The following is a 56,908-nucleotide window of genomic DNA, read 5'->3' as shown; positions in this document are numbered from 1 at the left end:
TCAGCGAAATTCGCGGTGGCCCGGAAGCCCGCCTTGCGTGACCGGTGGATGGCGTCGGCGGGGATATGTTCAATGTAGCTCTTGCCGGCATTGAGCTTGCTGATTTTGCTCTCGTCGATGTCGATTCCGAGGACCTTGAATCCTTCTTCCGCGAAGCGAATCACCAGCGGCAGGCCGACATAGCCCAGTCCAACAATGCCAATCACAGCGGATTTGTTGTTGAGCTTCTCGATCAGGGTCTCTTTATTATTCATGGGTTTTCCTTTTTTATGAAATCGAATGATACTGCCGGTACCAGGTGACAAACTTCGGCAGGCCCTGCGCCAGCGACGTGGTTGGGCGGAAGCCCAGCTTGGCTTCCGCCAGCGTGATGTCGGCATAGGTCGCCGGAACATCGCCCGGCTGCATCGGTAGCAAGTCTATGAGGGGTTTCACCCCGAGGGTGGCCGCCAGGGTGCCAATCATATCCATCAGTTTTTCGGGGTGGTGATTGCCCAGGTTGAGCACTTCGCAGGGCGCCAGGCCCGGGGTGAAGAGGGCTGCCTTCACGCCGGCCACAATGTCGTCGATAAAGGTGAAATCCCGCTGCATATGGCCGTGATTGAAGACCGGGATGGACTTGCCCGCGAGCATGGCCTGGGTGAAGCTCCAGTAGGCCATATCCGGGCGACCCCAGGGGCCATAGACGGTGAAGAACCGAAGGCCGACCGTTTGTAGCCCGTAAAGATGGGTGTAGGTGTGGGCCATGAGTTCGTTGGCTTTTTTGGTGGCAGCATAGAGGCTGACCGGGCAATCCACGGGATCGCTCTCGCTGAAGGGGAGCTTGGTGTTTCCGCCGTAGACGCTTGAACTGGAGGCGTAGACCAGGCGTGGCGTTCTGGCGTGACGGCAGGCTTCCAGGATATTGAGAAACCCTTCGAGGTTTGATTTCTGGTAGGCGGAAGGATTGGTCAGTGAATACCGGACACCTGCTTGAGCGGCGAGATTACAAACGGCATCAAAGTGGTGTTCTTTGAACAGGTGTGTCAGCAGGGCGGAATCACATAAATCGCCCTCGATCCCGGTGTAATTGTAATAGGAGGTTAAGCGGGCGTGCCGGTCGCGCTTGAGTTGGACCGGGTAGTAATCGTTGAAATTATCGAGTCCGACAACGGTGTGTCCTTCCTCCAGAAGGCTATGCGCCAGATGCATCCCGATAAAGCCTGCTGTGCCTGTGACAAATATTTTCATAATCCAGTATGACTGTTTACTTTAATTCCTTAAAACAGGCAACCATCCGTTCGGCGGTATGGCCGTCCCAGAGCGGGGGACGGTGCAACGTTCTGGGCAGGGCGGCGGCCAACCTGAACTCGGCGCGGATTCGCTCGACATCGTTCCCGACCAGGATGCTGACGCCGCCCTGCTCGCGCAGCGTCATCGGGCGCTCGGTGTTCCAGCGGAGCGTCAGGCAGGGAGTCCCCAGAATACAGCACTCCTCCTGCAGTCCGCCGCTATCGGTCAGCATGACCTTGGCCCCCATGGTCAGACGCAGCATTTCGTGATAGCCCAGGGGCTGGGTGAGAATCAGGCCGGGGGCATTCTGCAGCCGTTTCCACAGGCCGGACGATTCCAGTTTATTTCGGGTGCGGGGGTGGACGGGCCAGATCAGGGGCAATACCGGCGCCACCTCGTCGATCAGAAAGTTCACCAGGGGGGCGAGGATGTCCAGGTCATCCACATTGGAGGGGCGATGCAACGTGATGACGCAGAACCGGTTGTCCTTGAGCGGCGGGAGGGGGTGACTGGCGCCGGGAAGGGCAAACGCGGTGCACAGGCTCGTCAGGTCCAGGGCGGCCGCCGTGGCGCGTTGCGCTTCAAGCGTATCAATCATGATGTTGCCCACCCGCTTGATCCGGGACGGGGGCACGCCCTCCTTCAGCAGGTTGGCATCGGCGATGGCGTCGGTCGTGAAGAGGAGGTCCGAGAGGCGGTCAGTCACCAGCCGGTTGATTTCCTCCGGCATGTCCGGATCAAAGGAGCGCAGGCCCGACTCAATGTGGGCGAGGGGAATATGTTCCTTCTTGGCGGTGATGGAGCAAGCGCAGGTCGCATTGACATCGCCTATCACGACGATCCAGTCCGGCTTGCGCTCCTGAACGACCTTTTCGAAGGCGATCATGGTTTTCCCTACCTGCTCGGCATGGGTGCCGGAGCCGATGCCAAGGTCCACATCCGGGGCCGGAATGGCCAACTCCTGGAAGAACGATTTTGACATGGCCGCATCATAATGTTGGCCGGTATGGATCAGGGTGTGGGTAAAGTCGTCCGGGAAGCGTGAGAGCTCCCGTATAAAGGGGGCAATTTTCATGAAATTGGGACGGGCCCCGACCACCGACATAATGTTGATTTTAGAATGGCTCATAAGTTGCCCGTAATATGTCCAATATGCCGGAAAAAGTCGAGTATCGGGTTACGGGGGGTGGGGGTCAAAAGAACCCGCGTCCGCCGGGTCTGGCGGAGGTGTTCGCGCGGGTACGGGCCTTGGCTTGAATGAGGGACTGCATTTGTGCCCAATGCAAAAGTTTTTGGATCAGAACAGGATCCGGGTCCAGAAAGGTGGTATTCACGGAAAATTTCCCGGGCTGGGAAGGTTTTCTGCGTGAGCTGACAATCCGGCTTTTGAGACTCACCCCAACGTTTTCCGCAAAAGGCGGGCGATCCCAGTTCAGGGAAATCAGGGTGCCGACGGGGAAGTCTTCGCCGGAAATGAGGCCCAATCCGCCAAAGGACGCGTCAATGAGGGTGACGGGAACTGGGGGAGCCTCTGCATTCTCAAGGAGCAGTGAGGAGGGGAGGTTCAGCTGGAAGCGGCGGAATTTTCGTTTGTCGTCCATGAAGGAAAGTAACATAGTACCCCGGTTTTTGGCCACAAAGGAAACGGGCCGGAACGGGTTATGTAAAAATGGAAAAGAAGCATTGACATTTAGAGGTCCGAAACCTAGCATAACCGACCTTTTGTTAGCAGAGAGCCGGGAATCGGCCTCGAGCCGTGGATAAGGATGGATATATGGAAGCCTATGCAGTAGTTGGAACAGGCGGGAAACAGTATCTGGTTAAGGCCGGTGACACCCTTAAGGTTGAACTTCTCGAAGGAGAAGCGGGTAGCACGGTGACTTTGGATTCAGTGCTGGCGCTCTCTGATGGTAAAACCCTTACAGTGGGGACCCCTTTTGTGAAGGGCGCCAAGGTAAGTGCCCAGATCGTGGAGCGCGTGAAAGCGCCTAAAGTCGTGGCGTTCAAGAAAAAACGCCGCAAAGGATATAAGCGGAAAGTCGGTCATCGTCAGCAGTTGACCGTGTTGCGCGTGGCCAGTATTGGCTGAAAGAGGAGTTTGAGTTATGTCGAAAGCAGGCGGCAGTAGAGCAAATGGACGGGACAGTCGCGGGCAACGCCTTGGCGTTAAGGCCTACGATGGCGAAACAATTAAAGCCGGTGGCATCATTGTGCGCCAGCGCGGAACCAAGGTCAAAGCAGGACTGAATGTCAAGCTGGGCCGGGATGACACGCTGTTCTCATTGGTTGCCGGTAAGGTCAAGTTTGTGAGAGAGGGTCGTTCGGTTTCGGTCATTGCGACCGAGGCCACGGCGTAAGCGTGGAATTTTAGATAATCCGCTTCATGCAGGCCGCGTCCCCTGGGGCGCGGCTTTTGTTTTTGGGAGTCACCATGAAAACACGAAAATTTATTGATTCAATGGTGATCCTTGCCTCCGCCGGGTCCGGCGGCAATGGGTGCCTCGCCTTTCGTCGCGAAAAATATATCGCCAAAGGCGGCCCCGATGGCGGGGATGGCGGGCGCGGCGGGCACGTGATCCTCAAAGCCGAACCCAATACCGACAGCCTGATCTCCTTGTTTTTTAATCCGGAGCAGCGTGCGGAAAAGGGCCAGCATGGCATGGGTAAGCGCATGCATGGGCGTAACGGGGAGGACCTGGTGGTCCTGGTGCCCTGTGGGACCGAGGTCCGCGATGCGTCGTCCGGTCAGTTATTGTGTGACCTGGTCGAACCGGGGGCGGAGATGATCATCGCCAAGGGAGGCAAGGGGGGGCTGGGGAATCCGCATTGGCAGACCTCCACCCATCAGACGCCCTATGAGCACACCGATGGCGAGCCCGGCGAAGAGAAGAAGATCCAGTTGGATGTCAAGCTCCTGGCCGACGTTGGGCTGGTCGGGTTCCCCAATGCGGGCAAATCCTCCATCCTGAGCCGCATCAGCAATGCCCATCCGAAAATCGGGCCCTATACCTTTACGACCATCAACCCGATCATCGGGACCGTAATGATGGGCGAAGATTTCGAGACCACGTCATACCGGGTCGCGGATATTCCCGGGATTATCAAAAATGCCCATCAGGGCGTCGGCCTGGGTATCGAGTTCCTGCGACACATTGAGCGCGCCACCTGTCTGGCGATCGTGGTCGATATGTCGGGCAGCGAAGGCCGTGATCCTGTAGAGGACTACAAGGTCGTGTGCAACGAATTAAAGATGTATAACGAAGAGCTCCTGACCCGTTCCACGCTGGTGGTGGCGAATAAGATGGATTTACCGGATTCGGCTGAGAACCTGAAGGTCTTTCGCCGGAAAACCAAAACCAAGCCGCTCCCCGTGTCGACCGAGACCGGTGAAGGGTTGGACCTGCTTAAAGCCCGCCTTTTCCAGATGATCCATCACGTGGCATAGGAAGACGGAGGACGTCTAACCTCTTACATTCTCGCGGAAGGCGATGACCTCGTCCAACGAGGTGGCCCCCAAGAGGACCATGACCAACCGGTCGATCCCCATCGCAATCCCGCCAGCAGGCGGCATCCCCAGCTCCAAGGCGGCCAGAAAGGCCTCGTCCAAGGGGTAAGCCGGGGCCCCCATGGCGGCCCGGTCCTTGGCGCATTGCTCGAACCGGCGACGCTGTTCGGCCGGGTCCGTCAATTCGCTGAAGGCATTGGTGATTTCAACACCGTTGATATACAGCTCGAATCGTTCTGCCACGGACTCATGGCCGGGTTTGCGCCGGGAAAGCGCCGCAGCGGCGGCGGGGTAGTCCATGACAAAGGCCGGGGTATCCCGGGGCAAGGCCGGTTCGATCATGGCCACAAGATCGTGTTCAAATCGTTCAGCATCATAGGCGGTGACCGGGTTCCACCCTGCATGTTTGATGTAAAGCTCCTCTACGGTAAAGCGCGGCCAGGGGGGCGCGGGAAGCCGGCCGGGACAGACGGAACGGCTGACCTGCGTTAACAGGCTTTCGGTATCGTGAAGAATGTCCAGATAATCGGCGTTGGCCCGGTACCATTCCAGCATGGTGTATTCCGGATGGTGCAGCCGGCCCCACTCCCCTTTGCGGAAACAGGGTCCGATCTGGAAGAGTGTGTCATACCCGGCTGCCAGGAGCCGCTTCATGTGCAATTCCGGCGAGGTGCGGAGGAATCCTGCGCCGGACGGCTCGGCATCAATATGCAGTTCCAGCGCGGGAACCGGAATGCGGACCGGCGTGTCTACTTCGGTGAAGCCCGCCGCTTCAAACCATTTGCGGATCGCCGACAGCACCCGGCTGCGAAAAATCAAGGCCGGTTGCAGGGACTGCAGCCGGCCTTGATCATGATAAGAAGACGGGGATGCCATGATCCCGCGATTCCTTATTTCTTCAACACGCGGTCGGCGTACTCGCCGGTGCGGGTGTCGATTTTGATGATGTCGCCCTGGTTGACGAACAGCGGAACCTGGATTTCAAAACCGCCATTGATTTTGGCCGGCTTCAGGACATTGGTCGCCGTGTTGCCGCGGGCACCGGGATCGGTGTCGATGATCTCTTTTTCAATGAAGGTCGGCAGCGTGACGTCCACGGCGCGGCCGTTGTGGTACAGGACGCGGACTTCGCAGTCGTCGTAGAGGAAAAACCGGTTGTTCCCCAGCACGTCGGCCGTGAGCGTGAACTGCTCGTAGTTCTCGTCCATGAAAATGTAGTGATCGGTTTCGTTATGGGAGTAACGCATGGTGCGCTCTTCCAGATCGGGCTTCTTCAGGACATCGTTCGAGCGGAAGGCGCGGACGAAGGTGCCGCCGTCGATGAGGCTCTTGAGCCGGCAGGTGTAAATGGCGGCGCCTTTGCCAGGTTTCACGAAGTTGAATTCGGAAATCAAATAAGGCACGCCATCCAGTTCGACGCGCAACCCTTTACGAAAATCAGACGCTGTATAATCCGCCATAAAACCAATCCCTTCGTTTCTCTTCACTGTTCAGAAATAGGCCGCATAAAATAGGCGTCCCCCTCTACTCTGTCAAATGTAAAGTCTGCGGGATGAGCCGGAGAGGAGTCAGGGTTCGGGGTTCAGGGGCAGGGCAGAACGGGCGAACCCCTCCCTTTTGATGAGATGGAGGGCGCTGCCCCTGTCAGCGCCTGAGTTGAAGAAGAACCTGTATGTTACAAAGTTTTATGCATGCGCAGGTATTCGGTTTCGAGGTCGGAACCACGTTTGATTTCCAGAATGCCGCACCCGGACGCAAGGAGTAAGGGGATGACCTTGGCATTGAGTGATTCCGGCGAGTAATCCTGGGGGAAAAGAGCCGTGAGTTCTTGGCCCTCATTCGACCGCTGCCATTCCACCCCGGGGGCAAGTTGGGATAAGGCGTCACTGGACGGCCCCGGCTGAGTCAGGAGATAGGTGATGCGATGCCAGCTTTGAATGATGGCGGCCAGGGAGTCCTGCCGGATGAGTCGCCCTTTTTCAATGAACGCCACCGTGTCACAGACGGCCTCAAGATCCGCCAGATGGTGGGAGCTGACGACAATGGCCTGCTTCCCGCGTCGTTCGCGGATCAGGGTCCTGACCCTGGCGGCCTCAAGCGGGTCCAGGCCGTTAAGCGGTTCGTCGAGAAGCACGAGTTCCGGTTGCCCGAGAAAGGCCTGCGCAATGGCGAGGCGCCGGATCATGCCGTGGGAAAGGGTTCTAACCGGCGATTGCCGGCGATCGGCCAGGTGTACCCACTCCAGCAGGGTATTAATGGAGGTTTCCAGCTCCAGCCCGCCTGAACCCTGGAGACGGCCGTAGTAGCGGAGGAGTTCGGCGACCCGGGCGTGGGGCGGGAAGCGGGAGTCCTGCGGCAGGAGGGTCACCCGTCCGGCGTGGCGCTCCGCGTTGAAGGGACCATCACCCAGGAGATTAATGGTGCCGGAATCAGACTGAAGCAGCCCGGTGGCCAACGCCATGGCCGTGGTCTTCCCCGCTCCATTACTCCCAACCATCCCGAAGATCGAACCCCGGGGGACGCAGAGATCCAGGCCATCCAAAGCCCGGTTGCGGCCATACTGCTTAACCACCTTGTGAAACTCCAGGGCGGTGGTCATAGGTCCCTCTTTGAAAAGCGGGCATAACCGGCCAGCAGGTAAACGAAGCAGAGGGTGAGGAGGAAAACGGTGGCGGGGATGGAGTGGGCGCTATCGCCCCACCACAGGTCCAGCCGGTGGGCACCGGGGGTCAGGGCGTTCACAAGATCCCAGAGGCGCCGCCATCCCTCACCGGCAAATGCATCGGAGACACCGCTCAGGATGGCCATGACGATGAGGGCCAGAAAACCCGTGGCCAGCGCGAGGTTGGGCCCTGCGCAGAGTTGGGAAATACCCAGCGCGAGTCCCAGAAAGGCCAGTGAATAGAGCCAGGCCTTGCCCGCAAAGAGGAGCATGGCCAGCGCCGTGGCCAGCGGTTCAAAGGCCGTCATGCGGCAGAGGCCGGTCAACCAGGCGCCCAGGGCGCTGAGCAGCAATGCCAGGGCCAGTTGGATGGCCTGGCCGGCGAATTTCCCGAAACACCAGTGCAGCCGGGGAATCCGGAAGAGGACAAATCGTGCCGAACCACTCCAGATCTCTTCCGAAATACGGCTCGATGACGTTAACATCACGAGAGCAGGAGTGAAGGCAAACGAAAGCCAGCCGTAGAACAGGGCCAGCGGCGGGATGTCCAGCAGACTCCTCGCCAGCGCCTTGTCGCCAATCAGGGCGGTCATCATCTGCCGGAACGAATCCGATTTCCAGAGCGTGGCTGTGACACTACCGGTTTTGGCGGAAGTGGCCAGGCCCAGGGTGGTGGTCAACTGTCCCTCCAACTTTTGGAGCACGGTGATGAAGATGGCGGTCGCGACGATGGAGCCCGCCAGGTAGAGCAGGCCCATGACGATCACCCGTCGGCTGCGGACCGAATCCACAAGTTCGTGCCAGGCCACATGGCCGATCGTATGCAGGGGCGTTGTCATGGGGCGTCAAGGGCTGTCCGGGAGTTCATCGCCACCCATTAAGGAGTTGGCGTGCGTGAACAGGCCTTCCGCTTCCACGAGCGGAAGCGCGACCTCGGGGTTGATAAAATCAAGGACTTGGAATTTCGGTCCGGCCTTCTGGCGCCAATCCGCCGGCTGCGTGCGGTCGAGATCTTTATAGGCCCAGACGAGTGTGGAACTCAAGTCGTTGAACATCAGGATGCTTTTCTCCGGGGTGAGGGTCTTCTCCTTTTTAATCTGATCCACCCAGGTGCGGATACTGTTACTTAACCTCAAATTCATGGCGGCCATGCTCACGGCAAAGTCCATGGCCTGGGCCTCGTTGGTGGTGACATTGGAGATATAACTGTTTTGAGCGAGGTCGGCGCGGACTTTCCAGAGCGCCGCGGCCGTCTGCAATTGGGTCTGCATGGCGTGGGCGTTGGTGGCGGATCCGGCCGGGAACGTGGCGACAGAAGACGGGGGAGGGCTTCCGGCCGGGGAAAGGGCGGGGGCGTTAGCAGGAGGCGTGGCGGGGCGGACAGGATGCGTGTGTTTGCTTCGGGCGGGCTCCGGCTTGACCTCCGGCAGATTGAGCATGGAGGTAATGCCATTCAAGCTGGAGGGCTGGCCTCCCTTTTGGGCAAGCTGCACTTTCAGGCAGTCAATTTCGCTGGTGGCTTTTCGCAGGTCGGCCTTGATGGACCAGCTTCCCAGCATCAAGCCCCCCAGTAATGCGATCAAAATGTAAGCGGCTGTTTTCATAGGGTTTTATTACCTTGCGGTCGTGTTGCCTCGCGCTTTCGTGCGTCTTCCACCAGCGATGCGGTTTGTTGCCATTCATTTTTGATGAAAGTGATAAAACGGCCGATGGCCGGATGCCGGGGAAGGAGTTGTGACCCGCGTTTAATGCTCCCAACCGCATTTTGATATTCCCAGAGCAGGTCAATGTAGTCGCTCCGTTTTTCACGGGTAATCACGATGGGGGGGAAACCGCCCCGAAGAACGGGCAGGTTGGAGATGAGTCTTGCCATCCTCCCGTTACCGTCAAAAAAAGGATGGATCCTGACAAAGCCCATGTGCGCTCGGGCATACAGGGTGACGGCTTCAGCTGGCTTCACGGCCTTATCCAGGCGGCTGTTAAAATCATGCAGCCAACGCTCCATCAAATGAGGAACATCCGCGGGGGGGGCATATTCCATGTAAACGCTTTTCCCCTCAATCACACCGGTTGTGCCGTTGAAATCTTGCTTCCAGCCGCCGACGGGATTAAGGATATCCATCGCTGACTTATCCATGATCGCCTGATGCAAGTCGAAGAGATCCTTTTCGGTTATCTTAGGTTGACGGAGTAGCCGGTAAATCAGCTCAATAGCCCGGGCATGCCCATAGACCTCCTGATGCTCCCTGAGCGATTTCCCGTTTATGGTCAGGCCCAGTTCCAGTACCTTGACGGTTTCGCCAAGGGTGAGTGTATTACCCTCGATAGCCGTCGAATCGTGGGTCCAGACGGCCGCAATCTGCTTGAGCAGGGCGCTTTGAATATCCGGAGAAAGGCCCTCAAAAAACAACCGCTTTCCCCTCCGGCCAGGACGACGTGTTTTGACGAAAGAAAAGACGGCATTGTGCGAAATCGTGAGTCCATATTTCTGGTTAAGCTGCTCGGCCACCTGACGGTAACTCAAGCCTTGATCGCGAAGAGCGATCACCTCTTCATCGTGAGCCTTAAGTTTTGACTGATATGGCTTTCCCGGCATTGTAACCTCTTAAGCATTGATGCGTGCAGAGTGTAACGACAATTATTGTAAATATCAAAATATTTGTCGTTACAGGGGCGGGTTAGGCGTACCCACCCCTACAGCACCACGTCAGAAATCGAGAGGGCGTTACCGCCCAGCGTTTGATTGGCTTCGAGCAGTTTTTCGCGACTGCTCAGGACGCAGATAGGGCTGGCCTTGAGGCCGGCTTCCAGCGTTTCCAGCAGGGCGGCGCGGGCCATCGTGGGGTTGACCGCCAGGCGGGCCGCATAAAAGGCTTCCCGTAATTCAGGGGTGACGCCTTGCAGGTGGCGGGATAATGCCTCGCCCGTCGCCTCGCCCGGACGCAGGGGCTTCTCATCCCCTTTGGCGGTGCCGATGATGGCGCGATCGATATCAGCCTGGGACCAGGCTGCGGTTTTCGCAAACTCCGGGGTCTTGGCGAAGACGTCCAGTGTCCGGGTGATATGCGGGTCCCTGAAAGACGTCATGAAGAGAACCCCGGCGACAGGATTGTAGGAGATGCCGCCCCCATAGGCATTGCCCTTGAGCCGGATCTCGGGGAGGAAATATTCAAACCGCGCCAGATGGGTCGCAATGACCAGGGCGGCGGCGCGGGGATCATCCAATTTCGGTGCCAGCATTCCCTGCGCACAATGCGCCACTTGAACGGGGAGCGCGAGGCCTTCGCGTGGGGAGGTGTGAGGTGTGAGAGGTGAAGGGTGAGGCGTGAGAGGTGAGATGTGAGACGTTAGAGGAGAGCCCTTCATGGTGGGCAGCCAATTCCTGAAGGCGGAGGTCATGGCGGTGTAGGCATGGTCGGAGCCGGTGAAGCTGATGGCCAGCCGGTCGGGCGACAGCATGAAGGCGCGGATGCGCTCAATACGCTCCATCAGAGGTTCCGCTTCGGTATCAAAATGGTCGCAGAGCCGGGCGGCGAGGGCGGCCTGGGGAATGCCATTGCATTGTTCATCCAGCAACCCGTTAGCGGTCAGGTACCGGCTGGCATGGGATTGGGCATAGCTGTGTCCATTCTCCATGACATCACTGCGATAGCCCGCACGGGCCTGCATGAGCACATCTCTGAGCCGGCCGGGATCCCGGGGGTCGACCGCGAAGATCAGGTCGTGAATCACCTGCATCGCCTTGTCAATTTGCGCATCCAGCGCCTTGCAGGCAAAACGCATGGTCAGTACCGGCTTTCCGGTGATGCTGGCATGGGATTGGAACGAAGGGGAACAGGCGAAGCCGCCGGTGGAGGCCGATACCCGGCGGGCCATCGCCTCATAATTCATCCCGGCTGCGCCCAGTTTGGTAATGGCTTCGCAGTAATGGGGGAGAAACGACCAGAGTTCCTCGGGTAACCCGGCCAGATCGAGACTGAACCGCAGGTAGTTTACGCCATTGGTGAATAGATCATTACGGAGGACGGGGATACCTGAGTCCCGAGTTGCGAGGTCCGAGTTCCGAGTCCCTGCGGGCGAGGTCTGCGGTCTGTGGTCTGTGGTCTGAAGTCTTTCGAATGTCGTGGGAATATGCCTTGGTTTGGCGGGGAGATCGTGAACCTTGAGCTGGGGCAGCAGGGCGATCTTCTCAGGGGAGTTGGCGGTGCCGGCATCGGCATCAATAGCGGCGGATTTTTGGGCAATGTCCAGGCATTCCGCCTCCGTCCGGCGGCTGCGCTCGGACTCCATCCGTGACGTGAACGCGGCATCGGTTCTGGCCTGCCATGATTTGTCCGGCGCCAGCACCGTGGTGAGCCGGTGTGTATTTTCAACCAGACTCTGCGTGATCAGCCGGGAGAAGACTCGAGGGTCGGCCTCGTAGCGCTGGCGGCAGGCGTCGAGATGGCGGCTCATGTCCAGGAAGGAGAGCGGATCGGCCCCATGTACCCAGGCGCTGAGGACGTGGTTCATGGTGTGGAGCGGGAACATGGGCATGATTTCCAGATAGTGGTAGGCCGTCTGCTGGAAGGCGGCCTCAATCAGTTCGCGTGGTAACCCCTCGCTGGCAATGGTTTTCAGGGACGAAAGGACCAGCTGCTCAAACGCCTGGGCTTTATCCGGATTACTGCCCTTGATCCCCACGCTGAAGATGGTTTCCGGGCCCAGCTCCATGTCCCCGCAGTCCAGGATGTCCTGGCCGAGTTGGGAGTCCACCAGCGCCTTTTTCAAGGGGGCTGCTTCATTGCCGAAGAGGACGGTGGTGAGGACGTGCCGGAGGACGGCCTGTTCGGGGTCCAGCGCATTGCCGGTGAGCCAGGTGAGGGAGAGAAAGGTTTTGTCGTCCAACGGCTCATCCTGGGCGGCAGGATAGGTGTCAGAGAACCGGACCGGGGTAGCCCAGCGCGGCTGGCGGGCGGCAATGGGTTCTGTCGGGCGCCGGGGAATTCCGGCCAGCCGGGGGGCCAGGAACGCAAGATAGGAGGCGGTGGGGATATTCCCGTAGAAATAGAAGAAGGCGTTCGAGGGGTGGTAATGGGACGCGTAAAACTGCTTGAACTGCTCGTAAGTCAGATTGGGAATGGCGTCCGGATGGCCGGCATAATTTCTGGCATAGGCCGTGTCGGGAAGGAGTTTCGGGAGCCAGGTGTAGAATAAGAGGCTCTCGGGGCTCGAAAACACCCCCTTCATTTCGTTGTAAACAATGCCGCTGACGGTGAGCTTTCCGGCCGGTGCCTCCGGATTGGCGGGGGCAAGATGGTGGCCTTCCCGCATAAAGGTGCCTTCCGTCAGCAGGGGGTGGAAGACGGCATCGAAATAAACCTCGGCGAGGTTGAAGAGATCCTTTTCCACATTGCTGGAGACGGGGTAATAGGTGCAGTCGGGACCCGTCATGGCGTTGATGAAGGTGGCCATGCTGGATTTCAGCATTTCAAAAAAGGGCTCGCGTACGGGGAACTTCAGGGAGCCGGCGAGGACGGAATGTTCCAGGATATGCGGCACCCCGGTGTCATCCGGGGGCGGGGTGGGGATGCTGATGGAGAACAGGTTTTCGGTGTCCTCCGTGTGCAGGTGCAGGATCCGGGCGCCGCTCTGCTCATGCTCAAGTTCGATGGCCGTGCCACGCAGCGCGGGCACGGGCGTGGTTTTGCGGACAATAAACCCCGGGATATCACAGGGCATCGGCAAAGGCCTCGGCCATCAATTGGTTTCCCGCTTCATTGGGGTGCAGGCCATCTTCCAGAATGAGCCCCTCGCCGCTGCCGAATTTCTTTTCCAGATCAACGAGGCGTGCGCCCTCGGACGAGGCGAGGCTCCGGATTTCGCTGTTCAGCGCCTTGACGGCACCATCAAAGCGGACATGGCTGTAGAGCATCGGCGTCAGTGTGGCAATGACGGGTACGGTCTTGTTGGCCTTGCACTGTTGAATAATGGAGCGCAGATTATTGACGGCATTGGCCTGCCCGTAATTGTTGATCACATCCACGGCGCCCAGCATAAAACAGCAGGCGGCGGGTTTGGAGGAGGCCAGAATGCCGCCCACTTTTCCAGCTCCACCACCGGTGCTTTCGTTTTGTTGCGCATGGTTTTCGACGGCTTTCCCGGTCAGTGATGCCAGACGGGGCGGGTAGGGGGCGCCTCCTCCGTTATTGCCGTCCGTGGTACTGTCGCCCAGGGCGACATAGAGATCGGGGTTATTGGCCCCGATATCGCCCACGCCCCCCCCGCCTCCGCCGCCATTGTCACAGCCGACAAGGCCCAGCAAGGCCGTTAACAGACACACGCTCGCAACGATTCCCGCCCCATTTGAGATTTTCATATTTATTAAGCTCCTGAATTGGGCGGGGATTGTATGCAGATGGAAGAGATCTGAAAAGGAGGAAATAAAGGCGACGCCCTCGGCTTTTCATTAATGGAGGGTTTTGCTTGCTACTCTGCGAAGTCAGCGAAAACTTCCTTCGCTACGAAGCACGAGCCGTCAAAACCATTCTTAGAGTTCAATCCCTGCAATCACCGTCCCGCAGTCCGGACAGAGGCCCTTGTGGATCCGGTTGGTGATAATGCTGAAGCCATAGCGCTCGATCAATAAAGCCGAACAGGCGGGGCAACGGGTGTTTTCACCTCCCGCGCCGGGCACATTGCCTTCATAGACATAGTGCAGTCCGGCGGCCAGTCCGATATCGCGGGCCTTCTGCAGGGTGGCCACGGGCGTCCGCGGTCGGTCGGTCAATTGGAAGGTCGGATAGAATGCGCTCACATGCCAGGGCGTATCGGCCCCCAGGTGCGTCATGATGAATGACGCGATGCCCTGCAGCTCGGCATCGTCATCATTCAGGCCGGGAATGATGAGCGTGGTAAGCTCGATCCAGATGCCCTGCTTGCGGTACTCAATGATGGAGTCGAGCACCTCGGAAAGACGGGCATGGACCACGTCCCGGTAGAACGCCTCGGTAAACCCCTTCAGGTCAATATTGGCCGCATCCAGAACGGGGGCGATTTTTGCCAGGGCCGCCTTACTGATATAGCCATTGGTGACAAAGATATTCTTCAGACCCGCCTTGCGGGCGAGTCGGGCGGTATCATAGGCGAACTCATAAAAGACCGTCGGCTCGGTATAGGTGTAGGAGATGGACCGGCACTGGGTCGCCTTGGCCTGTTCAACAATCTCCCCGGGCGTGCATGGCACTCCCCTGATGGAGGTATGAGGGGAAACCTGGGAGATAGAGTAATTCTGGCAATGCCGGCAGTGGAAGTTGCAGCCTGCCGTGGCAATGGAGAAGGAGGCGCTCCCCGGCATAACGTGATAAAGCGGCTTCTTCTCGATGGGGTCCACATGCTCGGCGCACAGTTTCCCATACACCAGACTGTACAGAGTGCCTTCCCTGTTTTCGCGAACCCCGCAAATTCCCCTGGCTCCATCCTTGATCAGGCAATGGAAGCGGCACAGACCACAACGCACATCGGTATCGCCTTCGCGCTCGGAAAACATCGCTTCTCGCATAGGCCACCTCCCCTCTTCCATACCCCAAGTTTAGTCCCGTGCGGGGTTGCGATCAAATCATAATATGCTACCTTGATTGGATATGACGACATTACCAGAGACGGCAGACATTGAGACATCCTCGGACGGATATGCGGCGCGCTTTGCCGGGCCGGCGGGGGAGTGGATGCTGGAGGTGCAGGAAACGGTGACCGCTTCCCTGCTCCCGGCCCCGGAGTCGGCGGCCACGATCCTGGATGTGGGGGGCGGGCACGGGCAATTAGCCCGGCCGCTGTGTCGCCGCGGCTATCTGGTGACCGTGGTGGGGAGTGATGACTCCTGTCGCCACCGGGTTGCGGATCTGGTGGAAAAGGGCGGTTGTGGGTTTGTAGTGGGAAATCTGGTGGAGCTTCCTTTCCCTGACCGGTCGTTTGAAGTGGCGATCTCGTTCCGGCTTTTGCCGCATTGCACGGCCTGGCCCCAGTTGATCCGTGAGTTATGCCGGGTGGCGCAACGTTCGGTGATCGTGGATTATCCTACCAGTGAGGGGTTGAATGCCATTGCGCCCGCCTTGTTTGGCGCCAAGAAAAAACTGGAAGGGAATACCCGGGCCTGGCGGATGTTCCGTCATGCGGAGGTGGCCGCCGAATTCGCGAAACATGGCTTTGTCCCGGGGCGGCGCGTGCCTCAATTTTTCCTGCCGATGGTTCTGCACCGGATGCTGAAATGCCGACGGCTGTCCGCCGGGTTGGAAGCCATCTGCCACAGCCTCGGCCTGACCCGGCGCTGGGGCTCGCCGGTCATCGTGCGAATGGACCGGTTGGCGGTTTAGTGGATCAGCTTTTTGATTTGAGCGGTGCTGGCAGGGGTGGCATCGGGTGAGATCCACAGCGGATCAAGGAGGGCGTCGAGTCCCAGGCCCGGTTGTTCTTCACGCAGCAGTCGAACGGCGGCTGAAGCCCCTTGAGCAAAACGGGTAGGGGTAATCCCCGCCTCCAGCGCGAGGCGCATGGTGCCGATCAACCGGTCGTGCCAGCCGAGTTTGCGGCGGGGATCGCGGATGACCCGTTCCACGGCATCCCGCAGGTAGGGGTTGACCATCCGTGCCAGCAGGTCGTCCACATATGCCTGAAAGCCGGCCTGGGTGAACAAGGGGTCGGTGCCGCCATATTTATGGATCAGCGCCCCCCCGGATTCATGCAGGAAGGCCTCGCGCCCGAGCGCCATCAGTTCCGGGTCCGCCGCGATCTCCGACATGAAGCGCAGGCCCTTTTGATAGGCCAGATAGCCGAGTAAGGCATGCGTGGCATTGTGGCCGTAGAGCTTGGCTTCCTCAAAAGGCATCAGATCCGGTTTTTCCTCGAAAACGGTGAGCCCACGCTGAAAGCCGGGCAGGGTAATCTGTGTAATCAGGATACGGTTGAAGGCCTCCACCAGCAGGGCACGGGGCAACCCTTGGGTGATCGGGGCCAACCCCTGGGCCGCAATTTCACCAGGGTCGGAGACGATCCCGCTCATTTTCCCGATAACGGTATTCAGGAATTGCACGGGGGCAGTCAGGGCGGGCTGGTGCCGGCGAACGGCCTGCTCCAGAAGTTCGGCGGCATGGTTGTGGTTTTCCGCGGCGTAGATGACCCCGGGCTTTTTCCGGTCAGTGAACGCGGTCGCCAGCAGACGGGCCACGGAGGCGTCCCCGCCCCGGTCAAAGAACTCCACGCTGGGCAACGCGGTGGCAATTTCATCGGCTTCCGCCAGGGCGCTGAGCAGTTGACTGCGGTCAGCCGGCTCGTTGGGATTGTAGACTTCAATCCCCCGGACCATCTGGATCTCGATGCCCCCGGGGGTGGCAATGTTGACGCTGTAGGTGCCGTCGGCGGCACGCAACGCCTTCACGGTGTCGGGCATCACCTCCGCGACCACCAGGCGGTTGAAATTACCCGAGCGGAAGGCCTCATACAGGAAGAGCCCCCCCTGAATCGCCCCAAAGCCGAATCCCACAAATGTACGGTCACCATTCATAAAAAAATTCCGAGTTCCGAGTTGAAAGTTCCGGGTTCAAAGTTGAAAGCCGTTTAACTTTGAACTTTTCACGCGGAACTTACAACTTTCTTGCTACACCTTGACGGTGGTCTGGTGCTTCTGCGATTCCAGTGCGGCCGTGAAGAGCCGGTGGCTCAGGGCGGCTTCGTCCGGGGTCACACAGCCGGCAAACCGCTTGAGCGGCTTCCCGTGGGCGAGTTCATAGAGGAATGCCGCCCACATCTGCAGGATCGAGTCCGGGAACCCGAATTGGAAAATCTCGCCGGTAATGGTCTTGAAGGCCGTCTCGTGGCCGGTCTGGACCTGTTTCCAGGCCTGCTCGCCGCCGGTATACTCAAGAATTTCCAGGGTGTCGGCGTGAGCGCTTGACCAGCGGACGGAGGTTTCCGTTCCGAGGATTTCGACATACCAGTTGTCCCGCTGGCCGGGCGCAATCCGCTGGGTTTTGAGGGTCCAGGGAAAGGGCTCGTTGGTGACGGGATCCGTGACTTCACAGAATAGGGTTGCATTGTCCCATGTCAGGCAGGGGACTTTTCCGCCCTTGCCGTCCGGCCGTTCCTTGACGATATCGCTGAGGATGGCCCGCACATTGCGGGGCATCCAGCCGGCGCGGAACGGGACATGGCAGGTATGCATGCCCAGATCACCCATGACGCCATACTCGCCATTGAACTGGATCATCCGCTTCCAGTTGATCGCCTTGTTGACGTCCATGTCGCTTGAATGCAGGAAGCCGGTGTTAACCTCAATGATCCGTCCGAACGCCTTGGCTTCGATCAGCTCGCTGATCTTCTGCATGGCGGGAAAGAACGGGAACTCCGATGAACAGCGCGCCATCACATCCGGATGGCGTTTAAGGCTGGCCATAATGGCATCACAGGCGGGTTTATCGATCCCGAACGGCTTTTCGCCCATGACGTGTTTACCCGCCTCGATGGCGGCGCAATACATCTCCTGATGCAGGTTGTGGGGCACGGCGATATAGACCACTTCAACCGCCGGGTTGGCCAGCAGCGCCTTGTAGTCATCCGTCACCTGCTTGATGGCCGGGAAATTCCCGGTATACCAGTCGCAGATCGCCTTGTTCTTATCGCAGATCGCGACGATTTCGGGGCGTACATCGATGTCGGTCAAATGACACCAGCGCGCGGCCGCGCTGGCAAATTCGCGGCCCATGAGGCCGCAACCGATGATGCCGAAGTGAATGGTCTTCATAAGGTACTCCTTTGAGGCGTTACCGGACGTAGCCGAGTTCCTTTTCCGTTTCGCCGATCGCTTCCTCGATCATCTGGAGCCCTTTCAGCAGGACCTCTTCCTCCATGATGATGGGCGGGCTCATGCGCAGGATGTGGCCGGCCGGGATCCAGGCCAGACCCTTGGCGAAGGCCTTCTGGTAAACCATCTTGCCGGCGATATCCAGCGGCTCCTTGGTCGCCTTGTCCTTGACCAGTTCGATGCCCATGAGACACCCCTTGGCGCGGACGTCACCGACGATCGGGTGGCGTGCCAGCATGGGCTTCATGTATTTCATCGCAACCGCCTCAAGATGCAGGGCATGGGCCAGCAGATTCTCCTCCTCGATCACCTCGAAGCAGGCCAGCGCGGCCGCACAGGCCATGGGATTGCCCCCATAGCTGGACGAGGCGGAAATCTTCTCAATGGCTTCCTTATAAGGTTCGCGCACCGCGACGGCGGTGACGGGGAAGCCGTTGCCGAAGCCCTTGCCGAGGGTCACGATATCCGGCAGTACGCCCCAATGTTCCATGGCCAGCCATTTGCCGGTACGGCCCATGCTGGTCAGGACTTCATCCGCCATGAGCAGGATCTTGCGGTCATCGCAGAACTTGCGCAGTTTCGGGAAGAAGTCATCCGGGGGGATGATGGATCCGCCCCAACCCTGGATCGGCTCCATAACGAAGGCGGCCACATTGTTGACCGTGGCCCGGCCGATGTATTCGTCATAAAAGGCGATATATTTGTCGGTGTCGATCGTCCCGTCCGCCTTGGTCCACATGGGGCGGTAGGGATTCGGGCGGGGGACCAGATGACTCCCCGGGGCGCGCACCGGTCCATAGGCCGGGTCCCGGAACTCCGCCAGCGACACGGCGCCATAGGTTTTGCCATGGAAGTCGCCGAAGCCGGAGATCAGTTCCGTCTTGCCCGTGGCGGCGCGGCAGACGCGCAACCCGGCCTCCACCGCGGCGGTACCGCAGTCATAGATCTGGAAGCCTTTCAAGTCGCCCGGCAGGGTGGCCGCCATCTTTTCCATCAGCTGCGCCTTGATCGGGGTCGTGAAGTCATGCGCATTCATCAGCGTGCCGGCGTGTTTTTGGACGGCCTCGGTGACTTTGGGGTGGCAATGCCCGAGCGTGGTGACATAGATGCCGGAGGAGAAATCGATATACTCGTTGCCATCCACATCCTTGAGGGTGCAGCCGTGGCCCGATTCGAACGCCACGGGGAACAACTTCACCTGGCCGCTCAATCCCTTGAAATACTTGGTACACCGCTCGTGCCATTTTTTGGATTCCGGGCCCGGTGCGGGGACCTTCATGTTCGGATACTTGGTGAGATCAACATGTGCCCAGTTACTGTTCGTCGTCTTGCTCATGCGGTTTCCTTTGTTGTCGTGTTTGGCGGTCAGTTTCAAAATGTTCGAATATGTGAATCTGTGTGAGAAGCTAACATTGAGGAGCCGGAGTGTAAATAGAAAAGTTATCGAGGTGCATTTCAAATCAGGAAGGAGGCCGGACCCGGCGTCCGGGCTTCCTTACTAGCGGATGTTCTTTAATTCCCCTGGTAATAGTTGGACGGTCGCGCCATTGACGCTCAGCCAGAGGGGAATCCCATTCGGGTTTTTGACGAGCGTACTGTCGGCGGAGAATTCCAGCCGTTTCAGGGCGGTCACATAATCATAAATGTCGATATTCGTGGCGTGCCAGATCGAGTCGTCGTCAGCCATCTTGGCGCAAAAGGTCTCTATCAGATCCCAGTTGTTGTCCCGGTTGAATTCATAACTGTGCCCCCATACATAAAATACCGAAAAGGGGTAGGGGGTGGCTTTGAATTTTGCCGCTTGGTCCAGTAAGTTGTCTTTATGATGACACGTCGGGTGCCATTCCAGGAAATGGTCGGGTAATGTAAACCGTCCGGTGCTCTGGACGGTTCGGGCATAGACGATGTCCAGGCTTTTCAGGATGTCTATGACTTCCCGGCTATAGGTGCCGAACGGATAGGACATGCCGCGCACCGGGTATCCGGCGATTTTTTCCAGCGCCAGCCGGTCATCGAGCATCTCCCTCAGCACTTCCGTCCGGCTGATCCGCTCCAGGAAGGGATGGGTGACGCTGTGGCAGGAGATCTCATGCCCCTGAAAAAGCGCGGCCACTTCCTCGGGTGCCAGCACATTGGCGTTGTGGCCCAGCGTGCCGCTGTTCAGGTGAAAAGTGCCTTTAACCTTATATTTGTTGAACACTTCGACCAGGCGGCGATCGGCGATATTGCCGTCATCATAGCTGAATGTCAGGGCCTTCGGTCTGCCCTCCGGGAATAAAAATCGAATTTGGTTGCGCATAAGGAGGTGTCTTTCGTTTGTTGTGGTTAAAAGGCTTTGGGAGGTTGGATGACCGTGCAGCCGGCCCGTTTCAGCGCGGCCGCCTGGGTGGAGGAGAGGGCACGGTCGGTGATCAGGCCATTCCAGCCCTTCAGGGTGCCGAAGCGGGAGAGGGCGGTCTCGCCGACTTTATGGCTGTCCGCCACCACATACACCTCGCGCGCGGCGGTGGCCATACGGGCCAGCATCCGCGCGACCGCCATGGACTGATTGTAGCAGTTTCCCTGGCTATCCACGGCGTCGGCGCCGATGAAGGTGATATCCGCCTTAAGCTGTTCCAGGTTGCTTTCGGTGAGGGGGCCGATCAGGTCGGGGGCTTCCCGCCGCAGGGCTCCGCCCAGCAGAATCAGGTCAATATGCCCGCAGCTCTGGAGTTCCGAGGCGATGGGGAGCGAGGTGGTGATGATCGTCAGGCGCTTTTTGGACTTGAGCGCATGGGCCACCGCCAGGGTGGTCGTTCCGGAGTCCAGCAGCACCGATTGTCCGTCCTGAACCAGGCTGGCCGCCATCTCCGCGATCTGCCGCTTCGCAACCTCGTGTTGTTGCGTGCGCTGCATGAATTGGAAGTCAAACACGACGCGTCCGTTCAAGGCCGCGCCGCCATGCGTCCGGATCACTTTCCCGGCCAGGGCGAGGGCGTCCAGATCGCGCCGGATGGTCATGTCGCTGACCTTGAGCGAGGTGGCCAGTTCGCCCACCTGCGCTTCACCCTGCGCGGTGAGCAGGTCCATTATTCGTGAGTGCCGGGTTTGTGGTGTCATGTTTAATCCTGTGCTGTGTTGCGTAAACATGACATTCAGTGAAAGCTGTGTAAAGGATGAATCGCTGTAGTAGCCGCCGTGCCCAGAGTCTTTTGTTTTTGGCTTATTTCGGCTCCCCGGATGCGACGGAGCGCATCCCTCCATTTTGAAAACACCTGATATTTTCATGATTTCAATTTTTAATGGAGGGTTTCGCTCTGTCGAAACCAGTGCCAAAAGGGCCAAAACAAAGACCCTGGAGTTGATAAAGCGGATAAATGGTGTTTGACAAAATGGGGGAAGAAGTCTCTAATTGATACAGAATCAGTACACAGAAAAACACTTAATCAAGCCTGAACAAAGTGAGCATGATATGACGAAACCTTTACGGATGGCCTTGATCGGGGCGGGAAACCGCGGGCGGGGGATTTTTGGGGCGTATGCCAAAAAGATGCCACACCGGGCGGTGTTTGTGGCGGTGGCGGAGCCGGATGAGTCGCGGCGGAAGGCCTTTGCGCAAGAGCATGGAATCCCGGCCTTAGCCTGTTTCCGGAGTGCCGGTGAGCTTTTCGCGGCCACGGGTCTGGAGATTGAGGCGGTGGTGGTGGCCACGGTGGAGGACCAGCGGCTGGATCCGGTGGTCCAGGCGATCGGTCGGGGCTGTCATGTCCTGGTTGAAAAACCGCTGGGCAGGACGGCGGAGGAAGTGGTGGCCGTGACGGATGCGGCCAGAAAATCCGACCGGGTCTTCGCGGTGTGTCATCAATTGCGCTACGTCACGGGGTATGCCACGATCAAGGAGTTGATCGATTCCGGACGGTACGGGGAGGCGGTGGCCATTCAGATGAGCGAGAACCTCTCGTACCACCACTATGCCCACTCGTATGTACGGGGATTTTTCAATTCCAGCCGCCTGACCCCCATGATTCTGGCCAAATGCTGTCATGATATGGATTTGATGTGCTATTTGACCGGGAGGCGGCCAGTCCGGGTCTCCTCCTTCGGCTCATTGACCTGGTTCCGGCCTGAACATGCGCCCCAGGGGGCACCCCGGCACTGCCTGGATGGCTGTCCTGCGGCCGCCACATGCCCGTATAATGTCCTGAAGCTCTATTTCAATGAGGATACGGATCCCGCCTATATCCGGCAGATGGGGGTGGTGCGGGGGAAGGATGAATTGCTGGAACTGTTGAAGACCAACCGGTTTGGCCGGTGTGTCTACCGGTGCGATAACGATGTGGTGGACCATCAGACGGTCAATGTGGAATTTGAGGGCGGGCTCACGGTCTCGTTCGCCATGGTGGGTCATAATGCCAAGGGGCGGCGGCTGACGAAGATCAGTCTGACCAACGGGGAGATTGATTTCGACTTGTCCGAGCGCGTCGTGAAGGCCTACACCTTTGAGCCGCTCCGTGAAGCGCTGATTACGCCGGCCGGCATGGGCGGGAGTCATGCCGGGGGCGACCGGATGATCATGGACGGATTCGTGGATGCCATCCAGTCGAACGGGGCGTCCCCGATGCTGACCTCGGTGGAGATGTCACTCGACAGTCACCTGCTGGCCTTCGCGGCCGAGCAGTCGCGCCGGCAGAATGGCGCCCCGGTGGAACTCCGGGACTTTGAAGAAAAGGCCAGGGCGAAAAAGAGTTAAGCCGCTTTGTTGTTTTATGTTTGACCGTGTTGATAATAAACATTACATGTGGCTTGCAGAAGCAGGGTTCAGGAAATCACTCAGGCGGGGCATCACAATTTTTCTAAGAGGAAATGATTATGACATTGCAAGCAGGTGCGGCAGTTCGAGACATCAGTCCCACTAAAGCCATGGCCTTATATGGCTATCCTCATGTGGCGCGGGTATCCACCGGCATCCATGATCCGTTGCTGGCCTCGGCGTTGTTTCTGGAGAATAATGGAAAGACGTTGGTACTGGTGGCCCTGGATTTGCTTTTTCTGGACCCGCCGTTGGCCCGCTTGATTCGTAAACGGGTGGCCGAGGCCTTGAAAATTCCGGAGTCAGGGGTGTTTATCAGTTGCACGCATACCCATTCGGGTCCGGTGACACGTGGTCCGATGTCGGAGGGGCAGGATATCCTGGGGCGTAAGCCTGATCCGGACTATCTCACCCAAGTGGGGGATGAGGTGGTTGAGGCCGCGTTTGCCGCCGCCACGGCCGCCGTCCCTGCCGAGGTGTCCTGGACCAGTGCGGATGCCCGCGGGGTGGGCGGTAATCGCCTCTCGGCCGATGGCGTGACCGATCCGGAGTGCGGCATTCTGGCCGTACGGAATGCGGACACCAAGTCGATGTTGGCGGTGTCCCTGATCTATGGCATGCACCCGACCGTGCTTCATGAGGACTCCAAGCTGGTGTCTTCCGATTTCCCTCATTACACCCGGCTGCATCTGCGCGAGCGGTTTGGCGACGGCGTGACGGTGCTGTATCACACGGCCCCGTGCGGGAACCAGAGTCCCCGGTATTTTGTCAAGGGTCAGACGTTTGCCGAAGCGGAGCGGTTGGGTCGCAAACTGGGGGTCGCGGCGGCCTCGTCGCTGGCGGGCATCCCGGAATCCTCCTGGTCTGCTTCACCCCGGCTTGATGCCATTCTGACGCCCGTTGATTTGCCTCGCCGTCCGCTCATGCCGCTGGAGGCCGCCCAGGCGCGGTTGGATGAATACCGGGCCACATTTGCACGCTTAAAGGCGGAAGGGGCGCCCCACCCTGAAGTCCGGACCGCGGAGTGCGCCATCTTCGGTGCAGAAGGGGGCGTGGCGCTGGCCAAGTCGGAGGCCGCCGGGGATATCGCCCGCACGCTGGCAGAATATGCCCCGCTTGAGGTGCAGCTGATTCGTATCGGTGAGGTCGACGTGGTGGGCATCCCGGGCGAATGTTTCACGGAATACGCCCTTGCCATTAAGCACGCGGCTAAAACAAAGACGTTTGTGGTTAGCCTTGTGAATGGGGAGTTACGGGGGTACGTTGTGACGCCGGAAGTGCTGGCGGCAGGTGGCTATGAGGCGACCAGCGCTGTGTTCGATCCTGCGGCCGGATCCGTTCTGGTAAAGACGGCTCTGGCGTTGGGCGAACGGGTGGCCGCGGTGCGGCCGGAGAAAGGCTGACGATGATTCTGGCGATAGATTTGGGTTCGACCTCGTTCAAGGCGGCGGTTTTTGACAGTCGGCTGCGCGAGGTCGGCGGCGGCGGGCATCGGTTGCTCCATCGTTTTGGTGCGGGCGGTCAGGTTGAGCTCGATGTCGCCGTGGTGGAGACGGCGCTGCGGGGTGCCTTGGCCTCAGCCCGGGTGGCCACGCATGACATTCAAGCCATCGCCATTACCAGTCAGGCCCAGACCTTCACGGTCTTGGATGAGCGTGGACGGGCAAAGGGGCCGTTTTTCTCCTGGCAGGACCGTCGTTCCACCGCCGCCTGTGAGGAGCTGAAACAGAAGCTGCCGGAGTTTGGGGAACATACCAGTTTCGGGAATCTGGGGCCTTCCCATCAGCTCAGTCAGATCCGGCATTTACAGCCCGGCGCCAAAATGAGGCCTATCGCCTTGCCCTCCTATGTGTTGATGTTGCTGACCGGCGAGACGGTTACCGATAATAATATGGCCGCCATGAGTGGCCTCTATTCCCTGCCGCTGAAGGGCTGGTGGCCTGAAGCCCTGCGCGGGTGCGGCTTGCGCGAGCAACAGATGTCGAAGGTGATCCCTATTGGAGAGGTGGCCGCGCAGACCGCCTCCGCGGCAAGCCGGTTCGGGCTTAAGGCTGGCATTCCGGTGGTGTTGGCCGGGAACGATCAGACGGCGGGGGGCTATGCCGCCCGCCTGGATACCAAAGAGTCCCTCCTGATCACCCTGGGCACGGCGCAGGTGGCCTATGCCTGTTGCCGGCGCATGCCGCCGCCGCGGGTGGGCACGATCCGGGGGCCTTATCCCGGCGGTCGGTTCTATCGCATGGCGGCGGACAGCTGTGGCGGCAATGTGGTGAACTGGGCTGAGACGGTGTTGGCCGGGTGTCACGATGATGCAGGGTTCTTCCGTGAGGCGCAAGCGGCCCCCGCCGGGAGTCACGGGCTGGTGTTTGATGCGGCGCTGGCCTCAGGGCAGGGGGACTGGGCGAACCTCGGGCTCCACCATACCCGGGCCGATCTGGCGCGCTCCATTCTTGAGGGACTCAGCCGCCGGATGGCGGAGTTGGTAAAGCGGCTGGATCTGGATCTAAAAGGACGCGAAGTACTGGCCGCCGGCGGGGGAAGCCTGCAACCGCTCTGGCGGAAGATCGTGTCGGACGCCCTGGGCGCCAAGCTCGTTCGTACCAAGGCCAATCCCCTTCTGGGTGCGGCCCGCATGGCGAAGGAGCACGTATGAGCATCCTGAAGAAATCAAAACTGGTGGCCATTGAGGCCAAGCGTCCCGTGCGGTTGGATGGAATGTTAGGTGATCCCGTCTGGAAAGACGCGCAGGCCTATCCGCTGTCCTTATCCCTGCCCCGCCTCAAGCAGGGCGCGACCGTTCAGGAGCGCGGCACGGTAAAGGCCGTCTGGAGCCGGCAGCATCTCTATATCGGGGTTGATTTTCAGGATTCGGACGTGGTGGCCGAGGGGGCCAGTGACGGCCTGCACCATTACTCCCTGGGCGATACGGCAGAGGTGTTTCTGTGGCCCGAGGAGTACACCTGGTACTGGGAGCTCTACGCCACGCCGGCCGGCCGGCAGACTTCGTTTTTCTTTCCGGGCGGGGGGCGGCTCGGCCTGCCAAGCCATTTTTGCCAGAATTTCCGGTTTAAAGTTAAGACCCATGTGGAGGGAGTCTTGAACGACTGGCGCATACCGGACAAAGGGTGGTCGGCCGAGCTGGCGGTCCCCGTGAAGGCACTCACGGCGCTGGGCGAAGCCTGGGGGCCCGGCAGTCGCTGGCGGATCCTCGTCTCCCGCTACAATTATTCGCGGTGTCTGACGCGGAAGGAACTGACCATGTATCCGGCCTTGCCGGTTGATGATTTTCATGCGCGCGACCATTATGCGCAACTGATATTCGGGTCACATAAATCTTAACCCGTCACAGTCTGAACCAAGAGGAAGAGTTTGAACAGAAGCACGCAAAGCACGCAAAGGTGGCTACGGCGAATACGCCGCAGCCACATGAACATTTTTGGAATTCAAAACCAGGGTGTTGGCGCCGAAGGCAAAACCATTTTCTCCTTCGCGGTCTTCGCGAGCTTCTGTTCAAATTCTTTTTCCGAGCCACAAACAAGAACACGATGGATGCCATTCGTTAGGTGCTTATGAAAACATTATGTATTGAGAATGTGAAGCTGGTTCTGCCGGGGCGCAAGATCCTGCCGGGCCGGATTGTAGTTGAGGACGGTAAGATTCGTTCGCTTGGACCCGATGCAGAAGTGCCGGCAGGAGCGACAGTGGTGCAAGGGCAGGGGCGGTTGCTGACCCCGGGGCTGATCGACATGCATACGCATGGGTTCCAAACCTTTTTATACGAGCGGGGTCCTGAAGATCTGCTGGCCGCAGGACGTGAATTGGGGCGGGTGGGGACGACGACGATCCTGCCCACGGTGGTGCCGAACGGCGCGCGGGACTGGCTTGATAAGCTGGCGCGCCTGGAGTCGTGTCTGAAAGATATTCAGGGCGTCAGTATTCCCGGGTTCCATCTGGAAGGGCCGTTCATGGCCCTGCGGGGTGCCGCCTGCGAACTTGTTCCGGGCGATGTCGGCTGGCTTAATGAGCTGGTGGCGGCCGCCAAAAACCGGATAACGGTGATGTCTATCAGTCCGGATACACCCAACATCATTCCGGTCATCGAGCGCCTGCGCGAACTCGGGATTGTGGCCTTTGTCACCCATACCTGCGCCACAGTAGCCCAGACGCAGGCGGCCATCGATGCCGGGGCGCGGCATGCAACCCACTTTTATGATGTATTTCCCATTGGTCCCGTGGTGGATCCCGGAGTGAGGCCGGCGGGGGTGGTGGAAACCTTCCTGGCGGATTCCCGGGCGACGGTGGATGTGATTCCGGATGGGTGTCATGTGCATCCCGTGGTCATTCAGATGGCGATTCAGGCCAAGGGCTGGCAGGGAGTTTCGGCCATTACGGACAGCAATATCGGGGCCGGTCTGCCACCGGGCGAGTATCCGACCCCCTGGGGCTTTCCGGTCCGCGTGGAGCCCGGTCGCGGGGCGCGCAACGCCGACCCGGCGCATCGCGGGTATGGGACGCTGGCTGGAAGCGCGCTGACCATGGATGTCGCCATGAGCAACCTCAACAAGTGGATCAAGTTGCCGCCGGCGAAAATATGGGCGATGGGCACGGCGAATCCGGCCCGGGTGCTCGGGTTGAAGGCCAAAGGCAACCTGGTGGCCGGAGCTGAAGCCGATTTGGTTTTATGGGATGCGGACAAAATGGCCGCACTCACGTGGGTTAACGGAGAGTTAGTGTTCGAACGATAACGAAAAGGAAAAGACTATGAAAAAATGGACGTTTAAACCGGCTGAATTTGTTCCCTATCAGGATCTGAAGGCGATCGAGAAGGTCATGAAAATCAAAAAGGCGGATATTGCCAAACACCGCAACCCGGATTACCGGATTACCGTCATGCCTGGCGCCGAGATAGGTTTTCGCCTGGTGACGGACATTTTTCATCGCATCTGGCTGGCCGCTGAAGAAGGGCGGCCGATGGTGATGATCACGCCGAATCCGTCCCGGGGTTATATGAAGGTCGCGTATTTGATCAACAAATTCGGGGTGGATTGCAAGCATTTGCACACCTTTAATATGGATGAATATGCCAACGAGAAGGGCGAGACACCGCCGGAGTCCTGGGAGTATGGCTTCATGCATTCATTCAAGAAATACTTCTGGAGCCAGATCGATGAGAAACTGCGCCCGCCGGAAAAACAGATGCAGGGCCCGACTACAAAGAACATCAAGGACTACGGCAAGATGATTGCGGACAAAGGCGGGGCTGATATCTGTTACAGCGGGCCGGGTTGGACGGGCCATCTGGCGTTTGTTGAGCCGGATGCACCTGAATTTCAGGCCAAGACGGTCAAGGAGTTCATGACCATGGGGCCGCGGATCTGCCGGCTGAGTCCCTTCACCCTGGCGCAGAATTCCCTGCATGGGAGTTTCGGGGCAAGTGGTAATCTGTCTGCCGTGCCACCCATGGCGGCGACCATCGGCCCGGCGGAAGTGGTCGGCGCAAAGAACCGCATTGATATTCACAGTCTGAGCGTCAATGGGGCCTTTGCCTCCTGGCAGCGGCTCACGTCGCGGCTCTGCATGCACGGTCCGGTCACGCCTCGAATGCCAACCTCGATTATGCAACTTCTGCGCACGGACGTGTGGGTGTCCGAGATGAGCGCCGAGGATGTCAAGCCGCGCTGGGAGTTGGAATATTGAGGGGGATCTGGTTTTGACAGAGCAAAACCCTCCATTGGAATTAAATGGAGGGCGCCGCTCTGTCGGCGCCGGGTGATAAGTACGTAGAAATTCATATGACTGATCTTCAACCATCACCATTGGTCGGGGCTGGTGCCGGGGGTGACCCCGGCGCCAAGACCTTCCATTGCGGCACGCTGACCTATACGAAACTGGGGCTGGTGGGCTTGTTTGCCTGGCTGCTCTGGGGTGGGTTCTGTTTTACCCTGATGGAAAGCGTGGAGCCCCGCGTGCTTCCCTTGAAGTTGAAATCGCTGGGATGTTCGAACTGGCTGATGGCGTTGATCATGACTTCAGCGCCAGGCGTTCTGAACATGACCATCTGCCCCTATATCAGTTTCAAGAGCGATCGCTACCGGAGCAAGTGGGGGCGGCGAATCCCCTTTATTGCCTCGACCATGCCATTCCTGTGCCTCTGTCTGGTGCTGATTGGCTGGGGTGATGAATTTTCAGTCCTGCTGCAGCGCCATTCCCAGTTTGCTCAACAATTTGCCCCGGCTACCGTCACAATCGCCTTGATCTCGTTTTTTGTAGTGATGTTCGCATTCTTTAACATGTTTGTCGGGTCGGTTTTCTATTATCTCTTTAACGATGTCGTTCCACCCCAGTTCTTGGGCCGATTTTTCGGGTATTTCAGAATCGTGGGTAATGCCGCGGGTGCGATCTTCAATTACTTTATCTTCAGATATGCTGAATCGCATATGCGGGAAATCTTCACCGGAGCCGCTATCCTGTACTTTGTCGGGTTTACCCTGATGTGTCTGATGGTTAAAGAGGGCAAGTATCCGCCTATCACCGAGGAGAAGGCCAAGCAGAATAAAGGATTTTCCGGGATCAGAACATTTTTCAAGGAATCCTTCGGGGATTCGTTCTATTGGTTGATGTTTTTAGCCAACTCAACCACCGCGATCGGTGGTTGCATCGGTACCTTCATGGTTTTTTTCAATAAAGACATGGGGTTGTCGCTGGACCAGATGGGGAAGCTGGGGGCCATTGGCATGGTGGTGTCCATTGTGGCGGTGTATTTCTTCGCTGTATTCATTGACCGCTGGCATCCCCTGCGCATCACGGTATACCTGTCGATATTCTCGACTATTGGCGCCTTGATGGGGTGGGTGTGGATCTTCGTCTCCCTCCCGGGGAATGTATTTTTCTGGCTTTCCCTCAGCGGGGTGCTGACCGCGGCATTTCAAACAGGGCTCAGCAATGCCGGATCTATGCCGCTTTTAATGCGGGTTTTTCCCCAGTCCCGGTTTGGACAGTTCTGTTCAGCCCGGGCACTGATCCAGTCGCTTTGCGTCATTGTCTTCAGCATTCTGGCGGGGTTGTACATTGATGTGGTGCGGTACTTTTGCCATGGGTCTGATTTTGCCTATCGTTGGATTTTTGCATGGACCACGGTCTGCATGCTGGCCTACACCGGCTTTAGTATTTTGGTGTATGTGAAGTGGTATCAACTGGGAGGGGACGCCCATTTCCATCCGCCGGCGTCCTGGAATGAAAATAAACATGAGGAAATCCCCATTGTCACCACGGTTGGCCCGCAAACCCGCTGGCTCAAGATCGCCATGTGGGTGTTTGATGGGATCATGGCCCTGTCGGCGCTCGGCATTCCTTGCCTCATGGTCTGGATGAAACATGAAGGCCTGATGAGGGCCTTCTGGTGGCATGGCTGGCTCTTGTTGCCTCTTTCATTGGGAATCTGGGCCTACTGGGGCCTTATCCGGAAAAGTATTCTCAGGGACATGGCGCGGGTTCGCGCCAATGAGCCGCTACGGAACGGGATTCCCCACCACGGCGTGATCCTGGTCATGGGCATCAAATACCTGGTGGTGCAACTGGTCTGGATCGGCCAGGTAGTGGTTACCGTGAATATGAAGTTGGAATCCAGCGCCATCGTGTTTACTCTGGCGAGTCTGATTGTAGATGTGATGCTGGTGGGGGCGATCCATTTATTGTGCCGGATTGAGCGTGGCTATTCCACAACACTGGACGCAAATTTAGCCGAAGCCGCGCCCTGAATAAACAATTTGAGACAGAATGAGCAAAATGAGTGAAATGGGAAAACAGGGAAAAATTGGGGTAGGGATAGTCTTGGCGATCGCCGGTTTGTACTTCTTTTCATATTTTCAGCGGGTGGCGGTCCCGGGGTCCATCTTCAATGATATTCAGTCTGAATTCCTGATGACGGCGTCAGAGGTGACGAAGCTCAGCGCCATCTATCTTTTTTTATATGCCGCCATGCAGCCCTTTGCCGGATATATGGCCGACCGTTGGGGTGGCATCAAAGTCGTATTGGTGAGCGGGGTGCTGTTTGTGATTGGCTCCACGCTGTTCCCGTTAGCCTGTGGCAAGTGGGGCTTGTATGGGAGTCGGGCGTTGGTGGGATTAGGGTCCAGCACCATGTATTTGTGCATGGTCAAGGAAACCGATCATTATTTCAGCAGCAAGAACTTTGCGCCGGTATTCGGGCTGCTCTGTGTCCTGGGGTCTTGCGGGGGGCTGGTCGGCACCCGGCCGTTCCGGATGCTGGTGGAGCACATCGGCTGGCGTCATTCCTGTATGGCGGTGGCCGTGGCGACGGGAGTGGTGCTGATTCTGGCCTGGCTCATCATGCGGCAGGTGGAACGTGAAGTGCCCGTCAAATCCAATGCCCACCTGTTTCACAGCGTGGTAGGGGTGTTTAAAAATAAACTCAACTACCCCATTCTGGGCACGATCCCCCTGTGTTTTGGGATTTATTTCAGTATTCAAGCCACCATCGGGCCGAAATTCCTTCAGGATTTCTGCGGACTCTCCTCGCTGGCCTCCTCAAACTTCACGTTCGCCATGATGCTGTCGATGCTGACGGTAATGCTGTTTTCGGGGCTGGTCAGCAAGCAGTTGGGTAGCCGGCGAAAGGGTTTTCTCGTGTTTAACAGCGTCGCCACGATGGTGGCGATGCTGACGATCGTGCTCGGGATTGTTTTCAAGTTGCCGCCGGCCATTTTCCTGTGCGCCTTTGTCCTGTCGGCGGCCGCCGCCGGCTGCACCCCGGTGAATGCCGCCTTTATGAAGGAGCTCAATCCGCCCGGAAATGTCGCCGTTTCGATCGGCATCTTCAATACCGTGACGTACGCCATGGTGGCGCTTATGGCGCAGGGAGTAGGGCAAGTCCTCGATCACTTCAAGGCCAGCGCCGTGGTGGTCAACAAGGTGATGGTCTACCCGCCGGCGGCCTATCTGGCCTTATTTGGCATCCTGTTGGGGGTGTCCATCTGGGCCTTCACGATGTCGCTCTATAGCCGTGAAACCCACGGGTTGAACATCAACGGAAAATGACTGTGGAGCGTGTGCGTGATCAGCGCTTGCGGGGGAAACCTGGCAGGCTTATCTGTCGCCAAATTTGATTTTCTCTCTCTAAATCTCCGTTTCTCTGGTAAATCTTTAACTTTAGTCTCTTTGAGGGGGCCGGAATGATGAGGGCGGGCGGGCGTAACGCTTCCTGAAGGCGGCTGAGAAATAGAGTTGATTGCTCCAGCCTGTCAAATGGGCGATTTCCTTGAGCGGATACCGGGACTGTTTGATCAGCGTCATGGCCCGGCGCAGCCGGATGTCGATCATGGCCTGCCGGACGCTATGTCCGGTGGATTGCCGGAAGATACTGCTGAGGCGGGAGACCGATAGTCCCGCCGCCGCCGCCACTTGGGGAAGCGACAGGCTCGCCTCACAATAGTGGGTGAGCACGAAGGCCAGGGCTTCTGATACCCGGTGCTCGGTGGAGTCATGACGGTCCGGGATGGAAGTAGTCATCCCGGCATAAGTGGAGAGAAGGATGCGCAAGAGCCCGAGGGCATGTTCCTTCTCCCAGGTGTTTCCCGTAGCAAGATGCGCCACTTTTTCAATGATGGAGCCAGGGGTGTCTCCCAGAAGTTCTGTCCATTTCGTGAATTGGTCGACCGAGAGCGCGGAATAGAGGCCCATGGGGTGATGGTGATGATCAGTCACTCCTGTTTTTCTGGATTTATTGGGGATGTGAATGACTAATACCCGTAAATCATCCGTTTGAGGCAACTCACTGGCGGCGTGCAGGCATTCCGGAGGAGCGATCAGGATCGAGCCTTTGGCATAGGTTTCAGGCGGGCGCCCCGCCACTTCAAAACGCATGGCCCCCCGCATCGCAAAGAACAATTCCCAGTCGTCGTGGTGATGAAGTCCCTGCTGCTGGAATCCGGGGACGGGCGTCTCGCGGGCGCCGTGAACCACGTGCAGTAAGTGGGAATGGCCGAGGGCGTGACTCAATACCCAATGTAAATCTTTGGTGAGCGAGGCAAGCCCTGAAGAGGAATGGGTTGGCGTGAGATTGTCGAATTTCATATATCGCGCGATTATATCACATATCATTTTGCCATCAATACCCGCATAGGCGATTGACATACCGGTGGCCGGTAACGAATAATCACATACTAATCGTGGTTGAAAGAGGCAAGGAGAGGGCCATTATGAGTCTTGTTACAAATCCGGATCACATTCGCCTGGGCATCATCGGCATGACAGAAGGCAACGGTCATCCGTTCAGCTGGAGCGCCATGTTTAATGGCTATGACCGCAGTGCCATGATGGCGGAATGTCCGTTTGCCGGGATTCCGGTTTATTTGAACAAGGAGCCTTCGGAGACGCTGCGGATCACGGGGGCCACGGTGACGCACATCTATTGTGACCAGCGACCGGATGCGGAGAAAGTGGCGAAGTGTTCCCTCATCCCGCAGGTAGTTGATAAACCTGAAGATTTTATCGGGAAAGTGGACGCGGTGATTATTGCCACCGATATCGGCAGTGAACACGTCAGGCGGGCCCGGCCGTTTGTTGAAGCCGGGCTGCCGGTATTCATCGACAAGCCGCTGTGTGATAATCAGAAAGATCTGGGCCTCTTCCGGAAATGGATTGTTGATGAAGCTAAGCCGGTGATGTCCTCCAGTTGCATGCGGTACGCCAAGGAATTCGCGCCTTACCACCGGCGCACGCAGGAATTGGGGCAGCTCCGGTTTGTGTCCATGCCGATGGCTAAGAAATGGGAGACCTATGGCATCCATGCGCTGGAGTCGATCTATCCGATTGTCGGGCCCGGGTTTGAGACGATTCAGAACCTGGGGACGGCGGAACGGAATGTGGTCCATATGACGCACCGGCGCGGGATAGATATCGTGATCGGTTGTATCAAGGACATCCAGTATGGCGGTGCCCTGAACCTGGGCGGAACGGCGGGGAACATCACGCTTACGTCCCAGGATACGTTTTATGCGTTTAAAGCCCAGTTACAGGCGTTTGTCGACTTCCTCCGTTCCGGGAAATACCCCTTCCCGTTCAGTGAAACCGATGAACTGATGAGATTGGTGATCGGCGGCATTGAAAGCCGGGAAGCTGGCGGCAAGGTGGTCGAGATTGGGCGCGGAAAGGATTTTTGACAGAATGAACAGAATGCACAGAATGGTAAGTAATCTGTGGACTCATTTTGTGTATTTTGTTCATTTTGTCTGAATATTTTTGTTTTGCTATGCCAGTTTAGGAGAATACACCGATGAATGTACTTGAGAGTTTTTCGCTGAAGGGGAAAGTGGCGCTGTTGACCGGGGGTGCCGGTAAATACGGGCGGCAGATCGTGGCCGCCCTCGCCGAGGCCGGCGCTGAAACCTATATTGCCTCCCGCAATCTGGAGGCGCTGGAGAAGGTCGCTTCCGAGGAGCGCGCCAGGGGCTATACGGTCACGGCGCTTCCATTGGACTTGGAAAACGAAGAGTCGATTTTCAAGCTCCATGCCGAAATCATGAAGCGCAGCGGGAGAATGGATGTGCTGATCAATAACGCGGTTATCCGCTCCGCGATGAATGGCTGGGACTATCCCTTGGCGGATTTCGATCGCAGTTTGCATATCAATGCCTCCGCCCTGTTTGTCATCACCCGTCTTTTCGCTGAAGAGATGAAGAAGCAGCAAAGCGGCTCGATCATCAATATCGGGTCGATGATGGGCATGGTCGGCATTGAAATGGCGAATTATGAGGGGACGGACATGAATCCCAATCCCTCCCCCATCTATTTTTATGAAAAAGGGGGAATGATCAATTTCACACGCTGGGCGGCCAGCATGCTGGGCACCTATAAGGTCCGGGTGAATTGTGTGTCACCGGGCGGGTATTGGGAGGCCTCCCAGCCTGAGAAATTTGTAAGGAATTACAGCGCCAGAACGCAGCTGGGAAGAATGGCGAATGATACCGATTTGAAGGGGATTGTTGTCTACCTGGCGTCTGATGCCTCCGTGTATCTGACGGGTGCCAATATTCCTGTGGATGGCGGTTACACCGCGAAGTGAGGAAGCCGCCCTGAAAGGGCTGAATGCTTCAGCCAGGGTTTCACCCTTGGCTGTGGAGGTTCTCCCCTTCAGGGAGAAAAAATGCAAATCAACTTTTGCAAGTAAGGTAGCGCTAACGAAAGGAAATAATATGAGTACTCTTAAGATGCGTCCTAGTAAGGTGTTGAAGAAGCTCCGGGCTGGAGAAGTGGTTAATTGTTTCAAGCTTAATCTGGCGGATGCGCGCGCCATGGAAATTGCGGCCTTGGCGGGCTTCGACTGCCTCTGGCCGGACATGGAGCATGTGCCCAATGATTACTCCGTGATTGAGAAGGGGGTCTGGGCGGCCAAGTGCCATGATGTGGATGTAATGGTCCGCGTCCCGCGCGGCAGTTACAGTGACTATATCCGGCCGCTGGAGATGGATGCGTCCGGCATCATGGTGCCGCACATCATGGGGTTGGCGGATGCAAAGGCCGTGGTGCGGATGACCCGGTTTCATCCGATCGGCCTGCGTCCTGTGGATGGCGGTAATGCCGATGGTGCCTATTGTGGCATTGAGTTTACGGAGTATTTGAAGCAGGCCAATGAGCAACGATTTCTGGTGGTCCAGATCGAAGACCCGGAACCGCTGGCGGAGTTGGAGGCCATCGCGGCCTTGCCGGGCATTGATATGCTGTTCTTCGGGCCGGGTGACTTCAGTCAGAGTATCGGGGCCCCCGGTGTCTGGGATCATCCCCGGCTGCTGGAAACACGTCGCAGGGTGGCCGAGGTGGCGCGGGCGCATGGCAAGTTTGCCGGCACCGTCGGGTCCACGGCCAACATGAATGAATTGATTGCGATGGGGTACCAGTTCCTGAATCTGGGGGCTGACGTGGTCGGGTTGTCGCAATACTGCAACGCGATCATGGCTGAATGCGACAAGCGCCCGGCGGCTGAGGTCAAAAGTATTTATGGTGGGAAATAGTGGAGTTTTTAGCTGGAAGAGCCTGATATCTTTCGCCCTTGATCGATTAGCGCGATTAATCGCGATCCGCTCCTTGACAAAATACCAGGTCTGGCTTAAGAGCTCCCTCCATGATTGAAACTATAAGTGCCTCGATTACCTCGTTATTCACGGTCGCCGGGCTGTTGGCCCTGTTGAATGTCATTCTGATTGATATTGTCCTGAGCGGGGACAACGCCATTGTCATTGGCATGGCCACCAAGGACCTGCACGGTAAAGAACGCAAGCGGGCCATTGTCATCGGGATTGTCCTCGCCACGATCTTGCGGATCATTTTTGCGTCCACGGTGGTGTATCTGCTGCGGATTGTCGGGATCAAGTTCGCCGGTGGCCTGCTGCTGCTCTATGTGGTATGGAAGTTCTATCGCGAGCTGAGGCGCGGGGGTGCGGACGGGGAGGAGGCCGGAGGCGCCGGCAAAAAGGAGGTCCGGACGCTGAAGAGTGCGGTCTGGCTGATCCTGATCGCGGATGTGTCGATGAGTCTGGACAATGTGCTGGCGGTATCGGGGGCCTCGCGTGAGAATTTCCTGGTGCTGGGCATTGGCCTGGTCTTTTCGATTATCCTGATGGCCATTGCCTCGAACTACATCGCCTCCAAGCTTGAACGATATCCGCAGGTCCAGTGGGCGGGGCTGCTGGTCATCCTGTTTGTGGCCATTGAGATGATGTTGTCCGGGACGCATGAGCTTGAGGAGAAGGTCTTCCGCATCAATCTGCTGCCGGTGGTCATGTTTATGCTGGCCCTGGGCGGGTTTGCGTTGCATACCCGTTATATCAAGCCGGCGGCACAGGAGCGGCTGGCGGCCTGGGCCGCACAGAACTGGCGCAGCCTGATTCTCGCCAATCTGGTGGTGGTCCTGGCGCTGATCTTCTTCGGCGGCGTCATTCATGCCTTCATGCTGAATCATCCCGCCATCCGCTGGTTCGCCTGTGCCCTCATCCTCTTCATCATCATCGAGGTCGTCGCGACGTTGAGGCGGAAATAGTTATCAGTTATGGGTTATTAGTTATTCGAGGAGGAATCCCCTAATGTGGGAGGCGCGCTCCGCCGCGGCGACGCTTATCATAAACGGCGGCCTTTTCGGACCTGTCGCGGCACGGAGTGCCCCTCCCACATTGAGCTCCCGCTCTCCAATATCCACTAACATTCTTTCTCTTTAATGTGGGAGGCGCGCTCCGCCGCGGCGACTCTTCAGTCTTCCTTGTCGAATTGTACAGGCCAGTCCAGAGGGACGATGTGTTTGTACTTCGGATGTGCGGATGACCATTGCCACTCAGCGGCTGAACTGGTCCATTCTTTCCTTACAGGGTTATTCTCAATATAATTCCGCACAAACTGAAACTGGCGGGATGTTCGGATCCGCGTCTCATGAAATCCATCCTGCCACGCTGCGCCACCTTCTTGGAGCGCGACCCGGGTTTGTCGGCTGATCCAATGACATGCTTTCCGCATGAACATGACGACATCATCCCCTCCAACCGTATGAAACATCAAGTGCCAGTGATCAGGCATGACGACAAAGGCGGCGACGGGAAGTTTGTCTTGATTGGCATACCAAACGAAAGCATCTGCAATTTTTTCTGCAACACCTGCTACAAGAAGTGGGCGACGGGGCTCAAGACATTTTGTAACAAACCAACACCCGCTTCGGCCATAACTTCGATAGCCACGCAAGCTGGACGAGTGGGCTGGGCTCGCAGATTGATCGCCAGTCATTGTTATATCCTCAATAGGCCAGTCGCGGCACGGAGTGCCCCTCCCACATTGAAATCCCGAATTTGGGCACCAATAACCAATAACAACTAACCATTAACCTCGCCCCAATAGGGCGAGGAACTCCTCTTTCACCGGCCTTGCCCGCAGTGTCTCCATTCGCCGCTTCTGCGACTCGAGAATCGTCTGCCGGAAAGAAGCATCGAAACAGGCCATTCCAAAGAGCTCGGCCAGTTCTTCAGTCCGCAAATCATCGAACAGGACGCCGGCGTCGCCCATCGCCTCCGGGGTCCCGCCTGTATGGCGCGCAAGCACCGGTACGCCCTTGTCCATGGCTTCGAGCAGGGGCAGACAGTAGCCCTCATGCCGGCTGGTGGTGACAAACAGGTCCGCCACCTGGTAGTAGGCATTCAGCCCCGCGGGCGAGGCGAACCGTTCGAAAAAGACGGTGTCCAGGCCCAGTTCCGCCGCATACATTTTGAGCATGGCGTAGTAGGTCGGTGCACTCCGGTCGGACCCCACGATCAGCAGGCGGCTCTGGGTCTCGATATTCTTGTGGAACCAGGCAAAGGCGGTGATCAGCTCCTCGATACATTTGTTCGGGGCGATGCGTCCGACAAAGAGAATGTTCTTCATGGGGACGGCAAACTTGGCCAGAACGGATGGATCCGGCGGAAGGGCCGGCTCGTCCGGCCTGAACAACAGCGGGAACACTTTCGCTTGTGCGAAGCCAAGGGCCGTGAGCTCCGCGGCATTATAGGCCGAGTCCGCCCAGATGGCGTCAGCTTGGCCGAGAATGGCCTTCAGTTCCTGCCGGGCCTCGGTCAGGTGCCGGGCCACCGTTGCGTCAAAGGGCGCGAAGAATTCGGGAGGAGTGATGTTGTGATAGATCACGATTTTCCGGGCTAACGAAGAGTCGCCGCGACGTAGCGCGCCTCCCACATTAGGGGAATGATCTGTAATGTGGGGGGCGAGGAAGGCCGCGGTGGCCGGGGAGGTGATGGAGTAGTGGAAGAGCACTGTGTCGTCCGGTCCGGGGTGAAATGCTTCCAGGGGACGGCAGCTTTCAGTCGCATCGGCGGCAATGCGGTTGGCGGGGGCGTAGATCTCGGAGGCCAATCCGGCCTCGCGGCAGATCGCCCGCAAGGCCAGCGCCTCATGGGAAATAGCATCCCCCGCGGCAAATCCGGCAACCAGTTGATGTAAGGCAGTAGGCTTCATATATTCCTCAAAAAGAAGAAGACTTCACCACTAATTTAAGAAATGAAGGAAATCCGAAAAGTCCAATATGTTTTGCGATTTGTCATGGCTGGTATGGGCATTCTGTAGAAAACTATTTTCCCGGATTTGTCGCCAGCCACGAAAAATCGCAAAACGTTTTTCCCCGGACATTTAAGATGCGCGGATTCAGGACGTTCGGCTCATTAATTTGATTCACGGAAAACCGTTTCGGCATTTTTCCCGGCGTGTATTCCACGCCGGAAAAAATGCCGAAACATTTCTTTTCGCGTTCTTCGCGGCTTCGCGTGAAATCTCTTTTCTCATTATTTCTTCATTTCTTAAATTAGCCTGCCCTACGTAGTCCCGCTCGTGCGGGACGAAGGAGGGTGGTGAAGTCTTTCCTTCTCCAGCTCCCGGATCCGCTGCTCGAGGGCTTCGATCCGTTGGGTGAAAGCTGCATTCTGGAAATCCTGGGCGCTGATGACCAGTTCGTTGATGGCGTTCTGCTGGGTGGCCATCCGGTCGTGTTGGTAGCGCAGGAGTTTCCAGAGGACCGTCTTCAGGCGTTTCATGAGACTCCCCGCCAGTCCGGGTTTGCCGGGGGTGGGGAAGGGCTCGGTAGAGAGGGCATACCGCAACCGCATCAGTTTGCTGAAGCGCTCCAGATACTCGGTATGGTCGCGGGAGTTCGAGAGCGAGAGCGCGGAATCCGCCGCAGACCAGGGCGACAACGCCCCCTGATGGCGTCCCGCCCGACGGGTCAGTTCCCGCCCGATCTCCGCCGTCTCATCTTTTCCAGCCACCACAATTTGCATGAATTCAAGGTGTCAGGTTCACTCCGCCAAGTCAAGCGGTTCGGGAACCCCTCACCCTGGCCCTCCATGGCCGCCGTAGCCTAGCGGCATAGGCGGCTCCCCCCCCTACTTCGTCCCGATGTACGGGACTACGAAGGGCATGGAGGGGCGAGGGAATGGGAATCTTCTCCCTCTCCCTTGAGGGGAGAGGGTGGGGGTGAGGGTGTGTCTTCTCCCTCTCCCTTGAGGGGAGAGGGTTGGGGTGAGGGTGTCTCCTCAGTTCTCCTAGTTATCTTAAACTAACCTATTGATAAACAAGTACTAAGCAAGTATAGTCCGCGCATGAACCAAGTCGTTAAATTGGAAAATCTGCAAGATCGAATCATTGAGATCAGAGGGCAACGAGTTCTGCTTGATTGCGATGTGGCCGAGCTTTATGGGGTTGAGACCCGGGATATCAATAAGGCGGTCACCAACAATCAGGAAAAGTTCCCTGAAGGGTATATCTTTGAGCTGACACGGCATGAAAAAGAGGGACTGGTGGAAAATTTACACCGGTTCGGGAGGCTCAAACACTCAACGGTTAATCCCAAGGCATTTCCCGAGAAGGGGCTCTACATGTTGGCCACCATTCTCAAGAGTCGTAAAGCATTGCAGGCGACGCTGGCCATCATCGAGACGTTCATACAAATCCGGCAACTATCGAGAAATATCCGGGATCTGAGGAGGGTCCAAGACAAAACGGCCCAGAAGGCACTCATGCAGCAAAGCGGGGAATTGGTTGCGGGTATTTTTGATGACGAGCTAAAGACCAGTGACACCGAGACCTCTATTGAGTTGAATTTTGCCGTCCTAAAGTTCAAGCACATGATCAAAAGGAAGAAAGGGACTTGAGGGTAGTGGTGAGGGCATCTGCTCCCTCTCCCTTCAGGGGAGAGGGTTGGGGTGAGGGTGTGTCTGCTCCCTCTCCCTTCAGGGGAGAGGGTTGGGGTGAGGGTGTCTTCTCCTGATGATAGGGCGAAAGGCTGGATTATTTGCGATTATGATCCGGAAACCCCTCACCCTAGCCCTCTCCCCCAGGGGGCGAGGGAATTGAGGGGGTTGGGGTGTAGAAGGTAACTCGTGCAAACTAAAAATAAAGACCTCGCCCGTGCCATGCGCCATCAATTAACGTGGGCCGAGAAAGCTTTGTGGCGCCAGCTCCGAAACCGAAAACTGGAAGGTTTGAAGTTCAGGCGCCAACAACCGCTCGGTTCCTACATTTTGGATTATTATTGCGCTGAGAAAGGTCTCGTCGTTGAACTTGATGGTGGCCAGCATGATTTCCCAGAAGAACGGGACTATGATTTGAGAAGGACGCAGTTCTTGAGAAATGAAGGGCTGGAGGTTATTCGGTTTTGGAATAGTCAGATAAGGGAAAATCTACCGTGGGTTCTTGAGTTGATTCGGCAGAAGGCGGGGGTATCCGGAAACCCCTCACCCTAGCCCTCCATGGCCGCCGTAGCCTAGCGGCATAGGCGGCTCCCCCCCCTACTTCGTCCCGATGTACGGGACTACGAAGGGCATGAAGGGGCGAGGGAATGGGAATCTTCTCCCTCTCCCTTCAGGGGAGAGGGTGGGGGTGAGGGTGTGTCTTCACCCTCTCCCTTCAGGGGAGAGGGTGGGGGTGAGGGTGTGTCTTCTCCCTCTCCCTTCAGGGGAGAGGGTGGGGGTGAGGGTGTGTCTTCTCCCTCTCCCTTCAGGGGAGAGGGTGGGGGTGAGGGTGTATCCTCAGGGGCGAGGGTGGGGATCAGACGTGATGCGCTTTGCTGTCGGCATGATGGCGGACGTCCCGGCCTTCGACGACGAAGATGGTGACCTCGGCGATGTTGGTGGCATGGTCGCCAATCCGCTCCAGATAGCGGGAGACTAACAGCAGGTCCAGGGCCCGTGCCACGGACGAGGAGTCCCGCGCCATGAACTCCGTCATTTCCAGGGTAATCGTGTCTTTTAAATCATCCAGCCGGTCATCCCGCAGCAGGACCTCCCGGGCCAGGTCGACGTTCCGGTTCACAAAGGCGTGGAGGCTGTCGCGTACCATCCCCTGGGCAATGAGGGCCATCTCGGGAATGATCCGGAACGGTTTCAAGGGCGGTTCCTTGAGCAGATGCTCGGCCTTCTGGACAATGTTCACGGCCTCATCGGCCAGGCGCTCCAGTTCGGCATTGGTCTTGGCCGCTCCCATGATGAACCGGAGATCGCCCGCCGCCGGCTGATGCAAGGCGATCAGGGTGAGGCAGGTCTCGTCGATCTCGATCTGCAGGTGATTGACCTGCTCCTCACGTTGCCACACCGGCGCCATCAACGCGGCATTGCGGTCAACGACCGCCTTGACCGCATCGGCAATCATCACCTCGGACATCGCGCTCATTTTAATGAGCTGATGCTTCAACGCCTGTAAACTTTCGTCAAAATGCCGTTCCATGATGCACTGGTCCTTTCTATGGACACTCTTTATTTAAAAATACTAACAAAATTGAGTACTTCACCACTAATTTAAGAAATTGAATAAATCCGAAAGAAAAAAGATAATGTTGCGGCATTTTTGTTCGGGAGTACCCGAACCAAAAATCCCGCAACGGGTTTTTGGTAATCTATAAAATGAGCATGCCTCGTTAGAGGTCGAACCTTGTATTTCCCACCCCTGTTTTTCCCCGGATAGCCGTTTTCGATTTTTATGGCTGGCGCACACGCCAGATATAAAAATCGAAAAACATTATGCCAAGTCTGAATTTCTTTCATTTCCCAAATTAGTGGTGAAGTCTTCACCCATACCGTCCGCTCACGTAATCCTGGGTCCGTTTATCCTGCGGGCTGGTGAAAATACCGGCCGTTGGACCGAATTCTATCATTTCGCCCAGCAGCATGTAACCGGAATAGTCGGAGATCCGGGCCGCCTGCTGCATATTGTGCGTGACGATCACAATCGTATAATTGGCCTTGAGGTCGAGCATCAGCTCCTCGATCCGCCCGGTGGACATCGGGTCCAGGGCCGAGCAGGGTTCGTCCATCAGGATCACCTCGGGCTCCACCGCCAGCAACCGCGCCACACAGAGCCGCTGTTGCTGGTCCAGGGGGAGCTCCAGGGCGGACTGTTCCAGCTTGTCCTTCAGGTTCTCCCACAAGGCGGCCGCCTTGAGGCTGCGCTCCACAATCTCGTCGACCTGGTGCCGGTCAGTCATGCCGGCCACTTTCAGTCCAAAGGCGACATTGTCATAGATGGACAGGGGAAAGGGATTCGGCCGCTGAAAGACCATTCCCACGCGTTTGCGCAGGGCACAGACGTCCATACCGGAGTCGTAGATGTTTTTACCGTCCAACCGGATGGAGCCGGTGACGCGTACGCTGGGGATGAGATCGTTCATCCGGTTCAAGGTGCGCAGCAGGGTAGATTTGCCGCAGCCCGAGGGGCCGATCAGTGCCGTGATATGGTGCCGCCTGACCTCCATGGGCACGCTCTTGAGCGCCTGGAACTCCCCGTAGAAGAGATTCAGATCCTTGACCGTTATAACCATGTCGTGTGAGTTCATAAGAAAATCAGTATTCAGTTCCCAGTATTCAAAAATAAAATCATGATCACTCTATTGTCTCCCTGCCCACCCTGGCCTCTCAGGTGGCGTTCGACGTCCCGGCGAACGATTCTCTTGCGTCCATCCTGCCAATCAGCCGCCGAGACGTCGGCTGCCACCTGTGCTTCGCGCTCACTCTGTCACTGCCCACTGTCATCCAAACCTCCCTGTCACATAATCGTTGGTTCGGGTGTCGTGCGGGACGGTGAAGATCTGCTCGGTATTGCCATACTCCACCATCTCGCCGGTCAGGAAGAAGGCGGTCTCATCGGCCACCCGCGCTGCCTGCTTGGTATTATTGGTCACCAGGATGATGGTGTAGCGCGCCTTCAGGATCGTCAGCGCCTCCTCGATCTTGGCGGTGGAGATGGGGTCCAGCCCGGAACAGGGCTCATCCAGCAGGATCACTTCCATCTCCTCCATCGCGAGCACACGGGCGAGGCACAACCGCTGCTGCTGGCCCCCTGATAACCGGAGGCCCGACATCTGGAGGCGGTCCTTGACCTCATCCCAGATGAACGCGCCCTTGAGGCTGCGCTCGACAATGTCGTTCAGTCGGGTCTTGTCGCGCACGCCCGACAGGCGCGGGCCATAGACGACATTCTCGTAGATGCTCATCGGCAGGGCCACGGGCAGGGCGAAGAGCATGCCGACCCGCTTGCGCAGGGAGACCACATCGAAGGCGGGATGATAGATATCCTGTCCATCCAGGAGCACCCGCCCCTCGACATGCATCTCGGGGACCAGGTCGTTCAGCCGGTTCAAGGCGCGCAGGAAGGTCGTCTTGCCCGCGCCCGAGGGCCCGATGATCCCGAGGATACGGTTGGCCCGGACCTCGAGGCTGATCCCGCGCAAGGCCTCCACTTTGTCATGGAAGACATGGAAGTCCTGGATGGAGAGCTTGATAGGGGGATGCTGGCTCACGTTACCCTCCATACAGGGGCTGCGGGAGAAAAAGAGAAGAGGGACTTCACCACTAATTTAGGAAATGAAAGAGATCCAGGCCAAGAAAATGTTTGGCGATTTTCATGTCTGGCGGGTACGCCAGCCATCAAAAATTGCCAAACGGGTTTCCGGTGCATTTGGGGTAATGAAGATACCCTTGCACCAATAGCTCCGCTCGCATTGCTGGATTCACGAAAACCCGTTTCGCGATTTTTGGTGGCGCGTATTTCGCGCCGGCACAAATCGCGAAACATTTTCGTGGCGTTTGTTTGAATTTCTTTCATTTCCCGAATTAGTGGTGAAGTCTTCTTGTTTCCGTTCATCGGGACCTCCGGGAGATGAAGTGGTGCATCATGCCGTAGGCGGCCAGGTTGACCAACAGCACCGAGATGATCAATACGGCGGCGGTGGCATAGGCCTTTTCGTCCGAGATGCCCTCGCAGGCCAGGATGTAGAAATGCACGGACATCGTGCGGACCGAGTCGAACATCGAGGAGGGCATCCGCAACGAGGAGCCGGCGGTGAAAATCACGGCGGCGGTCTCGCCAATCGACCGGCCGATCGCCAGCATCACCCCGGTGACAATCCCGGGTAGGGCATTGGGCAGCACCACCTTGAGGACCGTCTCCCAGCGGGTGGCGCCCAGCGAGAAGCTCACTTCCCGGTAGGAGTTGGGCACCGACCGGATGGCCTCTTCGGCCGTACGGATGATGGTGGGCAGGACCATGATCGCCAGCGTCAGGCCACCGGAGAGCAGGCACCAGCCCATCTTGAGCATGACGACAAAGAAGATGAAGCCGAACAGGCCGAAGATGATGGAGGGGATGCCGGCGAGGCAGTCGGTGCCAAACCGTAACGCGCGGGTCAGGCGGGTTTCGCGGGTATACTCGCTGAGATAGACCGCGGTGCCCACGCCCAGCGGCAGGGCGATGGCGACCGCCACGAGCGGTAGCAGCACGGTTCCCACCAGGGTGGTGAAGATGCCGCCCGCCCGGCCCATGTCCTTGGGGGCCGAGAACAGGAACTCCGCGTTCACGCCCGGCAGCCCTTTGCTCAGCACAAAGCCGATAATAAAGAGCAGGATCACGACCGTCAGCACCGTGGCGGCCCCAAGGATCGTCACCGCAATCGCCTGCGTCACTTTGGGTGGCACCCTCATGTCCGCCCTCCAAGTTGAGAGGAAGACTTCACCACTGATTTAAGAAATGAAAGAAATTCAGGTTTGGCCGAAGAGAATTCCTTCGAGCAATCTTGAAACACGAAAAATGTTGCGGAATTTGTATCCCGCAATCGCGGGATCAAAAATTCCGCAACGGGTTTCTGGTTAATTCGGGGTATATGAAAAAGTTTTATGTTTTCTTTAATGTCCGGGAAACACCGATTTGCGATTTTTCGGGGCTGGGAGTCATCTGTCAGTCTATCCTGGAAAATACACAGTTCAGCCCTGCCGCGACAAATCGCAAAACATTTTTTATTTCGGGCCTCCCCGGAAGGGTTTTTCAGGATTTCCCGAATTTCTTCAATTAGTGGTGAAGTCCCTCTTTGCTGCGATACGTGTGGGTAATAGGAAGACAGGTAAGTGTTCATTTCTTGCGCACCCGGGTTTTGATGGCGGAGAGGGCGATGGCATTGAGGATCATGATGACCACAAAGAGCACGACACCGGTGGCGAAGAGGGCCTCGCGGGCCAGGCCGGTGGCATTGGCCATCTCCAGCGCGATGTTGGCCGTGAGGGTCCGTACGGGATCGGTGACCGCCTGGGGGATCTTGACGGTATTACCCGCCACCATGATGACGGCCATCGTCTCGCCGAGGGCCCGCCCCATGGCCAGGATGATGCTGGCGATGATGCCCGAGCGGGCGGCCTTGAGGATCACCATATGCACACTCTGCCAGCGGGTCGCCCCGAGCGCCAGCGCCCCCTCGCGGTAGGAATTGGGGACCGCCGCAATCGCATCCGTGGAAATACTGATCACTGTGGGCAGCACCATGATCCCCAGGATGACGGCGGCGGCCAGCACGGAGAGTCCGGGCCCGCCCATGGTGGAGCGGATCATCGGGGCCAGCACCATCACGCCGAGAAACCCGAACACCACCGAGGGGATCCCGGCGAGCAGTTCAATGGTCGGCTTGATCACCCGCATGACCGGCTTGGGGACAAATTCGTTGAGGAAGATGGCGCCGGCGACCCCGAGCGGCGCGCCAATGAGCATGGCCCCCAGGGTCACATAGAGGGAGGCGATGATCATGGGATAGATGCCGAATTTGCCCGCCTGCGGATTCCAGTCGGAGGAGAGCAGGAAGTCCTTGAGCCCCACCTTGAACATGAAGGGCACGCCTTCCTTCAGGATGAACACCGCAATCAGCAGGAGGCTGGCGAGCGCTGAAAACGCCACCAGCATCAAACTGACCTTCACTATCTTTTCACCATTGATATGCATAGGAAGATAAATTCAGAAGTCAGGAGAAGATTTACCACCCGCTTCGCTTGAGGCACGGAGGGGGGTGGGAGAGAGAAGAAAATGTTGCGGCATTTGTGTGCGGCGCGTACACCGCCCAAAAATGCCGCAACACTGCTCCTTGAGAAAGAGGGAGGGGGAGAAGTTTAATTTTGCATAGGTCATAGTTCTCATGCATTCCTCCAAGAAGAGGTTTCGCGATTTTTGGTGGCGCGGATTTACCCTGAGTTTTACGAAGGGTTCCGCGCCACCGAAAATCGCGAAACATTTTTACTCTCTCTAGTATTTCTCCGTTTCTCCGTGGTAAATCTTTTATTTTGCCCGGATCAGGCCATTCTTGTGGATCAATTCCTGACCTTCAGGGGACTGGATATAGTCCAGGAAGGCTTGGCAGGCGGGGGAGGCATCGGGCTTGGTAAGCAGGAAGATGGGGCGGACCAACGTGTAAGCCCCGGACATGATGGCCTCTTCCGTACAGGCGGCGCCATCCACGGTCAGGGCCTTGATCCGTTCGCTGATCAGGCCATGCGACACATAGCCGATGGCATTCGCGTCCTTGGCAACCGTTTCACGGACCGTCCCGTTGGCATTCTGGATAAGGGCATCTTCCGTCAGCTTCATCTTTCCGATAATCTGCTCGAACGAGGAGCGGGTGCCGGAGCCGGCCTCACGCGAAACGACGGCAATGGGATGGTCCGCGCCGCCGACTTGTTTCCAATTGCGGATTTTGCCATTGAAGATGTCGCGCACCTGATCCAGGGAGAGGGCGGCCAGGGGATTGGCCGGATTGACCACAATGGCAATACCGTCCCGTGCCACGATGACGCTTTTGAGGCTGGAGGCTTCCGACGGCAACTTGACCAGGTCAGCCATGCCGATCTGGGCCGTCCCGGACAGGGTGGTCTGGACGCCGAGGGCGGAGCCGCCGCCCTGGATGGTGATGGCCACTTCCGGATGGGAGGTCATGTATTGTTCCGCCAGTTTCTCGGCAAACGGCTGAAAGGCGGTTGAGCCGGCCATGGTAATTCCTTCGCGCCCCTTCCCGCAGCCGGTCAGTAACGTCAATGCTCCCAGCCCGGCCAGTACACAGATCTTTTGCATATGATTAAATGTCATGATGTTGCTCCTGTTTGCCGGACACTCAACCATAGGCCTTTATGTGAAGGCAATTTGTATTGTGTTAGAATTGTGTTAGGGAGAGTAAAGGGTTGCGAGTTGAAAGTTGTAACTTTGAACTCGCAACGTTGAACTCTTAACTTCTCCCTGGGTGGCAGCCGCCGTTACTACTCTTCGAAGTAGCGGACCTTCGCTACGTAGTAGAGTCCCGGCGGCCGATTGGCAGTATGGACGAAAAAGACGTTCGCCGGGACGTCGAACGCCGCCTAAAGCTGGAGTGAAGCAGTCGTCCCCGAGCGTAGCACAGGTGGCAGCCGACGTCTCGGCGGCTGATTGGCGGAATGGGGACGCATGAATCGTTCGACTGGACGTCGAACGCCACCTAAAGTTGGAGTGAAGCAGTCGTCCCCGAGCGCAGCACAGGTGGCAGCCGCCGTCCCGGCGGCTGATTGGGGATGGGGACGTGAGAATCGTTCGCCATTCGACTTCGCTCATGGCAGGTCGGGACGTCGAACGCCACCTTGAGCGTCATCTGGGGGGTTGACTCTCGGCTCTTGCTTGTGTTATTAGTTAACTATATTTAGCTATATTTGTGTAAGTGATGCGGGGTAGTTGCAGTGCAAGCCTGGAAGAATATGAAGGGATCCCTATTTCACAAGATTCCGGGATGGGTGCCACGCGGGGCCGCCTTTCACGTTAGACTTCGTGTTGATCGTGATACCCCGGTGATGTTGTCCGGGTTGCCCCTGGCGCCTTTGATCATGGAAGCGGCTCGTCGTTACCATACTGACAAACGCTGGTGGTTGAACCTGATGGTTGTGATGCCTGATCACATCCATATGATTGCTTGTTTCCCCGGCGAACCAGGGATGAGTGCGACCCTTGCCGGCTGGAAAGCCTTTCTGGCGAGGCAGCACGGGGTAAGATGGCAGCGGAACTACTTTGATCATCGGCTACGTAACGATGATGAGTTTGTGGAGAAGGCACATTACATTCGCATGAACCCGGTTCGAGCCCATTTGTGCAAGGCGCCGGAAGAGTGGAAGTGGGTTGTCTGTCCGAGTGAAGATCAGGTAGCAGCCAACGTATAGGAAGCAGGCGTTTAGGAGCCATGCGTTTAGGTGGCAGCCGACGCCTGCCCGACGTAGCCTTGGCGTAGGCTGGTCCCGGCGGCTGATTGACGGGATGGGGACGCAGGAATCGTTCGCCGGGACGTCGAACGCCACCTAGGAGGCGGGAGGCGCATAGATGGCAGGCGTTTAGGTGGCAGCCGACGTTACTACTCTTTGAAGTAGCGGACCTTCGCTACGTAGTAGAGTCCCTGGCCTGCCGTGAGCGTGTCGAACGGCGGCTGATGGATGGGATAGGAACAAGAATCGTTCGCCATTCGACTTCGCTCATGGCGGGCCAGGGACGCGGCCACCCCTCACGCTTCACAGCCTTAATATGGGCGCATATGACTTCCTTAGGGGTTTCTTAATCGGCTATTTTCGGAGAGGGAAATCTTGACTTGCCGATGATGAAAGATAAAGGCGCGACTGGGTTTGCGTGTGGATTTTTCATTGAGGCAATGGTGCCAACCGGCACCCTTCCAGGTGATAAATGAAGAGTTTTGACAGAATTTATAGAATGCTGCCGCCCGAATCGGTTGCCTCTTATTTTCTATGACTGCGTTTCACGAATTTCACATAGGGCCTGGACTTTGTAAGTGACCCTTATGAGCTCCATATAAAACCCTTGCCCTATGAGAAATTCGTGAAACATTTAGAATTTGAAAAGGAATCCGAGGACGCCGATTATACTCCTCTTCATTCTGTGTATTTTGTTCATTTTGTCGAAATTCCTAACGATGTTTGATAGCAAACATCGGAAAGTTGGCCCGTACGGCTATAGCCAATAGAAAATCCCCCTATAAAGCTGGAAGCGCCCCAGTCAGGCACCAATGCCGCCGTCACGGCGGCTACTACAAAGGGAACCAGGAGTGGAGCGCCTGTAGTAACCGCCGCCTGCGGTGAGCCGGCCGAACCCGTCGAAGGGTGCCGGCGGTAGTGATGCGTGAGGGGTCAAAGATTGACATTTAAAGTAGGAATTCCTACTATTAAAAGCATGAAAACAATTGTGTCGGAAAAGGGGCAGGTGACCATCCCAAAAGCTTTGCGGGATGCCTTGGGCTTGGTGCCTGGAGTGATTCTCCATTTGGGCCTTTCGGGGCAGAAGTTGGTGGGGTACAAGGAAGTGACCCTTGATCCGATCCGCAAGTGGCGGGGGCGGGGGCGGTTGCCCGGCAAGATGCGGACGGATGAGTATCTGGCGAAGGTGCGCGGATGATTACGGCCGTTGATTCATCGGTTCTGCTCGATGTGTTATGTGATGTACCAACGCCAAGTCCATAGCGTAGCTGGGCTGGCGGGACGGAGATGTTGGTGAGTCGGATCTTCGTCGGTTGATTTTCTTCAGTTCTCCCGGTTTCAAATAACCCATTTTCTTCCCCTGGTTGGTTGTTCTTTGCACTGAATTTGGGTGACGTATTTTGAGGCGGCCAAGAAGATGGCCGGATGAAACGTCCCGTTCCGCACAAGTGCCATAACTGCAATATGTTCTTCCTCCCCGATTACCGGAACCGATGGCATCAGGAATACTGTACGGAGAAGGTTTGCCAGCGGGAGAGTCATAGGGCGGCACAGGCGAAACTTCGTACATCGCCGAAAGGGATGATGACCGCGAGGGAAAGGGCGGATGAAGTTGACCGAGTCAGGCAGTGGCGAGCAAGACAGAAGGAATCGCGCGAGCGGGAGGCCGTGTTACGTGATGACTGCCTTGTGGAAGTCGTTGGCACGCAGAATGTTGTCGCCGGGACGGTTGTGTTACGTGATGACTGCCTTGAACAAAATCCACTGATTATCGGCCTGATTGCACATGTTTCCGGAGTGTTACGTGATGACATTGAGCCAGTTCTTAAATCGCTCCACAGTCGAGGACAAATGATTCTTGGGAAAGGCCCAGGGATCGTGTGCGTCAAAACTGAAAAGGAGCGATAAAAAGATGAGGGTTGAGAAACGGGTCTTGTGTGAGGAAGGCGTGAGGCGGGTGCCGGAGCAGTTCAGTTGGGTCGATCACCGGCTGGTGAGGGATGGGTATACCCGGCGGTGCCCTGCGGCGGTATGGGGGCTGTACTTGTTTCTGGTGACGGTGGGTGATGCAGAAGGGCTGTCGTATTATTCGGACCGGAGTTTATGCCGGGAGCTGAACCTGTCGGAAGGGGATTTGGCGGCAAGCCGGAGACGGTTGGTGGAGGAGGAACTCCTGGCGTGGGAAGCGCCGCTTTACCAGGTGTTGAGCGTGCCTGAGAGGAGGCGGGCGTGATCGACTATACGACATATCACCGGATCCACGAGTTGAGCGTGCGGGATAAACTGTTGGCGGGGCAGATCGCCACTGAGGTGTCACTGGATGAGCGCACGGTTCGGTACTGGCTGGATCAGGAGAGTTTCCGTCCACGCGAAGGGATCAGGCGTGAGAGCAAGTTGGATGGGCACAAGAAAGATATTGCGCGGTGGCTGGAGCAGTATCCGCTCTCCGGGATGCAGGTGATGCGCCGGCTTCGGGAGGCGGGGTACACGGGCGGCTACAGCATCCTGAAGGAATACATCCGGCAGATTCGTCCGGCGAAAGTTCAGCCCCACCTGACACTGGGGTTTGCACCGGGAGAGTGTGCGCAAGTTGACTGGGGCAATGCGGGAAGTATCGCCATCGGGAATACCCGGCGGCGTCTGAGCTTCTTCGTGATGGTGCTGTGCTATAGCCGCCGGCTGTACGTGGAGTTCACACTCAGCGAGGCGATGGAGCAGTTCCTGGCCTGCCATCAGAATGCCTTCCGGTTTTTCGGGGGTGTCCCCGCGAAAATCATGTTGGATAATCTGAAGACGGCCGTACTGTCACATCCTTATGGACAGCCTCCGACGTATCATCCGCGCTACGAGGATTTCGCCCGGCATTACGGCTTCGAGCCCCGTGCGTGCGGAGTGCGCAAGCCCAATGAGAAAGGCCGGGTTGAGAATGCGGTGGGCTATGTGAAGAAAAGCTTCCTGGCCGGACTGGAGCTCCACAGCTTGAGCGCAGTGCAGTTGGCGGCAGACCGTTGGCGGGACGAAGTGGCCAACCAGCGGATCCATGCGACGACACGGCAGGCCCCGGATGAGCGGTTCAAGGGGGAGACGTTGCCCCCCCTGCCGAAGTCAGGCCTTTATGATGTGGGCGTACCACGCGAGACAATGACCAACAGCCAGTTCAGGATCGTGTTCGATACCAATCGTTATTCAGTGCCCTCGAAATATGCAGGGAGCCGGGTAAATGTGCGGGTCTACCCCGAGCGGTTGGCCATATATCACAACAACGTGTTGATCGCGTCACCCTTACGCTCCTATGAACGTTATCTGGATGTCCTGGATCCCGATCATGAGAGGGAGCTGATCCAGCAACGACGGGGAGCCCGGGAACAGGCGATGTGGCAACGCTATCTCCAACTCGGGAGCAAGGCCGAGGAGTTCTACCTCCAGATGCAGGAACGGCGTCCTAACGCCAGGATGCATATGCGCAAGATCGTGGGGCTCGCGGAAATCTACGGGGTGGACGCGGTGCGTCTGGCCATGGAGGACGCCTTCGAGTTGCAAGTCTTCAGCAGCGAGTATATCGCCAATATCCTGGAGCAACGCCAACGCTTCAGGCGGCAAGAGCCAGGGGTTCTGCATGTGCCGCGTGCCGGTGATATGCTGGAGCTGGAACTTCCGCCCGCTGATCTATCGATCTATGAAGAAGGTGCCCAATGAAACTTCCCGAACTGCTTACCGATCTGCGACTGGCCTGGTGCGGCGAAAACCATGAGGACCTGGCTGCCGAAGCGGCCCGAAAACAATGGACTCACCACCAGTTCCTTCAGCACCTCATGGAGGGTGAATGGAACCGACTCCACGGCAACCGGGTGGCCCGTCACATCAAGCAAGCCCGTTTCCCGGTCTTGAAAGCACTGGATCAGTTCGACTGGAACTGGCCACGGAAAATCAACCGGCCACAGATCCAGGATCTGTTCCGGCTGGGCTTCCTCAAGGACAAAGGGAATGTGGTGTTCATAGGCGGGGTTGGAACCGGTAAAACCCATCTGGCCACCGCCTTGGCCTGCGAGGCCTGCCAACAGGATCACGCAGTGCTCTATACCTCTGCGGTCGACATCGTCAACACCTTGGTCGGAGCACAGGCTACAGACCGGCTCAAAGCCTGCCTGAAACGCTATACACGCCCGGAAATCCTGCTGATTGATGAGCTCGGATACCTGCCCATCGATAAGCTCGGAGCCGACCTTCTCTTTCAGGTCTTCAGCCTGCGCTATGAGCGAGGATCCACTTTGATAACAACCAACAAAGCGTTCAAGCACTGGCCGGATATCTTTAACGGGGATGTCACGATCACGGCTGCCGTTCTTGATCGCGTGCTTCACCACGCCGAGTCCGTCGTTATTGATGGACCGTCATACCGTATGCGTGAAAGAAAGGTCGAGTAATCATCCCGGTTGCCGGGTTCCGGAGGAATCCCGGCACCCTCAACAACTTCGTCCCGCCACTCCAGCTACAAGTTCGCGCCGCCGCTCATATGATGATGCGGATTATGCCGACACGTCCAGTACGGCCCTATATAAAGCCATGGGTGAGGGGCGCCTGATCCTGTGTGAATGTGTGCTTGCCGAGCTAAGGCCCGCCTTGAGTGAAGCCGATTTACGGTCATTTCTGAAGGAGTGGCGATTGGAATTCATTCCCTCGACGCTTGAATCCGCGCTCTTGGCCGGGAAGCACTTCGAATACTATTTGAAACGGGGTGGCAGGGAAGGGCGGGTCATGCCTGATTTCCTGATCGGCGCGCATGCCCAGATTCATGCCGATCGTTTACTCGCCCGTGATCGTGGCTATTTGCGGGACTATTTTAAGGGGCTGAAGGTAATCATGCCTGCGTAGGGAATAATTCACTGGCGTCCCATATGCCCTGCACCTGACCTGAGGTGGGCGCATATGAGCTCAGTAGGGGTTTTCAGTGCCTCAAATGAAGGCGAAGATAAAAGATTTACCACGGAGACACGGAGACTCAGAGACAGAAAATACAATGTGGCGTTTATTTCGTCCACGGGAATACCGTGGCCAAAATAAACGCCACGGTTTCGTGGAGGAGGAAACAGCCAGAAGGAGGAGAGGTATTGTTTGTTGTCCCATCTCCTCTTTCTCCTGGAATTACTCCCGGAGAGGTGTTTAGCGATTTTTTCAAATGGTGTACTCGCCATTTGGAAAGATCGCTAAACATTTTCTTCTCTTTCTACTTCCGCTCTGTGTCTCCGTGGTAAATCTTTCCCGTTTTGCTGTGGGCCTGTGAATAAGCCCTACTGAAGTCACATGCGCCCACCTGAGGTTTATTCGCTTTCAAAAGCTTGCAATATATTATGGCAAATCGTATCGTTCAAAACATATTGAACGTTCCCGTTTGCCTGCCTCGCATAATGGACGGGGCGACAGCATGTCGAGATCCCGCGCGAAGCATCTTTGTTATTAATGACGCCTAAACCAAATTTCGATTTTAGACAGAATTAACAGAATGTTTAAAATGGGGTTTGAATTCCCTCTCTCTTATCATTCTGTGCCATTATATTTATTCTGTCTGAAAAACCTTCTTGATCCTGTTCATTGCCAACAACTTAACAACTGACAGTAATGAGTCCACTAGACCAGCCCATAATCAGGCGTTTCATCGAGGATGCCGGCAATACCACCCAAGCCCTTGGGGTGGGGCGTGTCGTCGGCCAGATCTTCGCCTACCTCTACTTCAGTGAGGAGGCCCGGACCCTGGACGACATGAAGGAGGCGCTCGGGATCAGCAAAGGGTCCGCCAGCATGGGGGTGCGCCAGCTCGAGCAATGGGGGGCGGTCCAGCGCGTCTGGGTCAAGGGCGACCGCAAGGACTTCTACACGGCCAACGACTACTTCGGCCAGATCATTAAAAACATCATGATTGACGTGATGGGCAAGCGCCTCGACGCCCTCTCCCAATCGCTGGATACGGCAGAGATCGAGTTGCGTAAATCTCCTCCCAATAACAAACAACCCATAACGGATAACTCACCCTTCATTCAGGGAAGGGTGCAGCGCCTGCGCGAATTTCAAGCCAAGGTGAACAGCACCTGGAACAATCCCATTGTGAAGCTGATGCTGAAGTAGATTATAGACCATAGACCATCGACTATAGACCATAGACCAATGAGCTTCCGCTCTATAATTTGTCTATCTGAAAAGTCTATGGTCTATGGTCGAATGTCGAAGGTCTCCTTTATAGTCTCTCTGAAAAGTCTATGGTCGAATGTCTAAGGTCTATCGTCTTTCTAAGGTCTATGGTCGATTGTCTAATGTCTCCCTAGTCACCGCCTTAATTAATCCGGAGAGGACGCGATGGGTTTCGATGGCCGCTGAACTGAGCGGGGCCGCGTTTATCTCGGTGATATAGCCAAGACGGGTGGCCAGATGGATGAAATAATGGGTTTCGCTCAGTGATCCGCGGGAAATGTGGAGAAAGTGCAGATAATCCTTTTTAGACTCACGGGATGAACCTTCGACAATATTTGAGGGAACAGAATAGGCGGCTCGGCGAAGTTGGCTTGTTAGCGCATAAAGCTCATCTTTAGGAAACCCTTTGCTGGCTTCATAAATATTAACAACAAGGTCATCGGCCATTTTCCAGGCGAGGATTTTTGTGTAGTCTCTCATAAAATAGACCATAGATCATTGACTTTAGACCATAGACATTAGACCATCGACCAATGAGCTTCCGCTCTATAATTTGTCTCTCTGAAAAGTCTATAACTAGCATATATCTTTAATTAATAAAGTATAATATATTGCGGAAAATGAATAGACCATCGACCATAGACCATAGACCATCGACCATGAGCTCCAGCGCCATGATTCGTCTCTTTAAGGTCTATGGTCTAATGTCTAAGGTCTATGGTCTTTCTATGGTCTATGGTCTATGGTCTATGGTCTCCCTCCATCCCCTCATCGGGCATGCCGAACTCTTTCCCTTCACCACCAATAGCGGTGCGATGACGGGGTCCAATGGCAGCGGAGTCATCACCGCGCCACCCGTGGAGCCCCCCAAATATGCCTATACGACCAGTGATGGCGCGATTACGCTCACCAAATACCTGGCAGAAGACGGGGTCGTGACCATCCCCGCCACGATCGACGGACTCCCTGTCACGGCCATCGGGGCCGGCGCGTTCCTGAATTGCACCCGGCTGAGCCGCGTGACGATCGGCAACAATGTCGTCAGCATCAGCAGCAATGCCTTTGCGAACTGCTCAGGTCTGTTCAATGTGACCATCGGCGACAGCGTCCTCAGCATCGGCGATTGGGCCTTTCACAGTTGTTCAAGCCTGACCAGCCTGACGATCGGCAAGAACGTTGCCTCCATTGGAGAGGTGGCCTTTGCGCATTGCAAAAGCCTGACCCGGGTGGTCATCCCGGACAGCGTCAGACACCTGGGAATCGGCGCCTTCTCCACCTGTTCCGGGCTGACGAGTGTGACGATCGGCAGCGGTGTCACCCACATTAGCCACTGGGCCTTCAATCACTGCACCGGTCTAACCCGCGTGACGATCCCCGACAGCGTCACTAGCGTCGGCTACAAGGCCTTCCTGGACTGTACCAGTTTGTCCAGCGTATCGATCGGATCCGGTGTCAAAACCATTGGAAATTTTGCCTTCTCAGGTTGCGCCAGCCTGACAAGCGTGACCTATAATGGCGCTATCCCGAAACTCGGCATGTTGGTGTTCTATAATGCCCGCCAGCCATTAGCCAATGCAACAGCATTGGCTAATGGCTGGCGGGAATCTTC

56 protein-coding genes and 1 pseudogene (1 of these 57 cut by a window edge) are annotated in these 56,908 nt (G+C 57.1%); 27 read left to right on the top strand and 30 right to left on the bottom strand.

Annotated features, from left to right (window positions below; all coding sequences use genetic code 11):
- From WCS52_14615 to WCS52_14600, 4 genes are all read right to left on the bottom strand, one after another.
- On the bottom strand, positions 1-254 hold the 5' portion of the coding sequence (locus tag WCS52_14615; protein MEI6168412.1) for a nucleotide sugar dehydrogenase. The gene continues 1,057 nt to the left of window position 1, outside the view; the window shows 254 of its 1,311 coding nt (coding positions 1-254); its start codon is at positions 252-254; the stop codon falls past the left edge of the window.
- A gap of 13 nt (positions 255-267) precedes the next feature.
- Entirely contained in the window at positions 268-1,230 is a 963-nt protein-coding gene (locus WCS52_14610) for an NAD-dependent epimerase/dehydratase family protein (protein ID MEI6168411.1), read from the bottom strand.
- A 16-nt stretch (positions 1,231-1,246) separates the two neighbouring features.
- Positions 1,247-2,401 (bottom strand): UDP-N-acetylglucosamine 2-epimerase (non-hydrolyzing), encoded by a 1,155-nt coding sequence (gene wecB, locus WCS52_14605; GenBank protein MEI6168410.1) that lies wholly within the window; start codon positions 2,399-2,401, stop codon positions 1,247-1,249.
- Between the two features lie 64 nt (positions 2,402-2,465).
- On the bottom strand, positions 2,466-2,873 hold the full coding sequence (locus tag WCS52_14600) for a PilZ domain-containing protein (GenBank protein ID MEI6168409.1): 408 nt from the start codon (positions 2,871-2,873) through the stop codon (positions 2,466-2,468).
- 173 nt (positions 2,874-3,046) lie between these two features.
- Here WCS52_14600 and rplU point away from each other — a divergent pair, with 173 nt between their 5' ends.
- The 3 genes from rplU to obgE all read left to right on the top strand — a co-directional run bounded on the left by rplU (position 3,047) and on the right by obgE (position 4,717).
- Entirely contained in the window at positions 3,047-3,361 is a 315-nt protein-coding gene (gene rplU / locus WCS52_14595) for a 50S ribosomal protein L21 (protein MEI6168408.1), read from the top strand.
- A 16-nt stretch (positions 3,362-3,377) separates the two neighbouring features.
- A complete protein-coding gene (rpmA, locus tag WCS52_14590; protein ID MEI6168407.1) occupies positions 3,378-3,629 on the top strand; it encodes a 50S ribosomal protein L27 in 252 nt (83 codons plus the stop codon).
- Between the two features lie 74 nt (positions 3,630-3,703).
- Positions 3,704-4,717: a GTPase ObgE gene (obgE, locus tag WCS52_14585; protein MEI6168406.1), complete on the top strand. Its 1,014-nt coding sequence runs from the start codon at positions 3,704-3,706 to the stop codon at positions 4,715-4,717.
- Between the two features lie 15 nt (positions 4,718-4,732).
- Here obgE and epmA read toward each other — a convergent pair whose 3' ends face one another.
- The 9 genes from epmA to amrS form a co-directional block, all read right to left on the bottom strand.
- The gene (gene epmA, locus WCS52_14580; GenBank protein MEI6168405.1) at positions 4,733-5,653 is read right to left on the bottom strand and encodes an EF-P lysine aminoacylase EpmA; all 921 of its coding nucleotides are present in this window, start codon (positions 5,651-5,653) and stop codon (positions 4,733-4,735) included.
- 14 nt (positions 5,654-5,667) lie between these two features.
- Positions 5,668-6,237: an elongation factor P gene (gene efp / locus WCS52_14575; GenBank protein MEI6168404.1), complete on the bottom strand. Its 570-nt coding sequence runs from the start codon at positions 6,235-6,237 to the stop codon at positions 5,668-5,670.
- A 215-nt stretch (positions 6,238-6,452) separates the two neighbouring features.
- Positions 6,453-7,376 carry an ABC transporter ATP-binding protein gene (locus WCS52_14570; GenBank protein ID MEI6168403.1) on the bottom strand — a complete coding sequence of 308 codons (924 nt, stop codon included), beginning with the start codon at positions 7,374-7,376 and terminating at the stop codon, positions 6,453-6,455.
- Positions 7,373-8,278: an ABC transporter permease subunit gene (locus tag WCS52_14565; GenBank protein ID MEI6168402.1), complete on the bottom strand. Its 906-nt coding sequence runs from the start codon at positions 8,276-8,278 to the stop codon at positions 7,373-7,375. The genes WCS52_14570 and WCS52_14565 overlap by 4 nt, the downstream gene beginning before the upstream one ends.
- 6 nt (positions 8,279-8,284) lie before the next feature.
- Complete coding sequence (locus tag WCS52_14560) at positions 8,285-9,043, bottom strand: hypothetical protein (protein ID MEI6168401.1); 759 nt, start codon at positions 9,041-9,043, stop codon at positions 8,285-8,287.
- On the bottom strand, positions 9,040-10,035 hold the full coding sequence (locus WCS52_14555) for a Fic family protein (GenBank protein ID MEI6168400.1): 996 nt from the start codon (positions 10,033-10,035) through the stop codon (positions 9,040-9,042). Before WCS52_14555 ends, WCS52_14560 begins: the two co-directional genes overlap by 4 nt.
- A 98-nt stretch (positions 10,036-10,133) precedes the next feature.
- Positions 10,134-13,160, bottom strand: a complete 3,027-nt coding sequence (locus WCS52_14550) for an insulinase family protein (GenBank protein ID MEI6168399.1) — start codon at positions 13,158-13,160, stop codon at positions 10,134-10,136.
- On the bottom strand, positions 13,150-13,797 hold the full coding sequence (locus tag WCS52_14545) for a GDSL-type esterase/lipase family protein (protein ID MEI6168398.1): 648 nt from the start codon (positions 13,795-13,797) through the stop codon (positions 13,150-13,152). Before WCS52_14545 ends, WCS52_14550 begins: the two co-directional genes overlap by 11 nt.
- 171 nt (positions 13,798-13,968) lie before the next feature.
- The gene (amrS, locus tag WCS52_14540; protein MEI6168397.1) at positions 13,969-14,979 is read right to left on the bottom strand and encodes an AmmeMemoRadiSam system radical SAM enzyme; all 1,011 of its coding nucleotides are present in this window, start codon (positions 14,977-14,979) and stop codon (positions 13,969-13,971) included.
- Positions 14,980-15,061: 82 nt separating this feature from the next.
- On the opposite strand from amrS, the gene WCS52_14535 reads away from it, so the two are divergent.
- Positions 15,062-15,790 (top strand): class I SAM-dependent methyltransferase, encoded by a 729-nt coding sequence (locus WCS52_14535; GenBank protein ID MEI6168396.1) that lies wholly within the window; start codon positions 15,062-15,064, stop codon positions 15,788-15,790.
- On the opposite strand, the gene WCS52_14530 is transcribed toward WCS52_14535, so the two are convergent.
- The 5 genes from WCS52_14530 to WCS52_14510 all read right to left on the bottom strand — a co-directional run bounded on the left by WCS52_14530 (position 15,787) and on the right by WCS52_14510 (position 21,372).
- Positions 15,787-16,977: a hypothetical protein gene (locus WCS52_14530; protein ID MEI6168395.1), complete on the bottom strand. Its 1,191-nt coding sequence runs from the start codon at positions 16,975-16,977 to the stop codon at positions 15,787-15,789. The two genes, WCS52_14535 and WCS52_14530, sit on opposite strands and share 4 nt — an antisense overlap.
- Before the next feature lie 93 nt (positions 16,978-17,070).
- Complete coding sequence (locus tag WCS52_14525; GenBank protein ID MEI6168394.1) at positions 17,071-18,213, bottom strand: Gfo/Idh/MocA family oxidoreductase; 1,143 nt, start codon at positions 18,211-18,213, stop codon at positions 17,071-17,073.
- A 19-nt stretch (positions 18,214-18,232) separates the two neighbouring features.
- A complete protein-coding gene (locus WCS52_14520; GenBank protein ID MEI6168393.1) occupies positions 18,233-19,609 on the bottom strand; it encodes an aspartate aminotransferase family protein in 1,377 nt (458 codons plus the stop codon).
- 162 nt (positions 19,610-19,771) lie between these two features.
- Positions 19,772-20,572 (bottom strand): polysaccharide deacetylase family protein, encoded by an 801-nt coding sequence (locus tag WCS52_14515; protein ID MEI6168392.1) that lies wholly within the window; start codon positions 20,570-20,572, stop codon positions 19,772-19,774.
- A 26-nt stretch (positions 20,573-20,598) separates the two neighbouring features.
- Positions 20,599-21,372: a DeoR/GlpR family DNA-binding transcription regulator gene (locus tag WCS52_14510; GenBank protein ID MEI6168391.1), complete on the bottom strand. Its 774-nt coding sequence runs from the start codon at positions 21,370-21,372 to the stop codon at positions 20,599-20,601.
- A 352-nt stretch (positions 21,373-21,724) separates the two neighbouring features.
- On the opposite strand from WCS52_14510, the gene WCS52_14505 reads away from it, so the two are divergent.
- The 8 genes from WCS52_14505 to WCS52_14470 all read left to right on the top strand — a co-directional run bounded on the left by WCS52_14505 (position 21,725) and on the right by WCS52_14470 (position 32,119).
- Positions 21,725-23,002: a Gfo/Idh/MocA family oxidoreductase gene (locus WCS52_14505; protein ID MEI6168390.1), complete on the top strand. Its 1,278-nt coding sequence runs from the start codon at positions 21,725-21,727 to the stop codon at positions 23,000-23,002.
- Between the two features lie 119 nt (positions 23,003-23,121).
- Entirely contained in the window at positions 23,122-24,465 is a 1,344-nt protein-coding gene (locus WCS52_14500) for a neutral/alkaline non-lysosomal ceramidase N-terminal domain-containing protein (GenBank protein ID MEI6168389.1), read from the top strand.
- 2 nt (positions 24,466-24,467) lie between these two features.
- Complete coding sequence (locus WCS52_14495) at positions 24,468-25,715, top strand: FGGY-family carbohydrate kinase (protein MEI6168388.1); 1,248 nt, start codon at positions 24,468-24,470, stop codon at positions 25,713-25,715.
- On the top strand, positions 25,712-26,401 hold the full coding sequence (locus WCS52_14490) for a carbohydrate-binding family 9-like protein (GenBank protein MEI6168387.1): 690 nt from the start codon (positions 25,712-25,714) through the stop codon (positions 26,399-26,401). Before WCS52_14495 ends, WCS52_14490 begins: the two co-directional genes overlap by 4 nt.
- A gap of 230 nt (positions 26,402-26,631) precedes the next feature.
- On the top strand, positions 26,632-27,807 hold the full coding sequence (locus tag WCS52_14485) for an amidohydrolase family protein (protein ID MEI6168386.1): 1,176 nt from the start codon (positions 26,632-26,634) through the stop codon (positions 27,805-27,807).
- Positions 27,808-27,823: 16 nt separating this feature from the next.
- Positions 27,824-28,759: a hypothetical protein gene (locus WCS52_14480; GenBank protein MEI6168385.1), complete on the top strand. Its 936-nt coding sequence runs from the start codon at positions 27,824-27,826 to the stop codon at positions 28,757-28,759.
- 95 nt (positions 28,760-28,854) lie between these two features.
- The gene (locus WCS52_14475; GenBank protein ID MEI6168384.1) at positions 28,855-30,819 is read left to right on the top strand and encodes an MFS transporter; all 1,965 of its coding nucleotides are present in this window, start codon (positions 28,855-28,857) and stop codon (positions 30,817-30,819) included.
- Positions 30,820-30,847: 28 nt separating this feature from the next.
- Positions 30,848-32,119: an MFS transporter gene (locus WCS52_14470; GenBank protein MEI6168383.1), complete on the top strand. Its 1,272-nt coding sequence runs from the start codon at positions 30,848-30,850 to the stop codon at positions 32,117-32,119.
- Between the two features lie 111 nt (positions 32,120-32,230).
- On the opposite strand, the gene WCS52_14465 is transcribed toward WCS52_14470, so the two are convergent.
- On the bottom strand, positions 32,231-33,154 hold the full coding sequence (locus tag WCS52_14465) for an AraC family transcriptional regulator (protein MEI6168382.1): 924 nt from the start codon (positions 33,152-33,154) through the stop codon (positions 32,231-32,233).
- Positions 33,155-33,279: 125 nt separating this feature from the next.
- Here WCS52_14465 and WCS52_14460 point away from each other — a divergent pair, with 125 nt between their 5' ends.
- The 4 genes and pseudogenes from WCS52_14460 to WCS52_14445 all read left to right on the top strand — a co-directional run bounded on the left by WCS52_14460 (position 33,280) and on the right by WCS52_14445 (position 36,797).
- Complete coding sequence (locus WCS52_14460; GenBank protein ID MEI6168381.1) at positions 33,280-34,242, top strand: Gfo/Idh/MocA family oxidoreductase; 963 nt, start codon at positions 33,280-33,282, stop codon at positions 34,240-34,242.
- A 113-nt stretch (positions 34,243-34,355) separates the two neighbouring features.
- Positions 34,356-35,144, top strand: a complete 789-nt coding sequence (locus WCS52_14455) for an SDR family oxidoreductase (protein MEI6168380.1) — start codon at positions 34,356-34,358, stop codon at positions 35,142-35,144.
- 130 nt (positions 35,145-35,274) lie between these two features.
- A complete protein-coding gene (locus WCS52_14450) occupies positions 35,275-36,090 on the top strand; it encodes an aldolase/citrate lyase family protein (GenBank protein ID MEI6168379.1) in 816 nt (271 codons plus the stop codon).
- 110 nt (positions 36,091-36,200) lie between these two features.
- Positions 36,201-36,797: pseudogene (locus tag WCS52_14445) on the top strand (YjbE family putative metal transport protein).
- 524 nt (positions 36,798-37,321) lie between these two features.
- On the opposite strand, the gene WCS52_14440 reads toward WCS52_14445, so the two are convergent.
- The 3 genes from WCS52_14440 to WCS52_14430 form a co-directional block, all read right to left on the bottom strand.
- Positions 37,322-37,846: a transposase gene (locus WCS52_14440; protein ID MEI6168378.1), complete on the bottom strand. Its 525-nt coding sequence runs from the start codon at positions 37,844-37,846 to the stop codon at positions 37,322-37,324.
- 93 nt (positions 37,847-37,939) lie between these two features.
- Positions 37,940-39,064, bottom strand: coding sequence for a glycosyltransferase (locus WCS52_14435; GenBank protein ID MEI6168377.1), 1,125 nt, complete (start codon positions 39,062-39,064; stop codon positions 37,940-37,942).
- 353 nt (positions 39,065-39,417) lie between these two features.
- A complete protein-coding gene (locus WCS52_14430; protein ID MEI6168376.1) occupies positions 39,418-39,867 on the bottom strand; it encodes a hypothetical protein in 450 nt (149 codons plus the stop codon).
- Positions 39,868-40,200: 333 nt separating this feature from the next.
- Between WCS52_14430 and WCS52_14425 the strand changes: the two genes are divergently transcribed.
- Both WCS52_14425 and WCS52_14420 read left to right on the top strand, forming a co-directional pair.
- The gene (locus tag WCS52_14425) at positions 40,201-40,752 is read left to right on the top strand and encodes an ORF6N domain-containing protein (protein ID MEI6168375.1); all 552 of its coding nucleotides are present in this window, start codon (positions 40,201-40,203) and stop codon (positions 40,750-40,752) included.
- Positions 40,753-40,980: 228 nt separating this feature from the next.
- Positions 40,981-41,343 (top strand): endonuclease domain-containing protein, encoded by a 363-nt coding sequence (locus WCS52_14420; protein ID MEI6168374.1) that lies wholly within the window; start codon positions 40,981-40,983, stop codon positions 41,341-41,343.
- Between the two features lie 304 nt (positions 41,344-41,647).
- Here the strand turns inward: WCS52_14420 and phoU are convergent, their stop codons facing one another.
- From phoU to WCS52_14385, 7 genes are all read right to left on the bottom strand, one after another.
- Positions 41,648-42,322 (bottom strand): phosphate signaling complex protein PhoU, encoded by a 675-nt coding sequence (gene phoU, locus WCS52_14415; protein MEI6168373.1) that lies wholly within the window; start codon positions 42,320-42,322, stop codon positions 41,648-41,650.
- A gap of 340 nt (positions 42,323-42,662) precedes the next feature.
- Entirely contained in the window at positions 42,663-43,427 is a 765-nt protein-coding gene (pstB, locus tag WCS52_14410; GenBank protein MEI6168372.1) for a phosphate ABC transporter ATP-binding protein PstB, read from the bottom strand.
- A gap of 192 nt (positions 43,428-43,619) precedes the next feature.
- Positions 43,620-44,402 (bottom strand): phosphate ABC transporter ATP-binding protein PstB, encoded by a 783-nt coding sequence (gene pstB, locus WCS52_14405; GenBank protein MEI6168371.1) that lies wholly within the window; start codon positions 44,400-44,402, stop codon positions 43,620-43,622.
- Positions 44,387-44,734, bottom strand: a complete 348-nt coding sequence (locus tag WCS52_14400) for a hypothetical protein (GenBank protein ID MEI6168370.1) — start codon at positions 44,732-44,734, stop codon at positions 44,387-44,389. The genes pstB (WCS52_14405) and WCS52_14400 overlap by 16 nt, the downstream gene beginning before the upstream one ends.
- A complete protein-coding gene (gene pstA, locus WCS52_14395) occupies positions 44,731-45,570 on the bottom strand; it encodes a phosphate ABC transporter permease PstA (GenBank protein MEI6168369.1) in 840 nt (279 codons plus the stop codon). Before pstA ends, WCS52_14400 begins: the two co-directional genes overlap by 4 nt.
- Positions 45,571-45,994: 424 nt before the next feature.
- Complete coding sequence (pstC, locus tag WCS52_14390) at positions 45,995-46,852, bottom strand: phosphate ABC transporter permease subunit PstC (GenBank protein MEI6168368.1); 858 nt, start codon at positions 46,850-46,852, stop codon at positions 45,995-45,997.
- 330 nt (positions 46,853-47,182) lie between these two features.
- A complete protein-coding gene (locus WCS52_14385; protein ID MEI6168367.1) occupies positions 47,183-47,986 on the bottom strand; it encodes a phosphate ABC transporter substrate-binding protein in 804 nt (267 codons plus the stop codon).
- 635 nt (positions 47,987-48,621) lie between these two features.
- Between WCS52_14385 and WCS52_14380 the strand changes: the two genes are divergently transcribed.
- The 8 genes from WCS52_14380 (at position 48,622) to WCS52_14345 (ending at position 55,236) form a co-directional block, all read left to right on the top strand.
- Positions 48,622-49,077, top strand: a complete 456-nt coding sequence (locus WCS52_14380; protein MEI6168366.1) for a hypothetical protein — start codon at positions 48,622-48,624, stop codon at positions 49,075-49,077.
- A gap of 1,015 nt (positions 49,078-50,092) precedes the next feature.
- Positions 50,093-50,314: an AbrB/MazE/SpoVT family DNA-binding domain-containing protein gene (locus WCS52_14375; GenBank protein MEI6168365.1), complete on the top strand. Its 222-nt coding sequence runs from the start codon at positions 50,093-50,095 to the stop codon at positions 50,312-50,314.
- A gap of 227 nt (positions 50,315-50,541) precedes the next feature.
- The gene (locus WCS52_14370) at positions 50,542-51,024 is read left to right on the top strand and encodes a hypothetical protein (protein MEI6168364.1); all 483 of its coding nucleotides are present in this window, start codon (positions 50,542-50,544) and stop codon (positions 51,022-51,024) included.
- 4 nt (positions 51,025-51,028) lie between these two features.
- Complete coding sequence (locus WCS52_14365; GenBank protein MEI6168363.1) at positions 51,029-51,349, top strand: hypothetical protein; 321 nt, start codon at positions 51,029-51,031, stop codon at positions 51,347-51,349.
- Positions 51,346-52,812, top strand: coding sequence for an IS21 family transposase (gene istA, locus WCS52_14360; protein MEI6168362.1), 1,467 nt, complete (start codon positions 51,346-51,348; stop codon positions 52,810-52,812). The genes WCS52_14365 and istA overlap by 4 nt, the downstream gene beginning before the upstream one ends.
- A complete protein-coding gene (gene istB / locus WCS52_14355) occupies positions 52,809-53,540 on the top strand; it encodes an IS21-like element helper ATPase IstB (protein MEI6168361.1) in 732 nt (243 codons plus the stop codon). The genes istA and istB overlap by 4 nt, the downstream gene beginning before the upstream one ends.
- On the top strand, positions 53,521-53,988 hold the full coding sequence (locus WCS52_14350) for a type II toxin-antitoxin system VapC family toxin (GenBank protein ID MEI6168360.1): 468 nt from the start codon (positions 53,521-53,523) through the stop codon (positions 53,986-53,988). Before istB ends, WCS52_14350 begins: the two co-directional genes overlap by 20 nt.
- 744 nt (positions 53,989-54,732) lie before the next feature.
- A complete protein-coding gene (locus tag WCS52_14345) occupies positions 54,733-55,236 on the top strand; it encodes a hypothetical protein (GenBank protein MEI6168359.1) in 504 nt (167 codons plus the stop codon).
- Positions 55,237-55,404: 168 nt separating this feature from the next.
- On the opposite strand, the gene WCS52_14340 is transcribed toward WCS52_14345, so the two are convergent.
- On the bottom strand, positions 55,405-55,779 hold the full coding sequence (locus tag WCS52_14340) for a four helix bundle protein (protein ID MEI6168358.1): 375 nt from the start codon (positions 55,777-55,779) through the stop codon (positions 55,405-55,407).
- A 194-nt stretch (positions 55,780-55,973) separates the two neighbouring features.
- Here WCS52_14340 and WCS52_14335 point away from each other — a divergent pair.
- Positions 55,974-56,908: leucine-rich repeat domain-containing protein (locus WCS52_14335; protein ID MEI6168357.1), on the top strand; the 935-nt coding region annotated here is incomplete at its 3' end.

This window comes from bacterium, assembly GCA_037128595.1.
Lineage (GTDB): Bacteria > Verrucomicrobiota > Kiritimatiellia > CAIKKV01 > CAITUY01 > JAABPW01.
The sequence above is the reverse complement of the archived record's forward strand: the minus strand, read 5'-3'. Positions and strand labels throughout refer to the sequence as shown.

Coding starts and splice junctions, on each gene's coding strand:
- pstB (MEI6168371.1), bottom strand. CDS start 44,402: ATGGAGGGTAACGTGAGCCAGCATCCCCCTATCAAGCTCTCCATCCAG.
- WCS52_14425 (MEI6168375.1), top strand. CDS start 40,201: ATGAACCAAGTCGTTAAATTGGAAAATCTGCAAGATCGAATCATTGAG.
- WCS52_14450 (MEI6168379.1), top strand. CDS start 35,275: ATGAGTACTCTTAAGATGCGTCCTAGTAAGGTGTTGAAGAAGCTCCGG.
- WCS52_14535 (MEI6168396.1), top strand. CDS start 15,062: ATGACGACATTACCAGAGACGGCAGACATTGAGACATCCTCGGACGGA.
- WCS52_14500 (MEI6168389.1), top strand. CDS start 23,122: ATGACATTGCAAGCAGGTGCGGCAGTTCGAGACATCAGTCCCACTAAA.
- WCS52_14470 (MEI6168383.1), top strand. CDS start 30,848: ATGAGTGAAATGGGAAAACAGGGAAAAATTGGGGTAGGGATAGTCTTG.
- WCS52_14380 (MEI6168366.1), top strand. CDS start 48,622: ATGAAGGGATCCCTATTTCACAAGATTCCGGGATGGGTGCCACGCGGG.
- WCS52_14505 (MEI6168390.1), top strand. CDS start 21,725: ATGACGAAACCTTTACGGATGGCCTTGATCGGGGCGGGAAACCGCGGG.
- rplU (MEI6168408.1), top strand. CDS start 3,047: ATGGAAGCCTATGCAGTAGTTGGAACAGGCGGGAAACAGTATCTGGTT.
- WCS52_14345 (MEI6168359.1), top strand. CDS start 54,733: ATGAGTCCACTAGACCAGCCCATAATCAGGCGTTTCATCGAGGATGCC.
- WCS52_14435 (MEI6168377.1), bottom strand. CDS start 39,064: ATGAAGCCTACTGCCTTACATCAACTGGTTGCCGGATTTGCCGCGGGG.
- phoU (MEI6168373.1), bottom strand. CDS start 42,322: ATGGAACGGCATTTTGACGAAAGTTTACAGGCGTTGAAGCATCAGCTC.
- rpmA (MEI6168407.1), top strand. CDS start 3,378: ATGTCGAAAGCAGGCGGCAGTAGAGCAAATGGACGGGACAGTCGCGGG.
- WCS52_14465 (MEI6168382.1), bottom strand. CDS start 33,154: ATGAAATTCGACAATCTCACGCCAACCCATTCCTCTTCAGGGCTTGCC.
- efp (MEI6168404.1), bottom strand. CDS start 6,237: ATGGCGGATTATACAGCGTCTGATTTTCGTAAAGGGTTGCGCGTCGAA.
- epmA (MEI6168405.1), bottom strand. CDS start 5,653: ATGGCATCCCCGTCTTCTTATCATGATCAAGGCCGGCTGCAGTCCCTG.
- WCS52_14340 (MEI6168358.1), bottom strand. CDS start 55,779: ATGAGAGACTACACAAAAATCCTCGCCTGGAAAATGGCCGATGACCTT.
- istB (MEI6168361.1), top strand. CDS start 52,809: ATGAAACTTCCCGAACTGCTTACCGATCTGCGACTGGCCTGGTGCGGC.
- WCS52_14455 (MEI6168380.1), top strand. CDS start 34,356: ATGAATGTACTTGAGAGTTTTTCGCTGAAGGGGAAAGTGGCGCTGTTG.
- WCS52_14515 (MEI6168392.1), bottom strand. CDS start 20,572: ATGCGCAACCAAATTCGATTTTTATTCCCGGAGGGCAGACCGAAGGCC.
- WCS52_14565 (MEI6168402.1), bottom strand. CDS start 8,278: ATGACAACGCCCCTGCATACGATCGGCCATGTGGCCTGGCACGAACTT.
- obgE (MEI6168406.1), top strand. CDS start 3,704: ATGAAAACACGAAAATTTATTGATTCAATGGTGATCCTTGCCTCCGCC.
- WCS52_14375 (MEI6168365.1), top strand. CDS start 50,093: ATGAAAACAATTGTGTCGGAAAAGGGGCAGGTGACCATCCCAAAAGCT.
- WCS52_14365 (MEI6168363.1), top strand. CDS start 51,029: ATGAGGGTTGAGAAACGGGTCTTGTGTGAGGAAGGCGTGAGGCGGGTG.
- WCS52_14475 (MEI6168384.1), top strand. CDS start 28,855: ATGACTGATCTTCAACCATCACCATTGGTCGGGGCTGGTGCCGGGGGT.
- pstB (MEI6168372.1), bottom strand. CDS start 43,427: ATGAACTCACACGACATGGTTATAACGGTCAAGGATCTGAATCTCTTC.
- WCS52_14545 (MEI6168398.1), bottom strand. CDS start 13,797: ATGAAAATCTCAAATGGGGCGGGAATCGTTGCGAGCGTGTGTCTGTTA.
- WCS52_14400 (MEI6168370.1), bottom strand. CDS start 44,734: ATGAACGGAAACAAGAAGACTTCACCACTAATTCGGGAAATGAAAGAA.
- WCS52_14370 (MEI6168364.1), top strand. CDS start 50,542: ATGAAACGTCCCGTTCCGCACAAGTGCCATAACTGCAATATGTTCTTC.
- WCS52_14490 (MEI6168387.1), top strand. CDS start 25,712: ATGAGCATCCTGAAGAAATCAAAACTGGTGGCCATTGAGGCCAAGCGT.
- pstC (MEI6168368.1), bottom strand. CDS start 46,852: ATGCATATCAATGGTGAAAAGATAGTGAAGGTCAGTTTGATGCTGGTG.
- amrS (MEI6168397.1), bottom strand. CDS start 14,979: ATGCGAGAAGCGATGTTTTCCGAGCGCGAAGGCGATACCGATGTGCGT.
- WCS52_14520 (MEI6168393.1), bottom strand. CDS start 19,609: ATGAGCAAGACGACGAACAGTAACTGGGCACATGTTGATCTCACCAAG.
- wecB (MEI6168410.1), bottom strand. CDS start 2,401: ATGAGCCATTCTAAAATCAACATTATGTCGGTGGTCGGGGCCCGTCCC.
- WCS52_14440 (MEI6168378.1), bottom strand. CDS start 37,846: ATGACTGGCGATCAATCTGCGAGCCCAGCCCACTCGTCCAGCTTGCGT.
- WCS52_14530 (MEI6168395.1), bottom strand. CDS start 16,977: ATGAATGGTGACCGTACATTTGTGGGATTCGGCTTTGGGGCGATTCAG.
- WCS52_14495 (MEI6168388.1), top strand. CDS start 24,468: ATGATTCTGGCGATAGATTTGGGTTCGACCTCGTTCAAGGCGGCGGTT.
- WCS52_14560 (MEI6168401.1), bottom strand. CDS start 9,043: ATGAAAACAGCCGCTTACATTTTGATCGCATTACTGGGGGGCTTGATG.
- WCS52_14550 (MEI6168399.1), bottom strand. CDS start 13,160: ATGCCCTGTGATATCCCGGGGTTTATTGTCCGCAAAACCACGCCCGTG.
- WCS52_14525 (MEI6168394.1), bottom strand. CDS start 18,213: ATGAAGACCATTCACTTCGGCATCATCGGTTGCGGCCTCATGGGCCGC.
- WCS52_14510 (MEI6168391.1), bottom strand. CDS start 21,372: ATGACACCACAAACCCGGCACTCACGAATAATGGACCTGCTCACCGCG.
- WCS52_14480 (MEI6168385.1), top strand. CDS start 27,824: ATGAAAAAATGGACGTTTAAACCGGCTGAATTTGTTCCCTATCAGGAT.
- pstA (MEI6168369.1), bottom strand. CDS start 45,570: ATGAGGGTGCCACCCAAAGTGACGCAGGCGATTGCGGTGACGATCCTT.
- WCS52_14555 (MEI6168400.1), bottom strand. CDS start 10,035: ATGCCGGGAAAGCCATATCAGTCAAAACTTAAGGCTCACGATGAAGAG.
- WCS52_14485 (MEI6168386.1), top strand. CDS start 26,632: ATGAAAACATTATGTATTGAGAATGTGAAGCTGGTTCTGCCGGGGCGC.
- WCS52_14460 (MEI6168381.1), top strand. CDS start 33,280: ATGAGTCTTGTTACAAATCCGGATCACATTCGCCTGGGCATCATCGGC.
- WCS52_14385 (MEI6168367.1), bottom strand. CDS start 47,986: ATGACATTTAATCATATGCAAAAGATCTGTGTACTGGCCGGGCTGGGA.
- WCS52_14570 (MEI6168403.1), bottom strand. CDS start 7,376: ATGACCACCGCCCTGGAGTTTCACAAGGTGGTTAAGCAGTATGGCCGC.
- WCS52_14600 (MEI6168409.1), bottom strand. CDS start 2,873: ATGGACGACAAACGAAAATTCCGCCGCTTCCAGCTGAACCTCCCCTCC.
- WCS52_14610 (MEI6168411.1), bottom strand. CDS start 1,230: ATGAAAATATTTGTCACAGGCACAGCAGGCTTTATCGGGATGCATCTG.